Raw genomic sequence first — 45,062 nt, forward strand, 5'->3', positions numbered from 1 at the left:
ACCCTCACCCGCGCCCACCCGGCCCACCCGGGCGAGGACCTGGACGCGCGGGTGCGGCGCATCACCCTGACGCCGTAGCCGGCGGACCGCCCGCCGGAGCGCGGGCCGCGAGGGTCAGGACGTCTCCTGGCCGCGGCCGTACCAGTCGACGCACATCAGGACGGCGTCGTCCTGGAGGGGCGCCTCACCCCGGTAGGCGGCGAGTTCACGCAGCAGGGCGACGGGCACCTGGGCCGCGGGCAGGAGCTTGTGGGCGGCCAGGGCCCGGGCCAGGGCGCGATCGCCGTACTTCTCGCCGCCGCGGCCCGGGGTGTCGTAGACGCCGTCGCTGCCGAACAGCAGCCGGTCGCCGGGCAGCACCGTGAAGTGCTCCTCGGTGTAGACGGTGTCCTCGAACATGCCGAGCGGCAGCTGGCTGTCGAAGGAGACGGTGTCCACCGTGCGGCCACCGCGCAGCCGCCACGCGCGCGGTGAGCCCGCGTCCACCACCTCGACCGCTCCGGTGGCCAGCTCGAGGCGCAGCAGGAGCACCGAGACGTAGGCGGAGCCCTGGTACTGCGCGTAGACGGCCTGGTCAGCGAGCGTCGCCTGCCCCGCCAGGTCCAGCCCGGCGCGCCGCGCGTTGCGCAGCGCGTTGCTGGCCAGGTTGGTCAGCAGCGCGGCCTCCATGCCCTCACCCATGCCGTTGGTGATGCTGAGCGTCAGGTAGCGCTCCGAGGCCTCCCAGTCGAAGCCGTCCCCGAAGATCGCGTACGCCGGCTCCAGGTGGGCGCCGACCGCGAACTCCGGGCGTACGCAGGCGCGTCCGGGCAGCAGCTGCCACTGCATCTCCGCCGCGAGGGTGAGCCGGGTGGCGCGGCGGGCCAGCAGGAACAGGTCGGTGTCCCGCCCGGCGACGAGGACTTCGTGCCCGAGCACCTCGCACAGTTCGCGCAGCTCGGGCAGCAGGTTCCGCGGGTCCTTCGCGGCGGGGAGCCCCACGGACAGCGTGCCGAGCCGGTCGCCGCGCGCCGTCAGGGGGAGGTGGACGACGACTCCGTCACCTGTCTGACTGGTGATGTGCGGCTCTTGGGCGCCGAAGGCACGCCCCTGCGGACTGTCGTACACGGACACCGCGTCCTCGTCTGCCGGGTGCCCGTCCACTCTCCGGAGCGACGTCATGCCGTAGTCGATCATGCGCAGCTCGACGCGGTCGGCGCCGTAGCCGGCCCGCAGCTCCTCGGCGAGGACGGCGGCGAGGGCCTGCGGGGGCGCGGTGCGCAGCCTCTGCTGCACAGCGGCGAATCGGTCCACGACGATCCTGATCTGTGCGGGGCCGGCGAGGACCCCGTCGGGATCGCGACGCCTCAGCCGGGTTTCCGTGCCACGTGCGGTGAAGCCGTCACGGTATCGCAGTCAGGTGCCCGCCGGACCGGCCGTCCGCTCCGGCGCCGCGCCACGCCCGGCCGCCTTTCCACCCGTACGGACGGAAGCGCAGAAGAGTCCGCCGCCTTCCGCGATGAGTTTTCCGCCTCCCCGCGGTCCCTCTTCCCGGCACCGGTGCACTGGGCCCGGCGGCCGAAGACGTGCGGGAGGCGGCACGCGATGAGCGAGACGACAGAACCGGGCAGCCCCCAGGTGGGCGGGATCGTGCTGGGCAGCACCGATCCGAGGAGGCTGTGGGAGTGGTACCGGGACGTGTTCGCCCCCGGTCAGGGGCGGGACGGCGCCGAGGACGGGGGCCCTGTGCGACATCTGCGGCTGGGCGGCACCCACGTCGTTTTCGAGGCCCGTGACGACGTGGGCCGCAAGTCCGTCGAACCGGGTCGCGTGCTGGTCAACTTCGAGGTCACCGACATCCGGGCCATGGAGAAACGGCTCAACGCACAGCTCAACCCGCGCTGGATCCGCCCGGTCGAGGCGGTCGACGAGCACGTCCTGCTGGGCACCCTGGAGGACCCGGACGGCAACTACGTCCAGCTCTGCGACACCACCGACGACGGCACACCCGCCTAGCACCGCCGTGTTCCGGCAGGAGGAGGACGACGGACCCGCGAGAGGTGACACGCGCCGCGAGGACGCCGGGGAGCAGGCGGCGGAACTGCTGCGCCGCGCGGTCGGATACGCGCTGGGGAACGCCCAGTGCGTGACCCCCGCGCTGCTGGCGCGACCCACCCCCTGCGCCGCGTGGGGCCTGGGCGGCCTGATGGCCCACGTGGACGACTCCCTGGCCGCGCTGCACGAAGGCTTCGCCGAGGGCGTCGTCACACTCCACCCCCGCCCTCGGGTGCCGGGCCGCCCGGCACAAGAGGCGCCGCCCGGCCCGCGACCAGGCCCGGAACCAAGCCCGAAATCAGGCCCGGAAACGGGACCGGGGCCTGGCGACGGGGAGGGGGCGGCCCCCGACCCCGCCGCCGCCTTCCGACGGCGCGCGGCACGCATGCTCGGCGCGTGGGCCGTCGCCCGTCCCGGCGCCAGGATCGTCGCGGTGGCCGACGCGCCCCTGACGGCGACGGCCCTCGCCCTGACGGGAGCGGTCGAACTCGCCGTGCACGGCTGGGACATCGCCTGGTCCACCGGGCACCCCGAGCGCGCCGTCCCAGGGCCTCTGGCGGCCCGCCTGCTGCCCGTGGCCCGCCACCTGGTCCCGCACGACGCCGCACGGCACCCCCTGTTCGGCCCGCGCCTGCCGCTTCCCGCCGACGCACCGGCCGCCGACCGGCTGCTGGCCTTCCTGGGCCGGGCACCGCACGCGCGCGCACCCGCGCCGGCACCCGGCGGCGGGTAGCCGCCCGCTCAGGGCGCGTAGACGCACTCCGTCAGGATGCTGCGCACCTGCCAGCCCAGCGCCTCGTACAGCGCCCGCCCCTGCGGGGTGGCGCCCAGCGCCCCGTCGGTGGCCCCCGCGGCGGCGGCGCGGTCGGCCAGTACGCGCATCACCAGGCTGCCCAGGCCGCGCCTGCGGTGCGCCTCCTCGGTGACGACGCGGTCCATCGCGGCGGTGTCGCCCCACACGGCCGTCTGACCGCGCGCCACGCACCCGCCTGCCGCGTCGCGCACCTCGACGACGGTGACGCCGTCGCGGGTCCGGTCGCTGACGCGGTACCCGGCGGGCGGCGCCGGGTCGGTCCTGCCCAGCCCGACCGCCATCAGGTACCCGGTCTCCGCGTGGTCCACCTGCCAGCCGGGTGGCAGCCAGTCCGCCACCGCCCGGGGCTCGGCGAAGACCATGAGCCAGGTCCGCGGGACGGTCACCGCTGCCGCGGCCTCGCGCACCGACGCCTCGGAGGCGTCCAGCAGCACGTGGCGCTCCACGATGTGTTCGGAACCCACCTTCATGCGAAGCCCCCACGGGCCCTCCGTCGGCGGCGGGAGCCCCCGCGAGAGAGTCCAGGCGGCCACCCACTTCCTGACGAGCCGCCGGTCGGCGGCAGTCACCACACCTGAGTCGCCCACACGCCCCCCTCAGTTGCTGTCTCGCGCGACAGCCGGGCACGCTACGGGAGTACCCGCCCGCAGGACACCGGTTTTCGCTCCCTCGCCGCGCCCCGCGCCCCCTGTGCGGAGGCCGCCCTCACCGGCGCCCCGCGCTCACTCCGCGAAGAGGCCCCGCTCGCTCGCCCGCGCGTCGAACTCCTCCAGGCGGGCCTGCGCCTCGGGCAGGCCGTCGCACATCGCTTCGAGCAGGACGCGGCCCAACAGCATGGGGGCGCAGGCGGTGTCGAAGGCGAGGCCGGTGCCGACGGCCGCGGGCAGCAGCAGGTCGCCGGGGCGGGCGACGGGCGCGAAGGCGCTGTCCGCGACGGTGATCACGGCCATCCCCGCCTCCCGGGCCCGCTCCAGCGCCTCGACCGTCTCGCGTGGGTGGCGGGGCAGCGCGAAGCACATCAGCACGCTCGCGCCCGCGCGTACGCAGCCGTCGATCCGGTCGACGAGCATCGAGCCGCCCTCGGTGAGCAGCCGCACGTCGGGGTGGACCTTGGCCGCGAAGTAGGCGAAGCCGCTCGCCTGGGCCGCCGCGGCCCGCAGCCCGAGGACGGGCAGCGGACGGGAGGCGGCCAGCAGCCTGCCCGCGCGCTCGACGGGTGCCGGGTCCTCCAGCAGCGCGGCCAGGTGCCGCAGGTTCTCGATCTCCGCGTGGACCGCCTGCTGGTACTCGTTGAGCCCACCGGGGTCCTCGCCTCCCGCGGTGTGCTCGGTCCCCTCCTGCGGTTCGCTCTCGCGCAGGTGCCGGCGCAGTGCCGGGTAGCCGTCGAACCCGAGCGCCACGGCGAACCGGGTGACGGACGGCTGGCTGACCCCGGCGAGCTCGGCCAGCTCGACGCTGGAGAGGAAGGGGGCGTCCCCCGCCCTGCGGACCATGCAGTGGGCGATGCGGCGCTGGGTCGGGGTCAGCCGGTGCCCCTCGAACAGTTTCAGCAACCGCGCGCTCGCGCCGCCCATCCCACACCTCGCATTCAGCCCGCTCCTCCCTTGCATAACCCTATGCAGCGAGGGGCCGCCGCGGCAAGGCGGACGCCGGAGGGTCGGGTGCGGGCGGGAGAGCGAGAGCGGAGGGCGGGAAGGCGCCGGCCCCGTCAGCCCTGCCCGTTGGCGAACCACCGCGCCAGCTCGGGGGCGAGGCGGGAGACCGTCACCGGCGTGCCGCCGTCCCGCAGGGACTCGGTGGCCGCGACCCCGGCCGCCACGGCCTCGCGCGCCGCGACAGGGCTGGTGTCGGTGGCGCCGCCCTCGCTCACGAACCGCAGGAACTCCGCCACCAGCAGCGGATCGGACCCGCCGTGCCCGCCCTCCTCGTCGCTGCGGGAGGGCATGGGGACCACGAGGTCGGCCTCGGCGCGGTAGCCCTCCCGGCTGCGCCGGTTCCACACCCGCACCTCGGCGCTCTCCCCGTGGTCGCCGAAGTTCTCCAGCCGGCCCTCGGTGCCGATGACGGTGTAGTTGCGCCAGTAGTCGGGCGTGTAGTGGCACTGCTGGTAGCTGGCGTGGATACCGCCCTGAAGCCGCATCACCACCATCGACAGATCCTCCACGTCCACGACCGGGTTGAGCCCCGTGTTCGCCAGCGGCGGCCAGTTGTTCTCCGGGTCGTACCAGTCGGGCATCACCGCGCCCGGCGCCTGGCCGGAGCGGTCGGTGATGTCGCCGTAGACGGTCAGACCGCCCAGCGCCGTGACCCGCTCGGTGTAGGCGCCGGCCAGCCAGTGGATGACGTCCAGGTCGTGCGCGCCCTTCTGGAGGAGCAGGCCCGTGGTGTTGCGGCGGTCGGCGTGCCAGTCCTTGAAGTAGAAGTCGCCGCCGTGCCCGACGAAGTGGCGGCACCAGACGGCCTTGACCTCGCCGATCTCCCCCCGCTGGATCAGCTCGCGCATGGTGCGCACCACGGGCATGTGGCGCATGTTGTGGCCCACGTACAGCCTGGCGCCGCCTTCCCTGGCCGCCTCCAGCACCCGGTCGCAGCCCTCGGTGGTGATGGCCAGCGGCTTCTCCACGAAGACGGCGACACCCGCCCGCAGCAGCTCGGTCGCGAGCTGCTCGTGCGTGTGGTCGGGGGTGATGACGAAGACCGCGTCCAGCTCCTCGGCCTCCAGCAGCTCGCGGTGGTCGCCGTAGAGCCGTACGTCGTCGCCGAACCACTCGCGGGCCCGCCCGAACATCGCGGGAGCGGTGTCGACGGCGGCCACCACGCGGGAGCCCTCGCCGGGGCGGTGCGCCTCACGGGCGAGGGAGGCGCGCAGCCCGAGACCGATGACGGCCAGGCGCAGGTCCCGGGTGCGGGCGCCCTCGGCGCCTCCGGGCGCCGGGGTGAGGGTGGTGTCGGTCATGTGGTCTCCAGCCGTTGCGGTCGCCGTTGCGGTCACCTGGTCTCCAGCCATGTCGGTCACGTGATGGTCAGCCCTTCATGCCGGAGAAGGCGATGCCCTGAATGAAGTGCCGCTGCATCGCCACGAAGACGACGATCACCGGAAGTGTGGCCAGCACGGAGCCGGCCATCAGCACCGGGTACTCCGTCAGGTGGGCGCCCTGGAGGGTGGCGAGACCGGCCGACAGCGGCATCTGGGACGGGTCGGTGTTGACGACCAGCGGCCACATCAGATCGTTCCACGACCACAGGAAGGTGAGGATGCCCAGGGCCAGCAGCCCGGGGCGGGCCAGCGGCAGGGCGATCCGCCAGAAGACGGTGAACGGGTTGGCCCCGTCCAGCCGGGCCGCCTCCTCCAGTTCGGTGGGCAGCCCGAGGAAGAACTGGCGCAGCAGGAACGTGCCGAAGGCGCTGAACATGCCGGGGACGACCAGCGCCTGGAGGGAGTTGAGCCAGCCGAGGTCCTGCATGATCTGGTACTGCGGCAGCAGGAACAGCTGGCTGGGCACCATCAGCACCGCAAGGAACCCCAGGAAGAGCGCTCCGCGCCCGGGGAAGGCGATGCGCGCGAACGCGTACGCCGCCATCGAGCACAGCAGCAGCTGCGCGGCGGTGCGCAACAGCGTCATCAGCACGGTGTTCAGCAACTGGTCGGTGAACGGGATCGAGGAGAAGACCGTCGCGTAGTTGGACCAGTCCCAGTGTTCCGGCAGGAACGTCGGCGGCACCCTGGTCGACTCGCCGAAGGACTTGAAGGAGGTCAGGACCTGCCACAGCAGCGGGAAGACCGTCACGACCGCGCCCAGGGACAGCAGCACGTGGGCGGGCCACAGCCGCCCCTCGCGGCTCCTTTGGTGCGCACGGCGGGCCGCGGCGGGCGGACGGCCGCCTCCGGTGCGCGGACGGCGCGGGGCCGGAACGTGCGCCTGAGCCGCCTCGGTCATCTCAGCCGTCTCAGTCATAGTGGACCCACCTCTTCTGCAACCGGAACTGGAGGGCGGTCAGCGCCATGATCAGGACGAACAGCACACAGACGATGGCTGCCCCGTACGCGCGCTGGTTGTCGTAGAACGACTTCTGGAAGAACAGCATCACGATGGTCTGGCCCTCGCTGTAGGCCGGGTTCGTGACGCCGACGGAGGTGTTGGCGCCCAGGATCATGTAGATCAGGTCGAACACCTGGAGGGACTGGATCACCGACAGCACGGTGGTGAAGAACAGCGTCGGGCTCAGCAGCGGCATGGTGACGGAGAAGAACTGGCGCACGCGTCCCGCCCCGTCCAGGGAGGCGGCCTCGTAGTAGTCCTGCGGAATGCCCTGCAACCCCGCCAGCAGCAGGATCATGTTGTATCCGACGGTCATCCACACGCCGACGGCGGCCACCGCGAACCGCACCACGTCCGGGTCGGAGACCCAGTAGGTGCCGTCGATGCCGATCGCGTCGAGCGCCTGGTTGAGGATGCCGACGTCGCCGTTGTAGAGCCAGCGCCACACCACCGCGACAGCGGCCGGCATCGTGACGACCGGCAGGAAGTACAGCGTCCGGTAGAACCCGGTGCCGCGCATGCCCTTCAGGTTCAGCAGCACGGCCAGCACCATCGAGACGGGGATGCCCAGCAGCACCAGCACCGTGTAGATCAGGCTGTTGCCCAGCGCCTGCCACACCTCGGGATCGTGCAGCATCGTGCGGTAGTTCTCCAGCCCGATCCACGAGGTGCCGCCGAAGGGGCCCCACTCGGTGAAGCTGAAGTACAGGGTCTGCAGCACCGGCCACAGGTAGAACACCGCGAGGCCGAGGCCCGCGGGGGCGATCAGCGCGTAGCCCCACCACTTGTCGCGGTGCAGGAAGCGGCGCTCCCGCTTGCGCAGCGCGCGCTGGCCGGCCGCGGAGCCACCGGACCCGCCGGACGGAGGCGGTGGCGCCGCCTTCGCCGCCGCGGCGGCCTCGACATCGACGCTCATGCCTTCCCCTCCTGGGCGAGCAACTGGTTCATCGCCTTGGTGAGGGAACGCGACACACTGTCCAGGCTCTCGTTCCCGCTCCACGCCCGGGACAGCAGTTGCAGCTCCTTGTGCGACCAGGCGGCGGTGTTGGTGGAGATCGGATACGGCACCGCGTAGTCCACGGCGTCCAGGTGGACCTTCAGGTCGAACTTCGGCATGGAGTCGACCCACGGCTGCTGGGTGCCGTTCCGCGCCGGAATGGCCGTTCCCTCGGCCTGCAGGAGCGAGCCGCGCCTGGAGGAGAGGAAGCGCACGAAGTCCCGGGCGAGCTCGGGGTGCGGCGTGCGGGCGTAGACCACGTTGGCCAGGCCGTGGATGACGCTGGCCCGGTGCTTGCCGCGCGGCAGCGGAGCCACCTCCACCTTGTCGCGCAGCGCCGGATCGGCCCAGAAGACCGCCGCGTTGTACGAGCACTCGTACGTCATGGCGAGCTTGCCCGCCTGGAACATCTGCGTGGCGTCGGTGTCGGTGAGCTGCTGGAGGGTGGGCGAGGCACGGTAGCGGTGGATCATGTCGATCCACAGCTGGAGCCCGTCGAGGGTCTGCGGGTCCGCGTACCCGGACTCCGTGCGGTCCTTCGAGAGCACCCAGCCGCCGGCCTGCGGTATGGAGTTGTAGTAGTTCTCCTGGGCGCGCACCGGGGCGCCCACGCCGTAGACCCCGCGACGCCTGTCCGTCAGCCGCTGGGCGTTCGCGATCAGGTCCTGCCACGTCCACGAGCCGTCCGGGTGGTCCACGCCCGCCCGGTCGAACAGTTCCTTGTTGAACCAGAGCGCGACCGTGTCGAAGTCCTTCGGCGCCCCGTACTGGGTGCCCTTCCAGCGGTAGAGCTTCGCCAGGTCGGGCGGGAAGTCGGCCGGGTCGAGGATCGCCTCGGACCCTTCCGTCTCCAGCGGCAGCAGCTGCCCGTTGTCGGCGTACAGGCCGAAGTTGGGCCCGTTCATCCAGAACACGTCCGGTGCCGAGCCGCCCGAGCACGCGGTGCGCAGCTTCGTCCAGTACGTGGCGTTCGGGGTGAGCTGCACCTCCACGGTCACGCCCGGTCTGGTCCGCTCGAACTCCCTGGCGGCCTTCTCCATGGCCGGCATCTGGTACACGTCCCAGACGCCGTAGGTGATCCGGCCGCGTGCGGCGCCGCCCTTGGACGAGGCGGTGGTCGGTTTCGGTGGACTGCCGCAGCCTGCCGCGAACGCCGTCGTACCGAACGTCGTCGCGGCGGCTGTGAGGAGGGAACGTCTGCGCACGCCGGAGGGCCTTCCTGGGAGCCTGATGCCCGGAAAGCTATGTGCTCGAAGTTGACGCGTCAAGACTCGTTTCGATCAACTTCATGCAATGTGGTGCAGTCGGGTCCCGCCGCGCAGTAGTGCTAGCACCACTGCGCTCCACCCCGCGCGCCCGTACCGTGGCCGGCATGAGCGCACCCGATCCCGAACTGAAGAAGGAACTCGACGCGACCCTGCACACCCGCAGGGAGCTCGGTCCCGAGTACGAGGACGAGCTGATCGACTCCTTCCTGGAGAAGGTGGAGCAGCGCCTCGACAACGTCGTCGACAAGCGGATGCGCCGGCAGCTGGCCGAACAGCAAATGGTGGCCGCGCGCGGCGCCTCGCCGGGCCGGCCCCACCAGGGTTCGCCGGTCTTCTCCGACGGGCTCGGCGCACGGCTCGGCCTGGCGGTCGCCTCCCTGGTGCTGGCGATCCCCCTCTCCGCGATCGCCGTCGCCAACGCCGGCATGACGGGCCTGGTCACCTGCTGGCTCGGCATCGTCGCCGTCAACGCCCTGCAGGCCAGCCGCTCCTGGTTCTCCCACGGGCGGCGGGACGACGGGCGGCGGGGCGACGAGTAGCCCCGCCCGCAAGACCGCACAGCAGCGGCGGGGAAGCTGGGAACGAACGGCGGAAGGGCCGAGGAACGGGCGGGGGCCGGGGACAGCTCCGGAGGGGCCCTCCCCGGCCCGCTGCTCACCGCGCCAGGTACGCCAGCAGGTCCTGCCGGCTGACCACCCCGCTCGGCTTGCCGTCCGCCAGCACCACCGCCGCGTCGGCCCCCTCCAGCACGGCCATCAGGTCGGCCACGGCCTCCCCCGCACCGACGTGTGGCAGGGGCGCGCTCATGTGCTTGTCGAGCGCATCCCCCAGGGAGGCCCGCTGCGCGAACAGCGCGTCCAGCAACTCGCGTTCGACGACCGATCCGATCACCTCGGCGGCCATCACGTCGGGGTGCCCCGCACCGCGCTTGACGACGGGCATCTGCGAGACCCCGTACTCGCGCAGCACCTCGATGGCCTCGCCGACCGTCTCCTCGGGGTGCATGTGCACCAGGGAGGGCAGGGGGCCCTCTTTGTAGCGCAGGACGTCACCGACCCGCGCCCCCGCGGTGCCGCCCTCCTCCAGGAAGCCGTAGTCGTTCATCCACTCGTCGTTGAAGATCTTGCTGAGATAGCCGCGCCCGCTGTCGGGCAGCAGGACGACGACCACGTCCTCGGGGCCCAGCCGCCGCGCCACCTCCAGCGCGCCGACCACCGCCATCCCGCAGGAGCCGCCCACCAGCAGGCCCTCCTCCTTGGCGAGGCGGCGCGTCATCTGGAAGGAGTCCTTGTCGGAGACGGCGACGACCTCGTCGGTGATGCGCCGGTCGTAGGCGTCGGGCCAGAAGTCCTCGCCGACACCTTCGACCAGGTAGGGCCGTCCGCTGCCGCCGGAGTAGACCGAGCCCTCGGGGTCGGCGCCGACGATCCGCACCCGGTCGCCACTGACCTCTTTCAGGTACCGCCCGGTGCCGCTGATGGTGCCGCCGGTGCCGATGCCCGCGACGAAATGGGTGATCCGTCCGTCCGTCTGCTCCCACAGCTCGGGCCCGGTCGTCTCGTAGTGCGAGCGCGGGTTGTCGGGATTGCTGTACTGGTCGGGCTTCCAGGCCCCGGGGGTCTCGCGCACCAGCCGGTCGGAGACGTTGTAGTACGAGTCGGGGTGTTCGGGGTCGACAGCCGTGGGGCAGACCACGACCTCGGCGCCGTAGGCACGCAGCACGTTGATCTTGTCCGTGGAGACCTTGTCGGGGCACACGAACAGGCAGCGGTAACCCTTCTGCTGCGCCACGATGGCCAAGCCGACCCCGGTGTTGCCCGAGGTCGGCTCGACGATCACCCCGCCGGGACGCAGCGCACCGGACTGTTCGGCCGCCTCGATCATGCGCAGCGCGATCCGGTCCTTCACGGAGCCGCCCGGGTTGAAGTACTCCACCTTGGCCAGGACGGTGGCCTGGATGCCTTCCGTGACACTCGTGAGCCTGAGCAGCGGGGTGTTGCCGACAAGCTCGATCATCGACTCGTGATACTGCACCGTGGTCTCCGCGCGTAGTCGTGGTCGCGGGCCGCGGGTCGCGGGCCCGTGCCGACACCATATGGGGCAACACGCGCACACAGGGGGCGCGTTGCAGCACGGTCCGGGGCGGGCAACACAGTCTTGAGGGGTACGAGCCCCGGCGCGCGGCGGGACGGCCACCGCTCCTTGGGCGGCCACCCGCGCCAGGGCCCTACGGGAGCCTTCCCGGACGGGCCCTGGGGACATCGTCCCCGAGACGGCGCGCTTGTCGAGGAACGGCGCGCACCCCATTCGACGAACCCAACAGCCAGCACGAGAACGCGGGAGGCGGAAGAGCACAATGCCGATGTCGAAGGCGTCGAGCGCGAGAGTGGCCCGGCGAATCGCGACCGCAGCCGCCTACGGAGGCGGCGGAATCGGCCTGGTCGGCGGAGCGGCGGTCGGGCTGCTGTTCACCGAACTCCAACTGGCGAAACGTCATATCGGCGGCTCGGAGGACGAGCCACCCCAGGCCGACGGTCTGTACGGCGGCGCCTTCGGCAGGCTCTATACCGGGCGTCCGCTGCGCATGGCCTTCCTCGGCGACTCGACGGCGGCGGGCCAGGGCGTGCACAGGGCGCGGCAGACGCCCGGCGCCCTGCTGGCCTCCGCGCTCGCCGCCGTGGCGGAACGCCCCGTGGAGCTGCGCAACGTCGCACTGTCCGGAGCCATGTCCGACGACCTGGAGCGGCAGATCACGCTGCTGCTGAGCGCACGGGAGCTGTCCAAGGCACCGGACGTGTGCGTCATCATGATCGGCGCCAACGACGTCACCCACCGCATGCCCCCGGCCCGCTCGGTCCGCTACCTGTCGGACGCGGTGGCACGGCTGCGGACCGCCGGCTGCGAGGTGGTGGTCGGCACCTGCCCCGACCTGGGCAGCGTCGAGCCCGTCGGACAGCCGCTGCGCTGGATCGCGCGGCGGCTGTCGCGTCAGCTGGCGGCGGCACAGACCATCGCCGTCGTCGAGGAGGGCGGCCGGACGGTCTCGCTGGGCGACCTGCTGGGCCCGGAGTTCTCCGCCAATCCGCGCGAGCTGTTCGGCCCGGACAACTACCACCCGTCCGCCGAGGGGTACGCCACCGCCGCCATGGCGGTCCTGCCCACCCTGTGCGCGGCGCTGGGGCTGTGGCCCACGGAGGACGAGCGTCCTGACAGCCGCCGTCGCGAGGGCGTGCTGCCGGTCGCCCGGGCCGCGGCGGAGGCGGCGGCCGAGGGCGGCACCGAGGTCGCGGGGATGCGGGGCCCCTGGGCGCTGCTCAAGCACCGGCGCCGCCGCAGGCTGCCACCTGCGGAGGAGGCCACCTGGCAGCGCGAAGAGGAGCCCGAACACCACTGAGCGGGCGGCGCCCGGACGGGAGAACGCCGGACGCCGCGCGCCGACGCGCGCGGCATCCTCGCCGCACGCATGGGCCCGCCCGAGGCCACGGGCACGTGGCCGGGGACCGGAGAGCAGGGGTGCCCGCCAGGGACCGGAGAGCAGGGATGGTGCGACCGGGGGCCGGGGAGCAGGGGCGCCGCCGGTGGCCGGGGAGCAGGGGCGCCGCCGGTGGCCGGATAGTGCCGGGACGGCGGTCAGGGCCCATCGAGGGTACGGGCGCGGCCGGGCGGCGCGATGTCCGGCGGAGCGTCTTGACGTCTTCCCCGGACAAAGCAAACGCTTAGAAGAGGTCCGCATCACACCGTCCAGCCCGTGACCGGCACCCTACGGGCGGGTAGCTTCCGCTCCGTACAGCCGATCCGCCGACTCCCCCAGGAGCCCCTGATGCCCGAAGCAGTGATCGTCTCCGCCGCCCGCTCCCCCATCGGCCGCGCCTTCAAGGGCTCCCTCAAGGACGTACGCCCGGACGACCTCACGGCCGAGATCGTCACGGCGGCCCTGGCCAAGGTCCCCGAACTGGACCCGCGGGAGATCGACGACCTGATGCTCGGCTGCGGCCTCCCCGGCGGCGAACAGGGCCACAACCTCGGCCGTGTCGTGGCGGTCCAGATGGGGATGGACCACCTGCCGGGCTGCACCATCACCCGCTACTGCTCCTCGTCCCTGCAGACGACCCGTATGGCGCTGCACGCGATCAAGGCGGGCGAGGGCGACGTGTTCGTCTCGGCGGGTGTCGAGACGGTCTCCCGTTCGGTCAAGGGCACCTCCGACGGGATGCCCGACACCCACAACCCGCTCTTCGCCGATGCCGAGGCCCGCACCGCGGCCCGCGCCGAGCAGGGAGGAGAGGGCTGGACCGACCCGCGCGAGGAGGGGTCGGTGCCGGACGTCTACATCGCGATGGGCCAGACCGCCGAGAACCTCGCCCGGCACAAGGGCGTCACCCGCCGTGAGATGGACGAGTTCGGCGTCCGCTCCCAGAACCTGGCGGAGAAGGCCCTCGCCGACGGCTTCTGGGAGCGGGAGATCACGCCGGTCACCACCCCCGACGGCACGGTCGTCGGCAAGGACGACGGGCCGCGTCCCGGGGTGACCCTGGAGGGCGTCGAGGGCCTCAAGCCCGTCTTCCGTCCGGACGGCCTGGTCACCGCGGGTAACTGCTGCGCTCTCAACGACGGCGCCGCCGCTCTGGTGATCATGTCCGACACCAAGGCCCGCGAACTGGGGCTGACCCCGCTGGCCCGCATCGTGTCGACCGGTGTCTCCGCGCTCTCTCCCGAGATCATGGGTTACGGCCCGGTCGAGGCCAGCAACCAGGCGCTCGCTCGCGCGGGCATGTCGATCGGCGACATCGACCTGGTCGAGATCAACGAGGCCTTCGCCGCCCAGGTCATCCCCTCCTACCGGGACCTCGGCATCGACCTCGACAAGCTCAACGTCAACGGCGGCGCCATCGCCGTCGGCCACCCCTTCGGGATGACGGGCGCCCGCATCACCACCACGCTGCTCAACTCGCTCCAGTGGCACGACAAGCAGTTCGGCCTGGAGACGATGTGCGTGGGCGGCGGCCAGGGCATGGCCATGGTGCTGGAGCGCCTGAGCTGACTTGGGGCCGCGGCGGACCTCAGGCGCCCGCCCGCTGAGACGCCGCCGAGACAAAAGCGCCCCCAGGATGTGACATACACCCTGGGGGCGCGCCATTTCCGCAGCTCAGGACGGTGCGGAGGAAACGGGACCGGTCTCCCACCTGTCCAGTTCGCCGGGATTTGCACTACGGTCGAAGAGCCTTGGACGACCTCGCAGACAACGTGCACCGACAACGCTGTTGTAGGAATTCAGGGTGAACGACCGGGGGGACCGCGTCAGGGGGAACGAACCGGAACCGGGAGTCAAGTCAGTGAGCGCCATATCCCTCATCCTGCTGTGTGCGGCGGCTGCGGCCACCGCGTTGGGCGGTGCGGCACTGCACACGGCGCGCGGCCTGCGCCGCCAGTTGACGGCGCTGCGTGCCGAACTGGAGACCGGGCGGCACGAAGCCCCCGCCGCGACCGCCGCGGTTCCGCACGCCCGTGCGGCATCGCCGGAGGAGAGCGACACGGAGGGGACCGGTCCCTTCTCCCGCCAGATTCGCGCCGCGGTCGCCGCGGCGCTGGCGGACGAACGGGAGCGCGAACTGGCCGAGGCACGCGCCTTCTGGGCCGCCCAGGAGGCCCGCGACGCCGGACCGGAGTCCGGCGCCCTCCTCGCGGGCCACGGCACCGAGTACGAGATCGCACCCGGCGACCTCGCCGACAGCCTCACCGGCACCGCCCAGCCCGCGGACAGCGACCCGGACGTCATCGACCTCACTGACCTCACCGGTCTCGTGGACCGCGCCGATCACACCGGGCTCGCCGATCCCACCGGGTTCGCCGACTTCGCCGACTTCGCCGACCTCACCGACCTCACCGACCTCGCCGATTCCACCGGGGAGACGTCCGCGCCGCGCGGCCAGGAGACCGGTCAGATATTCATCCCCCGTCAGCCGGGCCCCGAGAACGGGGACGTCGATGTGGACGTGGACCTGTCCTCGTTCGACGCGTGGGACGCATGGGAGACGCGAGACGCGCCGGTGGCGTGGGATGCGTCGGCGGCGTGGGATGCGTCGGCGGCGTGGGACGGCCACGCGGACGAGGGCGAGGACGAGGACGAGGAGGGTCCGGACGGTGCTCCCGGCCGCCCCTCGCCCCACGCCGCGGACAGGAGCGCCGCAGACAGGAGCGTGGCGGACATGGGCGCCGCGGACAGGGGCGCGGAGACCGACGCGGAGTCCCCCGGCCCGGCGGAGTCCCCCGACCTGGCCGCCGCACGGCGCCGCCACCCGTCCCAGCCTGACTACACCCTCAGCGGCGAACCGGTCGCCCCCCAGGCGGCGGCGTCGTCCCCCGCCCCGACGGTCACCTACCACGAGCGCACCATCGAACGCCTCGCCGGCCTCGCCGAAGCCCGTACGCCACTGACCGACGTACGCCCAGGTCCTCTCGGCACGCTCGACGTCTACCTCTTCGAGGACGGAACGACCGTGTGCCTGTCGCCGGGCCACCGTGCCACGAGCGAAGCACTGGCCGACGCGGTACGCCGCGGGGAGGCGCCGGTGCTGATGGGCGGCTCCGGCATCTCCGGCTCCTACACGCTCACCTTCGGATACCCGGACGGCAGCACGGCCTACCTGCTGGCCGACCGCGTCATCACCCCGCTGTAGACGCGACGGGCGGCGACGGCGCCGCCGGCACGTCCGCCGCCTCGCGCGCGAGCACCGTCTCCACCGCTCACAGGGCGCCGCCCCCACTCACAACGGTGCCGCCTCCACCGCGCGCAGAGCCTCCTCCAGAGCAGGCGCGGCGTCCGCGGCGGGAGCCTCTTCCAGGGCTGCGGCCAGGTCGTGTCCGGCGACGGCGAGTTGGTCGCCGACGGCGAAGACGCCCGCGTCGGGCAGCGTACGGACAGCGGCCGTCTCAGGACCGAACTCCAGGCGCTGCGCCAGCGTGGCCAGTTCCCGCGCGAGGGCGAGGCCGTCGGCGGCGGCGCCCCGGGTCAGGGCGCTCTGCGGCGCGGCCCGCAGCCGGTCGGCGAGCCGCTCCACGGCGTCGGTCAGAGGACGGGTGTCAACACAGGGCACCGTCTCACCCTATCCAGCCCTCTCCCGGCGCGGACCGACCACACTGTTGCCAACGCCCCCGCACTCAGGCAACGTGAGGCCAAGGACTCATTGCAGAAGCGTCCGGAGGCGCCGATGTCCCAAGTCTTCTCCGAAGAGACCCACCGGAACATGCTCTCCCGCATCCCGCAGTGCACCGGCCGTGAAGTGTCCGACTGGCTGCGCATGGTGGACGAAGGCCCCGCTCTCGTCCGCTTCGAGGAGAAGGTGAGCTGGCTCCGTGGCGCGCACGACCTCGCCTACGGGCACGCCAAAGCGATCATCCACGAACACGACCTGCGGCGCGCCGCGCGTCACCTGTAGGCCCGGCCGTATGCCAGGGCCCCGGCGAACGATGCGAAGACCCTAGGACACCAAACCAGGACGGCACACCAGTGCGGCGTATCAGGACCGCACGCCGGAGCGGCATACCGGAACGGGACGCAGGGAAGCGGCCGAGGAAGAAGGGCGCGACCAACGCGACCGACGCGACCGGAAGAACGGCCGAGGGCCCGGGAGGTGGACACCTCCCGGGCCCTCGCGGCTCGCGGTATGCGCCGCCTGCGGTGCCGGGCGCTGCGCCCGGCACCGGCCGTCGCTAGTTGTCGCCTTGCAGGATGGCGATCAGGCGCAGGAACTCCATGTAGATCCAGACGAGAGTCAGCGTCAGACCGAAGGCGGACAGCCACGCCTCCTCCTTCGGCGCGCCGTAGGCGATGCCGTCCTCGACCTGCTTGAAGTCCAGGGCGAGGAACAGCGCACCGAGCACGATGCCGATGACGCCGAAGAGGATGCCGAGACCGCCGCTGCGGAAGCCGAGTCCGTCACCGCCGCCGAAGGCGGCGAAGAGCAGGTTGACGGCCATCAGGAGCACGAACCCGATCGCCGCGGCCATCACGAAGCGGTAGAACCGCTGGGTGACGCGGATGATGCGGGTCTTGTACATCACCAGTACGGCGGTGAAGACCGCCATCGTCCCGAGCACCGCCTGCATCGCGGCGCCGTTCACCCACTGGTTGACGTAGTTGCTCAGTGCGCCGAGGAAGAGGCCCTCGAAGGCGGCGTACGCCAGGATCAGCGCGGGCGAGGCCTTGCGCTTGAACGCCTGGACGAAGCCGAGGACCATCGCCACCAGGCCTGCGCCCAGCGCGAGACCGAGCGAGAGTCCGGTGAGCCAGGCCACCGCGGCGGCGACGACGACGAGGCCGAGCGTCATACCCGTGCGGGCGACCACGTCGTCCATCGTCATCCGCCCGGCGGACGGCGGAGCCGTCGGCGCCGCGTACGGCTGGCCGGGGGTCTGCGTCTGCTGGGCCGCGTACGGGTTGGGCTGCTGCGCGTACGGGTTCCCCGACTGGGGGTTGGCGGCGTAGGGGTTGTTCGCGTACGGGTTCCCGGCCTGCGGCTGCTGCTGCGCATCGAAGCCGGCGTAGCCGCCCGCGCGGCTGAACCCCCGTCGCGAGAAGACCGGGTTGCTGCTCCTCATCTCACTCCTCCATGGCCACACTGCGCGGCCTCGCAGTCCAGCGTAATGCGTTAGTAAAAACAGCACGCTAGTGCAGAGTCAACAACGAAGAGAAGACACTCGTTGTTCCCTGTGCCACACGGCCATCACGTCCTCACCCGTGCGGGTGACCGCTTTCCGGCGGAACAGTCCGCTCGGTCCCCCCGGCGCGCCGCCCTCAGGAGCGCACGAGGAGAACGGCGCCGGCGAGTACCGCTCCGAGGACGAGTGCGGCCGCACCGTGGCTCAGCCGGTGCGCCCACGACGCCGGGAGCGGCAGGGCGGAGTCCGCCGCCAGCCGGCCGGGGCCCGCGAGGGTGAGCGCGGCGGCGGCCAGGGCCAGCAGCAGTTCGTACTCGACGCCTTCGGGGGCGAAGAAGCCTCCGCCCCACTTGACCGCGAGCGCGTTGAGCATCGTGCCGAAGACCGCGGCGCCCGCCAGCGGGGTGAGCAGGCCGAGCGCGAGTCCCAGTCCGCCAAGGGTCTCGGCCAGTCCTGCGACGACGGCCATGGCCTTGGCCGCGGGGTAGCCGGCCGAGTGGAAGAACTGCTCGGTCCCCGCGAGTCCGCCTCCGTCGAACCAGCCGAAGAGTTTCTGGGAACCGTGGGCCGCCATGGTCAGGCCGAGCGCGAGGCGCAGCAGGAGGAGGCCCGCGTCGTGGGCGTTCCGCGCGGTGGGGGCGGCCTCGGCCTGCCCGGAGGCGCCGGGGAAGCGGGCGGCGGTGCCGGTGGCGGGCGGGCTGTCCGGGGTGGCCGGAGTGTCCTGTGCGGCGTGGGGGGACGGCATGAGCGGAGCCTCCTGCGTCGGTGTGGGAACCGGGTGACGGGACGGTGCCACCGGTTGTTCAAATTCGAAACGTATCGCCTGACGGTACAAGCCGGTTCGAATTTGAACAACACGTAGGATGGTGTCCATGGAAGGGACCAGGTGGCTCGATGAACGGGAGATGGCGGCCTGGCAGGGCTTCCTCGAAGCGACCAGCCGGGTCTCCCGCCATGTGGAGCAGCAGCTGAAGGAGGACGCGGGACTCTCCCATCCGCAGTACGAGGTACTCGTCCGCCTCGCCGGAGCACCCGGCGGCGAGGTCCGGATGACCGATCTGGCCGAGGGCCTGTTCACCTCCAAGAGCAACCTGACCTACCAGGTGGGCCAGCTGGAGAAGCGCGGTCTCGTGCGGCGCCGCTCCTGCCCCACGGACGTCCGCGGAGTCCTCGCCGTCCTCACCGAGGAGGGCCGCGACACTTTGCGCGCCGCGGCCCCCGGCCATGTGGCGGCCGTTCGCGCCGCCCTGATCGACGTCCTGGAACCCGACGAGATCGACACCGCCGCCCGTGCGCTCGGCCGGGTCGGCGCCCGGCTGCGGCCCCCGGGCCGGCACGCGGAGGAAACGGAGGGGACCGAGGCAACCGAGGAGCCTTCGCGCTCTCCCCTCCCTCCGGAGTCGGAGAACGCCTAGGGAGCACCTGGGCCCTGGGCCGGGGACCTGGGCCCCCGGCCCAGGGMCCRGGGCACGGGGGGGGAGGATCGGGGCCCAGGACCCGGGGACCGGACAGCAGGCTCAGGGTGCCGGGATCTCGGACAGCGGCGGGATGAGTACCTCCTCCTCGTAGTCCAGATGAGCCTCCAGCTCCCTGGTCATCCGGGCCAGCTCGGCGCGGAAGTGATCGGGTTCCGCGGTCGTCAGGTCGGCCAGCAGGCGCTCCAGCTCAGCGCGGATGCGGTCCACCGTGCGGTGCTCGGCGCGCAGGCGCGCCAGCGCGGGAGCCAGGTGGGGGTACTTCTCGGCCAGCACGGGGAACGCCCCTTGGTCCTCGGAGACGTGGTGCGTGTGCATCGACTCGCAGAAGGCCAGGCAGTGCTGACGCAGCTGGAGCCCGAGCGGAGCCGGCGGCGCCCCGGTGCCGCCGGGCCGCTCCGTCCTGGCGGCGAAGTAGGCGTCCGCCTCCGCCACGACGTGACGCAGCTGGTCCCGCAGCCAGGTGTGGACCTCCAGGAGCTTGTCGACGAGGCCGGTGAACGGCGCGTCGGGAAAGGAGCGTTCGAGCCGGACGACGGGCAGCACGCGTGAGACGCGCGCCTGGTAGTCGGCGTACCCGGGTGCCTGCCGTACGACGTGCGCGAACAGCCGGTCCCGCTCGGCGCCCTCGGTGGGCACCGCGACGGCCCCGAACGACTCCGTGCCCACCTCGACCCTGGCCATGGGGTGCGCGAGCAGGTTGTGGTACCAGGCAGGTGCGCGGGGAGCGCCGCCCGCCGAGGCGACGACGAGGAGGTGACCGTCCTCGTCACGGACGTACCCGAGGGGAGAGGTCTGCTCCAGGCCCGTACGGGCTCCGGTGGTGGTCAGCAGCAGCAGATCGCCGCCCTCGAACGGGCCGCCGACGCGGCCGGAGTTGGCGCGGAACTCCTCCACGACCGCACGGTTGAAGTCACTGACGCGGGGCGGAGCGGAGGAAAAGGGTGAAGGGGGCAAGAAAACAACTCCATGAGGAAGAGACGACCCGGCCCGCGTCTGCGCCCATGCGCTTGGTCCTTCGGGCGCCCGAACGACCAAGCAAGCAAGCAAGCAAGCAAGCAACCGTGCGAGCAAGCGACCGCGTGGGCAAGCGACCGTGCGGGCACACCCGTCGGCCCAGGGCGCGCTCACGAGTGCGCGCGTGAGCCACGCCCGTGAGCGCGGCGTGTGAGCGCCCGCTGAGACACAGGGGAGAGCCCCTGGCAGGCAGGGGCAGGGAACAGGAAGGGTCAGGAAAGCGGAAGAAGAGAAAAAGCCCGGCGCCCGGCCGCACGCACGGCGGCGACGGCGGCGCGGAACGGCGGCGCGGTGCGTCAGCCGTTCTCAGTCACGTGTCAGACGAGCCCGGCGGTGTGTGTACCCACGATGCACTCCTCACGTCCAGGTGCCTCCATGCCACTGCCGTACAAGCGGCAGCGTCACGCGACACGGCCCCTATTGAACGTGCTTGCTCCTCCCGCGGCAAGGGGCTTCGGACAGGTGCGGCTCCCGGGCAGCGCCTGCCGGAGATCAGACCCCCAGGGCGGCGTCGAGCGCCGCGCGGACCGTGTGCCGCGCGATCCGGGCCCGCGTCGTGCCCAGCAGCACGTGGTAGGCGAGGCCTTCCGCCTGGGCCACCAGGGCGACGGCCGCCGTTTCGTGGCCTCCCTCGGGCGCGCTCGCCCCCGCGCGGGCCAGGCATCCGGCCAGACTTCCGTACAGGCCGGCGTAGAGGCCGCGGACGCGCTCGGCGATGGGGTCGTCGGCCAGCGCGCCGGCGTTGAACGCGTGCCGCACCCGCATGTGCGCCCGCGACGCCGCGTCGTGGGGGATCAGCTCGTCCAGGACGACGGCGAGCACCTCGGCAGGCGGTGCGTCGGCCGGGGCGGCGCCCAGGCGGCTTCTGATGCGCTCCGCGCTGCGCTCGTTGCCGCGGTCGAAAGCGGCCTCCAGCAGCTTCTGCTTCGTCGGGAAGTAGTGCTGGACCCGGCCCGGTGACACACCGGCCTGCGCGGCGACCTCCGTCAGGGAGACCGCGGGCAGTCCCCGCTCGGCGACGACCGCGAGCACCGCGTCGGCGATCTCCGTGCGCCTGCGGTCGTGGTGCAGTCCCGGCCCGCGGCCTCGGGTGGATGCGCTGGACGGCATGTGCCCGGTCCCTCCTCGCCCGCTGTCGCCCGCTCCCACTGTCGTCATCCCGATGTTGCCACATTGAAAAGCACGCCTGGAAGGCTTTACGGTGTGGCCACATCGGAAAGCATCCAGTGCGGGCCCGGGCGCCGGTGCGGCCCGTGCACCGGCGCGGATCGGGCACCGGCGCGGACCGGGCGCAGCAGCACACGAGGGAGGAGCCGTGCCCTCCACCACACCTGCCACCACCCACACGACACCCACGCCACCGACTGCCACCCGTGCGGCAGCCGTCCTGGCGCTGGCCTGCGCGGCGCAGTTCATGGTGGTTTTGGACGTCTCCGTGGTGAACGTCGCGCTGCCCGCCGTCCGGGAAGCACTCGGCTTCACCACGGGCGGCGGCCTCTCCTGGGTCGCCACCGCCTACGCGCTGGCGTTCGCCGGGCTGCTGCTGCTGGGCGGGCGCCTGGCCGACCTGCGAAGCCACCGCCACGTGTTCGTCGCCGGACTGGCGCTGTTCACCGTCGCGAGCCTCGCCGGCGGACTCGCCACCTCCCCCGGCGCGCTCATCGCGGCCCGCGCCGCCCAGGGACTGGGGGCCGCCGTGCTGGCCCCCGCCACGCTCACCGTCCTGACGACCACCTTCCGGGAAGGGCCGCGCCGCACCCGCGCGCTCGCCGTCTGGACGGCCGTCTCCTCCGTCGGCGGCGCCGCGGGCAACCTGCTGGGAGGGGTGCTCACCGAGGCGTTCACCTGGCGGGCCGTCCTGCTCGTCAACGTCCCCCTCGGCTGCGCGGCCCTGCTGCTCGTACGGGTACTGCCCCGAAGCGACCTTTCGCAAGGCCCGGCGCGCGCCCGGCTGGACCTGCCCGGAGCCCTCGCCGCGACCGTCGGCATGACGGCCCTCGCCTACGGCGTCAGCCGCACCCAGGACGGCTCCTGGGCGGACCCCGCCACCCTGTGGTCACTGACGGGCGGAGTCGCGGCCCTGCTCCTCCTCGTCGCCGTGGAGACCCGCTGGGCGTCCCGGCCGCTGATCCCGCCGGCACTGCTGCGGCGGCGCACAGTGGCGGTCGGCAACACGATCGTGCTGCTGGCGGGAGCCTGTCTCCAGATCCCCGTCTGGTACTTCCTGACGTTCTTCATGCAGGACACCCTCGGGTACTCGGCGCTCCGCACGGGCCTGGGCTTCCTGCCGCACACACTGATCGGTGCGGCGGCCGGGGTGTGGGTGACGCCCCGTCTGATGCTCCGCTTCGCGTACCGGACGCTCATCCTGGCGGGTGCCGTGCTGTGCGGCGCCGGTTTCTGGTGGCAGAGCACGGCGTCCGCCCACAGCGGCTACCCACTCGGTGTGCTGGGGCCCGCGGTGGTGTTCTCCCTGGGCGCCGCCGTGTTCGTCACGCCCGCGACGGCGGTGGTCACCTCAGGCGTCCCCGCGGGTGACGCCGGGGCCGCTTCCGGCCTGATGAACACCGCCAAACAGTTCGGCGGCGCACTGGGGCTCGCCGCGCTCTCCGCCGTGGCGGGACCCGACGGCAGCGCCCACGGCCGGGTGTTCGCCACCATGACCGGTGTCCTGGCCGCCATCGCGCTCCTCGCCCTGGCCCTCCCCCACGAGCGGAAAGGTCGGCAGACCGCACCAGGGGGAGCACCGCTGCCGCGAGAGGCGGCGTCGCCGGAGAGCTGAGGGGACGGCCCGAGCCGCCCGGCGGGCTACCCCGCCACCGTCCGCACGGCCTGCCCGAGCCGGTCCAAGCCCTCGCTGATCTCCTTCGGGGTGTGCGTCGTGAACGACAGGCGCAGCGCGGCATGGTCGGGCGGGCCGGCGAAGAAGGGGGCACCGGGGACGTAGGCGACGTCGTGCGCGACGGCCGTGTGCAGCAGCGCGGTCGCGTCGTGCCCCTCGGGCAGCCGGGCCCAGACGAACATGCCGCCCTCGGGACGGTTCCACGTGCTGCCGTGCGGCAGCGCTGTGGCCAGTCCGTCCACCAGGGCGTCACGGCGCTGCCGGTAGGCCTCGCGGACCCGCGCCAGATGGGCGTCCAGGTCGCTGTCGGCCAGATACCTGGCGGCAGCGGCCTGGTCGACGGTGGAGCAGTGCAGGTCGAGGGACTGCTTGGCGACCACACAGGCGCGGCGCAGCGCCGCGGGCGCCCGCAGCCAGCCGAGCCGCACGCCGGGGGCCATCACCTTGGAGAAGCTGCCCAGCAGCACCGTCCGGTCGGCCGCCCTGGGCAGCGACGCGAGCCACGGCACGGGCTCGCCCGCGAACCGCAGCTCACCGTACGGATCGTCCTCGACGAGCCACAGACCGTTCCGTGCGGCGATCTCGGCGACCGCCTGCCGCCGCGCGAGCGGAAGGGTGCGTCCGGTCGGGTTCTGGAAGGTGGGCACCAGGTAGAGCAGCTTGGGCCGGTCGCGCTCCACCGCTTCCGCCAGTGCCTCGGGGTCCACACCGTCCTCGTCGGAGCGGACGGGCACCACGCGGGCCCCCGCGAAACCGAAGCACTGGAGCGCCGCCAGGTAGGTGGGGTCCTCCACCAGCACGGTGTCGCCGGGCTCCAGCAGCGCGGTGGCCAGCAGGGTGAGGGCCTGCTGGGAGCCGGTCGTCACCAGCAGCGCCCCGGGATCCGTCGGCAGTCCGCGGCCCGCCAGCCGCCCGGCCACCGCGGCCCGCAGCGCCGGGTCCCCCTCCGTGGTGGAGTACTGCAGCACCCGCTGGGGCTCCTCGGTGAGCACCCTGTCGTAGGCGGCGCGTATGCCGTCGGCGTCGAACAGTTCGGGGGCCGGCAGGCCGCCTGCGAAGGAGATGACCTCGGGGCGTTCGGTCAGCGCCAGGATCTCCCGTACGGGCGACGACCCCACCGAGGCGGCGCGGGCGGCGAGCGGGGGCACGGGGGCGGCGGCCGGCGCGGAGCCGGTGAGCGTACCGGGAGTCATTGCCGCAGCCTAGAAGCGCTTCGCGCAACGGGCCCAGCGCTATCCGGCATGTGGTCACCGGCCCGCCGGTCTCCCTGCCCCGGTCCGCCAGCTCCCGGCCCGAACGGGTTGTCGGGTTGCGCTCGTCGTCCGGCGGCGGGGGGCGCTTGTGCTCGTCGCCCGGCGGCGGGGGGCGCTTGCGCTCGTCGCCCGGCGGCGGGGGGCGCCTGCCGGGCGCGCGGAGACGGACTGCGCCTCGTGCCCGGACCCACCGGCGGGACGCGCAAGCCGCACCGGCCCGGCGAATCGCCGGTTGGGATCCCGCCCGACGGGTACCTGCGGGCCGATATTGGGGCCTGGAGCGAATTCGCGAGCCTTGGCCCGCGAGGGAAGCGCCTGCACAGAAGGCGAGCCAGTGAGTAGGCGAGAGAGGGAGGCCCGGGACATGACGGCGGAGATGTCCGAAGGCGAGTGGGAAGTTTCCGTGGAGCTCAGCGACTGCGCCTGTGAGGACGCCGAAGCGGTGTTCCGGGTGCTGGGCGGACTCTTCCGCTCCGACTGGAACGAGCTGCAGCCGGAGGGCCGCAAGGCCAACGTGTGGCTGTCGCGGTTCGACGTCTCCGGCGACGGAGGCCGGCCGGACGCGGTGACACTCCAGTCCCCCGTGACGGCCGAGTTGCAGGGCTCCCCGCACGCGGTGGAGCGGCTGCACGGCGTCCTGACGGAGGCGTTCGGCGTGGTGGAGGTGCTGGAGGTCGCCGGAGACCAGGAGAAGCAGCTGCGGCTCCGGCTGGAGACCCGCTGACGCCCGCCCCGGCCCTGCGGGGCCACGGCGTTCCGTGTGCCCCCGCCGGTGCGGGCGCGCGCGGCGGCCGTGGGGGCGGGGCCGGCCTACGGGCACCGGGCGGTGACGCACGCGGGCCGGGGCGAGACTCTCGGGCGGGCCTCGCCGCGTGAGCCGGTCCCGCCGCGTTCGGGCGGGGGGACACCGGGAAAGTTCCGCACCCCGTACCCGGTACGGGCCGTGCTATGCCGGAGTCCTCCTCGGGTGTGCCTCCGCCTCCGACATCTGGTGCGGGGGCGCCGCGGTCCGCGCGACCGGCTCCGGCAGCAGGTCAGGGCCTTCCGGCTCGCCCAGCCGCCGCAGGAAGGTCAGGATGCCCGCGTAGCCCTGAGCCCATGAGTAGGGGGCGTCCCCGGTGTGCGTGTTGGCTACGAGGGCCGGCGCGTCGTCCGGGCCGTGGCTGCGCCGCATCAGGTGGCGGGCGGCTTCGTGGGCGGCGTCGAGGTAGCGGTCGTCCCCGGTGTCCACCGCCAGGTCCAGCAGCGACGAACCCAGGCCCGCGGTGCCGCAGCACTGGCCGAGCGTGCTGAGCCTGGTGAGCCAGGACAGGCAGCCCCCGGCGGCTGCCTCGGCGGCGTCGCGGAGCGGCGGCTCGTCGAGGACCAGCCAGGCGTGCCGCAGCACCCGGACGAGTCCGCCGAGTCCGCGGCACCAGGAGACCGCCATCTGGGAAGCCGAGGGGGCGTTGGCCGCGGCCACCAGGTCCGGGACGAGCCCGGCCAGTTGACGGGCCCGGTGCCTGCCGGTCCGCAGGAGCTCCCGGTCTGCCGTGCGGGCGGCGAGGAGCAACAGGAAGTCGGTGATGCCGAGGTAGCCGTGCGCGTACCCGAACGTCGTCTCCCTGCCCAGTGCGCCGGCCACCGCGGCGGGCGGCGTGGAGAAGTCCTCCCGGGCCGTCAGCGGCTCGGCGAGGGCGGCAGCCGCCTCCAGTGCCCGTGGATCACCGAGGTCGGCCAGCAGGAGCCGGCCCAGTCCGACACCCGCCTGCCCGGACACGACATCGACGTCCACGGCCCGAAGCACCTCGGGTACGTCCGCAGAGACAGGCGCGGGCCTGCGGGTGATGGCGGGCAGCACCGGGCCGGGCGGCACTTCCACCCCGGCGCGGTGCGCTGCGGCGAGGAACACCTCGGTGCCCGTGCGGCCGGAGAAGAGGCCGTCGGCGGTGGGGACGGTGGCCAGACTGTGGTGGGCGTGGCGCGTCAGTCGCCGCAGCAGGTCCGTCACGCCCGGCCGGTGGCGGTGGTGCAGCAGTTCGAGTCCGACGCCCGCACTGCCGGTGTACAGGCCGGCGTCGACAGCGGGAAAGTCTGCGGCCTCACCACCGAGGTGGTACTCCCCTGCCTCCGCGAGCAGCAGGGCCAGCACCCGGTCCGTCAGGTCGCCCACCTGCGCCGCGGTGGCGGCCGGCGGTGGCGGGATGCGGGGAGCGGATGCGGTACGCGTCCGCCACTCCCCTGAGGCGAGTGCCGCAAGTGCCCTGGTGGAGCGTTCGCTCTCGTGCGCGAGGAGGTCGCCGATCACTTGGAGAAGCGCGGGCCTGCGCCCGGCGTGGACGGCGTCGAGGCACTGCATGGCCCGAGTGCGGGCGACATCGGTCGACGCGTCTCCGGTGACGGGAGGCAGCCCGGTGGCGGCGAAGGCGAGAACCATACCGAGCGCGAAATGGTCGTCGGCCACCGAGGGTTCCCGGGAGTGGTCGAGCTGCTCCCGCGGGGCGTACCCCGGCGTGCCGCCTGGCAGGTGGACGCCGTCGAGCGCGGAGATGCCGAAGTCGATGAGGCTGGCCCGCCCCGCGTCGTCAAGGACGATGTTGCGGGGCGTGACGTCCCGCATGACCACACCCTTGGCGTGCAGGGCCGCGAGTGTCGTGGCGAGTTCGCGTGCGAGACGGGCGAAGTCCTCGTCGTCCCCCGGGGTGGCCGCTGCGCCGGCCGGGAGCAGTGCGCCGTTGCGCCACACGTGTTCCATCAAGTTGCGGTCTCCGACGTCGCTCGTGACGAGGTATTCGTCGTCGGAGTGGGCGAAGTGGTCGAGGAAGACGGGTATGCGCGGTGTTCCGGCGGCCACCGTGAGGATGCGGCGTTCGTTGCGCAGCCTGACCCTGACGTCGTTGCCGTCGCGGTCCTCGTTGACATGGGCGCGGGCGGTCTTGACGATGACGGTGGCCGCCTTCGACGCGTCTTCGGCGGGCGCCCCCGTGTCCACGGCACGGTAGACGTTGCCGCGAGCCGATTCGTACACCCCCTCGACCGCGCGGTAACGGCCGCCCAGCAGCTCACCGGTGTCCGGCGGGTGCGGGGCGCCACCGGCGGGCGCGGTGGGGGCCGCGGTGAGCGTGTCGGTAGTCGTGGCAACGGCGGGTCGCTGCTCATCTTCGCGGAACGGGTCGCGCACCCAGGCGGGCTGGCGGTAGCCGAGCGTGGCCGCTGCCTCGAACTCCTCGCCGTCGGGCCCTTCGAAGGCCACCACCAGTGTGCCGTAGGGGCCGCTGCGCCACTGGGTGCGGAAGGGGCCGTAGCGGTAGTAGACCGGGGCGTGCTCAGCCACCCGCCGATCACTGGGCACCCTGGGCCCGGGATGCCCCCGCAGCACTTCCGCGAGCTCCAGACCCAGTGCGCGCACGCGCTCCGGACGCGGATAGACGGTGACGGCCTTGCCCACGGCACCCGAGCCGACTTCCGCGGCGTTGAGGCGGCGCAGCACACGGTCGGTCGCGACGGTCTTGAAACGGCAGGCCTCGGCGAGCAGGTACGGAAAGAGCACCTCCGCCAGTCGCGGCAGCCCGGCGACCCTGGAGGATATGTGGAGCTTCCAGCCGTGGTCGGGCAGTTCGGGGGCGGGACGGGGTGTCACCCGCGTCCAGGTAGCCCCTGTGACCAGGGAGTGCGACGCCCGGCGGCCCTCCATCAGCCGGCGGAGCACGTCCTCCGCGTTCCACTCAGCCACGCTTGTGACTCCTCGGTCGTCGCGCGCCGGGAGCTGCCCCGGGCCTGTCGTGACGGGACCGTCCACGCGCGACCGCACGCGAACAGGGAAACGGCCCGAGACGGCCCCGCCCACGAACGCCGTGGCGTCCGGGGCCGGTGGCATGCTCGGGCCGCTGTGAGGGGTGCTGACCGACGCGTGAAGGTCAGCACCGCCAGTGACGACGCGCTGGATCAGCCGGTGTTGCCGGTCCCCGCGCAGGTGTAGTCGCAGGCGGTGATCGGGCAACGGTCGGTGGCTCCGGCGGCTGGGTCGTTCACCTGGAACGAGACCGTTGGCTCTTGGGCCAACGTCCCAGCGTCCCGGGGAGCGAGCTCTGACAGGAATTCCATGGCACTCCCGTGTCGTAGCAACATGTGTGTGAAAACTCTGCTGCTTCACTTCACCTGAGATATCTGGTGCCCGTGACGCAAAAAAGCGTAGAACACCGATTCGAGACACCACAAGACGTCGGCGCGGGCCACCGTCCCTCGAGTTGATGTACGGGCTCGGTGTCACCAACCACCGGCCGCTGGGGGCGAGATGGGCCCGCAGGCGGGACCCGGAGGTGAGCGAGTCCGCCCCTGAGGGTCCGACGGAGTGGGCGCAGCGATTCGGGGACCCGCTCGGCTTCGGCCGCCTTCCAGGGCACGGACGGGTTGGGGGTCTTGGTGCCCGGAGCCGGACTTGAACCGGCACGGCCCTGAGGGCCAACGAGGTTTAAGCTCGTCGTGTCTGCATTCCACCATCCGGGCACCGGTCTCCGGGACCGCTCCGTGCACCGCCGGGCGCACACGGCCCACCCCAGGACGCGGGACGAGCCTATCCAGGGTCATCCCCCGAACAGCGGATCGACAGACCGATGTTGTCTTATTTTATTGGCAACTGACGGGGCATCAGTACCACATGGACCACTTCGCAGCGGTCTTCTTCGCGCGTCCGCCTCGCCAGAAATGACGGAAAGTCGCCGGTCGATCACGCGACATCGCGCCGCAGTCCTCCCGGTGGCATATGCCAGCGGTATCTGCCCAGCTCAGCCGACCACCGTGGGCCCCACGAGGCCGCCGTGCGGGGCCCACGAGCCGTCCGCCGGCGGTGCGCTCCTCGTCGCCGTCTCAGGGTCCGCCCTCATACCCAAGGAGGACCGAAGCGGTGCGGGCTACCTCCGAAGACTCCCCCGCAAACAAGAGCCGGGGCTGATCCGGGAGGGGAGGAAGGGCGGAACGATGGAGGTCATCGGGAAGTTCCCAACCGGCTTCCTCCCACCGACGTCCCGACAGGAGCCCCGCAGTGACGACCAGCACCCGTCCGCACCACTACACGGGTGGCCCGCACCCCGGAGCCCCCGCAGCCCACACCAGCACCGGCGTCGCCGCGGCGCAGGCCACAGAACTGTCCAAGGTCTACGGCCAGGGCGAGACCCAGGTGGTCGCCCTCGACCGGATAACGGTGGAGTTCCGGCGGGCCGAGTTCACCGCGATCATGGGCCCCTCGGGGTCCGGCAAGTCCACGCTGATGCACTGCATGGCGGGTCTCGACGCCATCTCCAGCGGCAGCGCCCGCATCGGTGAGACGGAACTGACCGGTCTGAAGGACAAGAAGCTGACCCAGCTGCGCCGCGACCGCGTGGGCTTCATCTTCCAGGCGTTCAACCTGCTGCCCACGCTCAGCGCGCTGGAGAACATCACGCTGCCGATGGACATCGCGGGCCGCAAACCCGACAAGGCGTGGCTGGACCGCGTCATCCAGACCGTCGGCCTCGCCGACCGGCTCAAGCACCGCCCCAACCAGCTCTCCGGCGGTCAGCAGCAGCGCGTCGCGGTCGCCCGCGCCCTCGCCTCCCAGCCGGAGATCATCTTCGGTGACGAGCCGACCGGCAACCTCGACTCGCGGGCGGGCGCCGAGGTGCTCGGCTTCCTCCGCAACTCCGTGCGGGAGCTGGGCCAGACCGTCGTCATGGTCACGCACGACCCGGTGGCCGCCGCCTACGCGGACCGCGTGGTCTTCCTCGCCGACGGCCGCATCGTCGACGACATGGCAGGACCGACGGCCGACAGCGTGCTGGAGCGGATGAAGTCCTTCGACGCCAAGGCGCGCAGGAGCTGAGCCTCCCCCCACACCCGAGCCGACCGGCCGACCGACGTCGGCCATATCCCAGAAGGACCCCCGAGGACTTCCTCATGCTCCGAACAGCCTTGCGCAACGTCTTCGCGCACAAGGCCCGGCTGCTGATGACCATGCTCGCCGTGCTGCTCGGCGTCGCCTTCGTCTCCGGCACCCTGGTCTTCACCTCCACGATCTCCGACGCGTTCCAGAAGAGCTCCCAGAAGGGCTACGCGGACGTCGACGTCTCCATACGCCAGGACGGCAGCGACGCCCCGCAGGGCCGCGAGACCGTCTCGCCCCTGAGCCAGCGCGCCCTCGACAAGGCCGCGGGTCTGCCAGGGGCCGCCTCGGCGACCGGTGTCGTCTCCGGTTTCGCGGCGCTGTCCGACAAGGACGGCAAGCTCGTCGGCGACGGCTTCTCCACCCAGGGCGCCAACTACTACGCGGGCCGCGACGGGAAGGGCACCGACGCGCGCTACCCGATGAAGGAAGGCCGGGCGCCGCGCGCCGAGGGCCAGATCGCGCTGGACGCCAAGACGGCCGAGCGCACCGGCTACCAGGTCGGCGACACCGTGCGCACGTCGGTGAACGGCCCGGTGCGCGAGGAGAAGGTCACCGGCATCTTCACCACCGACGACGGGAACGTCACCGCGGGCGGCACGCTGGTCCTCTACGACAACGCCACGGCCCAGAAGCTGTTCGCCAAGCCCGGCGAGTACACCGAGATCGCGCTCAAGGCCGACCCGGGCGTCTCGCAGACCGCGCTCAAGGAGCAGGCCGAGAAGGTCCTGCCCGCCGACACCGAGGCCGTCACCGGCAAGAAGCTCGCCGACGACGAGTCCAAGGCCATCGAGAGCAGCATGTCCGGCATGAAGACGAGCCTGCTGGCGTTCGCCGGGATCGCGCTGTTCGTGGGCATCTTCATCATCGCCAACACCTTCACGATGCTCGTCGCCCAGCGCACCAAGGAGCTGGCGCTGCTGCGCGCGGTCGGTGCCAGCCGCCGCCAGGTGACCCGTTCGGTGCTGGTCGAGGCGCTGGTCGTCGGCGCCGTCGCCGGACTGGCCGGCATGGCCGCCGGCGTCGGCATCGCCGCCGGGCTGCGCGCACTGGTCGGCACCATGGGCACCATGCCCGACGGGCCGCTGGTCATCGAGCCGAACACCATCGTCATCTCCCTGATCGTCGGCGTCCTGGTCACCCTCCTGGCGGCCTGGCTGCCCGCGCGGCGCGCCGCCAAGATCCCGCCGGTCGCGGCCATGGGCGCACTCCACGCCCCCGCCACCACGCGCTCGCTCATCCTCCGCAACACCATCGGCGCGCTGTTCTCCGCCGCCGGTGCCGCGCTGGTGCTGATGGCGACGAAGGCGGACGACGGCAAGGCCCAGATGGGCCTGGGTGCCACGCTCCTGGTGATCGGCGTCTTCATCCTCACCCCGCTGCTGTCCCGCCCGCTCATCGCGGCGGCTGCACCGGTGCTGCGGCTCTTCAACGTGAGCGGCAAGCTGGCCCGCCAGAACGCGGTCCGCAATCCGCGCCGCACGGCGGCCACCGCCTCCGCGCTGATGGTCGGCCTGACTCTGATCACCGGGCTGACGGTCATCGCCAGCGGCGTGCAGCAGGCCGTCAACAAGATGGCGTCGGACTCGTTGAAGGCCGACTACACCATCTCGATGGCCAACTTCACCCAGCTCTCACCCGAGGTGGAGAAGAAGCTCGCCCAGTCCGACCAGGTCACCGCGACCTCCCCGCTGCGCAACGCGTACGCCGACATCGGCGACGACTCCGAGTACCTCACCGGTGTCGACGGCTCCTCCATCGGCAAGCTGACCAACATCGACTTCACCGCGGGCGGCTGGTCCGGGCTCTCCAGCGGCAAGAAGGTCGTGGTCGACAACGCCACCGCGAAGGAGAAGGGCTGGAAGCTCGGCTCCGACTTCACCGCCACCTACGAGGACGGCAAAAAGGGCACGCTGACGGTCGGCGGGCTCTACGAGGGCAACGAGATGATCAAGGGCATCCTCGTCGACAACAAGGCCGTCACGCCGCACATGAGCGAGGTCGCCGACATGCAGGTCCTCGCCAAGACGAAGGACGGGGCGAGCGACGAGGTCAAGGAAACCCTCACCAAGCAGCTCGGCGACAACCCGGCGATCCTCGTCGAGGACAAGAAGGACATCTCCGAGGGCATCGCACAGATGATCAACATCATGTTGAACATGCTGTACGGGCTGCTCGCGATGGCCGTCATCGTCGCCGTCCTCGGCGTGATCAACACCCTCGCCATGTCGGTGTTCGAACGCGGCCAGGAGATCGGGATGCTGCGCGCCATCGGACTCGACCGGCGCGGCATCAAGCGGATGGTGCGCCTCGAATCGCTGGTCATCTCCCTCTTCGGCGGGGTGCTCGGCATCGGCCTCGGCATCTTCTTCGGCTGGGCCGCCGGCGAGCTGATCGCCGGGGCCGGGCTCGACACCTACACGCTGGTGCTGCCGTGGGGCCGGCTGGGCGTCTTCCTCGCCCTCGCCGCCGTCGTCGGTGTCCTGGCCGCGCTGTGGCCCGCGCGCAGGGCCGCCAAGCTCAACATGCTGGCCGCCATCAAGACGGACTGACCCGGGGCCCCTTCGGTCCCGTCTCCCCCGCCTGACACCGCCTCGCCCCCGCCCCTTCCCAGGGGCGGGGGCGAGGCGGTGTCCGCACGTCAGTCGCGCTCGGCGTCGGCGCTCTGGGCGTCCGCCGTCCAGGTGCGGGTCCGCAGCGGCAGCCCGGACCGGCCGGACTCCGGTGTCCTGACGGCCAGCACCTGGTTGACGCCGATCCGGTTGCGCTCGAAAGCCAGCGCCGAAGCCGCCATGTACAGCCGCCACACGCGGGCCCGCCCCGGAGTGGTGAGGCGGGCCGCCCGTGCGAAGTCGGACTCCAGATTGCGCACCCAGGCCCGCAGCGTCAGCGCGTAGTGCTCGCGCAGCGCCTCGACGTCCCGCACCTCGAACCCGGCGTCCTCCAACAGCCCGACGGTGCGGCCGACGGGCGCGAGCTCCCCGTCGGGGAAGACGTAGGCGTCGATGAACTCGTCGACGGAGTACGCCTCCTCGTCGGCCAGTGGCCGCCGCCCGATCTGGTGGTTGAGCAGCCGGCCTCCCGGGGCCAGCAGGGCGTACAGGTCGTCGGCGTACTCCCGGTAGCGCGCCGCACCCACGTGCTCGGCCATGCCGACCGACGAGATCGCGTCGTAGGGGCCGTCGTCCACTTCCCGGTAGTCCTGCACCCGGATCTCCACCCGGTCCGTCAGCCCCTCCTCGGCGATCCGCTTGCGGCCGTAGGCGGCCTGCTCGCGGGAGAGCGTGACGGCGACGGCGCGTACGCCGTACTCGCGCGCCGCGTGCAGCACCAGGGAGCCCCAGCCGCCGCCGACGTCCAGCAGCCGCTGCCCCTCCCGCAGGGCGAGCTTGCGGCAGATCAGGTCGAGCTTGTCGCGCTGGGCCTCCTCCAGGGTGCCGCCCGGCTGCCAGTAGGCGCAGGAGTAGACCATGCTCGGGCCCAGCACCAGCTCGTAGAAGTCGTTGCCGACGTCGTAGTGGTGGCTGATGGCCTTCCGGTCGCGGCTGAGGGTGTGCCGCAGGCCCGTACGGCGCCGGGCCTCCTCGGGGGGCGGCGGGGGCGGCAGCCCCGGACCCGCCAGCTTCAGCAGTTCGGCGACGGCCTCACGGGCTTCGGGTTCACGGGCGAGGGTGAGCGCACCCCGCAGCCAGCCGGGCCCGGACGCGGCGGCGCTGCCGAACGCGGGGGCGCCGCCGTCCGGGTCGCTCTCCCAGATCAGTCCGGCGAGCACGTCGAGGGCCTCGTACAGGTCGCCCTCCACGTCGAGGTCGCCCGCGACCCAGGCCCGTGCCAGGCCCAGCTCGCCCGGCCGCCACAGGACGCGGCGCAGTCCCCTCCGGTTGCGGATCACCAGCGTCGGGGCACCGGGCGGGCCGGCTTCGCTGTGGTCCCACGCGCGTACCCGGACCGGGAGCGGAGCCCCCAGAACCCTTTCTCCGAGCGCGACGATCCGGTTGGCGGCACCGGCCATTGAGCACACCTCCGTGACAGGCAGGGGTGGATTCCCCCTACACGTAACACTGTCGCGGGGTGATGTATGCCCACCGTGCGCGCAAATCCGGCCGTTGCCGTAAGGGTTCTACAGCCGTCCGGGTAGGCCGGTGGGTCACCTGGCCGCCGACGACAGGCGCGCGCAGACGACAGGCGCGTGGCGGCGAGGGGCGCGCGAAGGCGAAGGGGCGCGCGGAGGCGAAGGGGCGCGCGGAGGTGAAGGGCGCGCGGAGGTGAAGGGGCGCCGGGGGGGCGAAGGGCGCGGGTACGACGGAGGGGCGTGAGCCCCACGGATGGCTCACGCCCCTCTCAGGCGTGGTGCGACGGCAGCGGACCGCCGCCGAAAGGTCAGGAGGAGGCCGCCGCCTTCTCCCCCTTGCCGTCGACCGGGCTGTCGGCCCGGCTGTCGGCGGTCGCCTTCGTCTTGTCGGCCGACGCCTCGGACTTGGCGAGGGCCGCGGCCGTCACCGGCGCCGCCGCCTCGTAGAACTCGCCGCGCGGGTGCTCCATGGCGCCCAGCGAGACGACCTCGCGCTTGAGGAACATGCCGAGCGTCCAGTCGGCGAAGACCCGGATCTTGCGGTTCCAGGTGGGGACCGCCATGCCGTGGTAGGCGCGGTGGAAGTACCAGGCCAGCCGGCCCCGCAGCTTGATCTTCGTCTTGCCGAAGACGATCATCGCGACGCCCTTGTGCAGGCCGAGACCGGCCACGGCGCCCTTGTTGGCGTGCTTGTACTTGCCCTGCGGGAAGCCCCGCATACCGGAGATGACGTTGTCACCCAGCGCCTTGGCCTGCCGCAGCGCGTGCTGCGCGTTGGGCGGGCAGAACGCGTTCTCCTTGTCGGAGGCCAGGTCGGGCACCTGCGCGTTGTCACCCGCGGCCCAGGCGTAGTCCAGGCCCTTGACCTGCATGCTGGCGTCGACGTCGACGTGGCCCTTGGGGCCGAGCGGCAGGCCGAAGCGGGAGAGGACCGGGTTGGGCTTGACGCCGGCGGTCCACACGATGGTGTTGGAGTCGACCTCCAGGCCGTTCTTGAGCACCACGTGGCCGTCGACGCAGGACTCCATGGAGGTGCTGAGGTAGACCTCGACGCCCCGCTTCTTGAGGTGCTCCAGGCCCCACTCGCCGAGCTTCGGGCCGACCTCGGGGAGGATCCCGGGGGCCGCGTCGACGAGGACGAAGCGCATGTCCTCACGGCTGATGGAGGGGTAGTACTTGGCAGCGTCGCGCGCCAGGTCCTCGACCTCGCCGATGGTTTCGGCACCGGCGAAGCCACCGCCGATGAAGACGAAGGTGAGGGCCTTGCGGCGGGCCTCCTCGTCCTGCGTGGAGTCCGCCTTGTCGAACTGCTCGAGGACGTGGTTGCGCAGGCCGATGGCCTCCTCGACGCCCTTCATGCCGATGCCGTTCTCGGCCAGGCCCGGCACCGGGAAGGTGCGCGAGACGGCACCCATCGCGATGACCAGGTAGTCGAAGGGCAGTTCGTACGCGTCACCGGCCAAGGGGGTGACCGAGGCGACCTTGCGGTCCTGGTCGACCGAGGTGACGCGGCCGGTGAGGACCTCCGCCTTGGGGAGCACGCGTCGCAGGGGGACCACGACGTGGCGGGGGGAGATGCTGCCGGCAGCAGCTTCTGGGAGGAAGGGCTGGTACGTCATGTACGAGCGCGGGTCGACGACCGTGACGGTCGCCTCGCCGTACCGCATCTTCTTGAGGATGCGGCGCGCGGTGTACAGACCGACGTACCCGCCACCCACTACGAGGATTCGGGGACGCTCCGTGGTGCTCATGAAATCGAGTATCCACCCATGCCCGGGGGTCACTTCGTGAGGGCCTTCACAAGCATCGGCCGACCCTCTGCTACACTGCGCCGCCCCGTGATCGACCCCACAGGCGGTTGAGGGAACCACCGGACACTCCGGACCGTTGGTGCACCTTTTGAGCTGCGAAGATCGGCGACAGCCCGCGTGGACCACCCGCCCCGCCGCTCCCCTCGCGAGGGAACACCCGCGGAGACTCACCGTCGTTTCATGGCCTCGCCACCCCCGGAACCCTTCATTCCACGGCAAAAACCGGGCCTCACCCGGCACTTTTCCATGTGAAACAATTCACGAAAGTTCTCGCACGGGACCCCGGGAGACCCCCGCCGAGGGCCCTCCACGCCTATCAGGAGAGGGAGCGCGCGCTCAAGTGAGACCCGCACGCGCTCCCGTCCGCGCCCCTCCACCCGGCCTCGCACGCCTGGCGGTGCGTACACGGAAGCGCGTACACCCAGCCCATGACCGAGAACACCGCGGCCGGCGGGACGCCTGCCGTAACCTGTAGGGCCTCCTACCGCGCGTCGGGTGCCGCATGGAACGCGATCCCGTCCAGGATGTCGTGCTCGCTCACCACGACCTCCTCGGCGCCGGTCCGCTCCATGAGGGCGAGCAATACGAGGGCGCCGGCGTTGATGACGTCCACACGGCCCGGGTGCATCACCGGGATGGCGGCGCGTTCGTCGTGGGTGGCGGCCAGCAGGCGGGAGGTGAGCTCGCGGACCTGGTCGCGGGACAGCCGGCTGTGGTGGATACGGGACGAGTCGTAGGCGTCCAGGCCGAGCGCGATGCCGCCGAGCGTGGTGACCGTGCCGGCCAGCCCGACCAGCGTGCGGGCGCGCTCCAGCGGCACCGTACGGGCCACCTCGTCCAGGGCGGCCGTCACATCGGCACGGATCGCCGCGACCTGCTCCTCGGTGGGCGTCTCGCTCAGCGTGCCGTCGCCGTACGTGAGGTGACGTTCGGTCAGCCGGACGCAGCCCACGTCCACGCTGCGGGCAGCCTCGGCCGTCTCGTCGCCGAGCACGAACTCCGTGGAGCCGCCGCCGATGTCGACCACCAGGTAGGGCGGCGCGAAGGTGCCGCGGTCCAGCTCCCCGGTGGCGCCCGTGAAGGAGAACTCGGCCTCCTGGTCGCCGGTGATCACCTCGGGTTCGACGCCGAGGATGTCCACGACGCCGCGTACGAACTCCGCCCGGTTCTCCGCGTCCCGCGACGCCGACGTGGCCACGAAACGCGTGCGCTGTGGCGGTACGCCGAAGCCCGCGATGGCCTCCGCGTAGCGGCGGCACGCCGCGAACGTCCGCTCCAGCGCCTCCGGCGCCAGCCGCCCCGTACGGTCCACGCCCTGCCCCAGCCGGACGATCTCCATCCGCCGGTCCAGGTCGGTCAGCGCACCCGTCTCGGGATCGAGGTCGGCCACCAGCAGGCGGATCGAGTTGGTGCCGCAGTCGATCGCGGCCACGCGCTGCACGGTCATGCTTCCCCGCCCTCTTCGCCGTCCGTCCCGGGCACCGCCACGCACGGGCCCTTGCGCCACCACTCGGGCAGCATCGCCAGCGCCTCGTCCCCCAGCGGGTTGACGCCCGGCCCCGCGACGAGGGAGTGCGCCACCAGCACGTGCAGGCACTTGACCCGGTCGGGCATGCCACCCGCGCTGGGGAAGCCGACCAGCTCCTCGATGGCGTCCCTGCGTGCCAGGTAGTCCTCGTGGGCGGCGCGGTAGGCGTCGGCCAGTTCGGCGTCCTCACCGAGCCGTTGGGTCATCTCCCTCATCACGCCGTCCGCCTCCAGCGTGCCGATGGCGGAGGCCGCACGCGGGCACGTGAGGTAGTACGTGGTGGGGAACGGCGTCCCGTCCTCCAGCCGGGGCGCGGTCTCCACGACGTCCGGCAGCCCGCAGGGGCAGCGGTGGGCGATGGCGCGCAGTCCGCGCGGCGGGCGGCCCAACTGCTCGCGGAAGGCGGCCACGTCCGCGTCCGTGGGCGGTGTCGGCCGGGTCTGGGGCGGTGGGGTGTCCATGGGTTAAGGCGCTCGTCGCTTCGTATCGGGTGGTCCGGTGGGACCGGGCGGGGCGGCGCGCGGCGTCAGCCGGCGTCGTCCGCGCTGTCCAGTCCGTCCCACAGTTTCTCGTACCACGGCCGGTCGGCGGGCCCGCGGTCGCGGGGACGGCGCACGTCCGCTGTGCCGTCCCGCATGGTGTAGCCGGTCTCGTCGGGCCGCACGAAGTGCAGGTGCTCGCGTGCCTGCCGCTCCTCGTAGGCGGGGTCCCTCCAGCGGGCCCGCTCCTTGAGCAGGTCCTCGACCGCGTCCCGCGCCCGGTCGGCCTGCGCGCGCTGCTCGGCGATCTCGGAACGCTGGCTGACGTACTGCCGGGTGGGGTACGCGAGCGCGACGACGAGGGAGCACAGGACGAGGGCGAGCAGCGCGGCTCTGCCGGTCAGCCGCCCCTTGCGCGGAGTACGCGGTTTCGCCGGGCCCTGCGCCCGGTAGACCCGCTCCGCGGCCTGTGCGCCGAGGGCACGCAGGCGCGTCGCGGTGGAGAAACGGTCCCGGTCCGCTCCCATACCTCTCCCTGCCTCGCCTCTCCCTGCCTCGCCTCCCCTGCCGCCCGGCCCCGCCCGGCCCCGCGGGGAGCGGGGAGCCGGACGGGAGGGGGCGGACCTTCGCAGCGCTCGCGGCGCTCACGGCGCTCACGGCGCTCACGGCACTCGCCGCGCTCGCCGCGCTCGCGTCAGCGCTTGTAGCGCGGGAACGCCGAGCGGCCGGCGTAGACGGCCGCGTCGTCCAGGATCTCCTCGATGCGCAGCAGCTGGTTGTACTTGGCGACGCGCTCGGAGCGGGCGGGGGCGCCCGACTTGATCTGGCCGCAGTTGACCGCGACGGCCAGGTCGGCGATCGTCACGTCCTCCGTCTCACCGGAGCGGTGCGACATCATGCACTTGAAGCCGTTGCGCTGGGCCAGCTCGACGGCGTCCAGCGTCTCGGTGAGCGAACCGATCTGGTTGACCTTCACCAGCAGGGCGTTGGCGCAGCCCTCCTCGATCCCGCGGGCCAGGCGCTCGGGGTTGGTGACGAACAGGTCGTCGCCCACCAGCTGCACCTTCTCGCCGAGCTTGTCGGTGATGGTCTTCCAGCCCGCCCAGTCGTCCTCGAACAGCGGGTCCTCGATGGAGACCAGCGGGTAGTCCGCGACAAGCTGCTCGTAGTACTCGGTCATCTCGGCGGCCGAGCGCTTCTGTCCCTCGAACGCGTAGACGCCGTCCTCGTAGAACTCGGAGGCGGCCACGTCCAGCGCCAGTGCGATGTCCTGGCCCGCGTTGTAACCGGCCTTCTGGATGGCCTCGATGATCAGGTCGAGCGCCTCGCGGTTGGAGCCGAGGTTGGGCGCGAAACCGCCCTCGTCGCCCAGGCCCGTGGCCAGGCCGCGTTCCTTGAGGACGCTCTTGAGCGCGTGGTAGACCTCCGCGCCCCAGCGCAGCGCCTCGGAGAACGACTCGGCGCCGATCGGCGCGATCATGAACTCCTGGATGTCCACGTTCGAGTCGGCGTGCGAGCCGCCGTTGAGGATGTTCATCATCGGCACCGGCAGCTGGTGCGCGTTGGGGCCGCCCAGGTAGCGGAAGAGCGGCAGGTCCGACGCCTCGGAGGCGGCGTGCGCGACGGCCAGCGAGACGCCGAGGATGGCGTTGGCGCCCAGCGAGGACTTGTCGGCGGTCGCGTCCAGGTCGAACATCGCCTGGTCGATCAGGCGCTGCTCGGTGGCGTCGTAGCCGACCAGCTCGGGGCCGACCTGCTCGATGACGGCGAGGACGGCCTTCTCGACGCCCTTGCCGCTGTAGCGCGCGGCGTCACCGTCGCGCAGTTCGAGCGCCTCGAAGGCGCCGGTCGAGGCGCCGGACGGCACGGCAGCACGGCCGGTGCTGCCGTCGTCGAGGCCGACCTCGACCTCGACGGTGGGGTTGCCTCGCGAGTCGAGGATCTCGCGGGCTACGACGACGTCGATGGACGGCACGAGGTTTCTCCTTCGTGTGGGACGGACGGCTTTCTCCGCCCCGAGCCTAACCGTCCAGCGCGCCCCGCCCCCGCCCCGCCGCACGATGAGGGCCACGCGCGGGCTCGCGGGGGCCTCCGCGCGGCTCACCTGTGGACGGGACGGCTCACACGTGGCGGCTCACCTGTCGGCGGGGCGGCTCACACGCGCAGGTGCTGGCCCGGCCGGATGAGGTCGGGGTCGTCACCGATCACGTCGCGATTGTGCGCGTACAACTCCGTCCAGCCGCCCGGAACGTCCCGGTCCGCGGCGATCTGGGAGAGGGAGTCGCCGGGCCGGACGGTGACGCGGTGCTTGCCGCCGCCCTCGCCCTTGTCCTCCCTCTCGCCGCCCCGCGAGGCGCGGTCGCTCCCGTCGTCGGGCTTGCCCCGGTGCTTGCCCGTCCCCGGGGAGAGGACGCGGCCCTCCCCCTCGGACGCGTCCTTGAGCCGCTCCGGGCTGGACGGCCCCTGGTTCGACCAGCCGAAGCCCCCCTCGGACGGGTCAGCGTCGTTGACGTCGCCGGAGTCGCGCTCGTCGTCCGCCGTACCGGAGCCCGCGTCCTGCGAGTCCGAGGGGCTGGACGGCGACGGAGTGGCGGACGGCCGGTCGGAGGCGGACTCGTCGGAGCCACCCTCGCCGCCCTTGCCGCCGGAACCACCGTCCTCCTCGGCGGTCTCCCCGCCCGACGCCTTCTCCCCGGAGCCCTTCTCGTCGGAGGACTTCTCGTCGGAGGACGCCTCGCCGGAGGACGCCTCGTCGGACGCCTTGCCGTTCGGCGTCCCTGCCTCGGGCGACTCGTCACCGGAAGGGCCGCTGCCCCGGTCGGCGTCCGATCCCGCGTCGTCGGGCGCGGTGCCCAGGTCGACGTCCGGACTGACCTCACTCGCCAGGACGGAACCGCAGTGCGGGAAGGAGCGCGGGCCCTCCGCCTCCAGGATCTTCTCCCCGATGGCGATCTGCTGGCTGCGGCTGGCCAGGTCGGGCCGGTCGGCGTACACCGTGCCGCCGTAGTACTTCCAGGTGTCGAGGTCCAACTGGAGCCCGCCGTAGTACCCGTGTCCGTTGTTCGCGCTCCACACGCCGCCGCTCTCGCAGTCCGCGACCCGGTCCCAGGGCGAGGCGTCGGCAGCGTGCGCGCCGGTCGCGCCCAGCAGCGGCAGCGCGATGCCCGCGCCGGTGACCCCGGCCGCGACGAACAGGGCGGGTGCCTGGCGGGGGCGGCGGTGCCGACCGTTCCCGGAGCGCATGGAGGACCTCTCGTAAGGGACAAGCGGGACGACGACGGAGGACACCGAAAAGGGCAACCGAAGTCGGCGACCGAACGTAACCGCGAACGCCGGGCGTCACAAGCGAATGTCGCGGACATCACGCCGCGGTCACGTGGGTGACGGCCCCTCACATATCCGTCACGCGCGGGCGGTGAACTCCACGGGCAGCGTCCGCAGGCCGCGCATGATCAGCCCGCCGCGCCACCTCAACTCCTCGGGCTCTGCGGCAAGTCGCAGGTCGGGCAGCCTGTGCAGCAGCGTGGCCAGCGCGGTGCGGCCCTCCAGGCGGGCGAGCGGCGCACCCAGGCAGTAGTGGATGCCGTGCCCGTATCCGAGGTGCTGATTGTCGCTCCGCGCCAGATCCAGGGTGTCGGGTGCGTCGAACTTGTCCGGGTCGCGGTCGGCGGCGGCGAGCACGACCAGCACCGGCTCCCCCTCCCGCACCCGCTGCCCGCCCAGCGTCAGCTCGCGGGTGGCGAAGCGCCAGGTCGCCAGTTCCACCGGCCCGTCGTACCGCAGCAACTCCTCGACGGCGGTGGCCAGCAGCCCCTCGTCGTCCTCCGCGACCGCCCGCTGGAGGACGGCCCGCTGGCCGGGGTCGCGCAGCAGCGCGTACGTGCCGTTGCCGATCAGGTTGACGGTCGTCTCGAAGCCGGCGAACAGCAGGATGAACGCCATCGCGGCGGCCTCGCTCTCCGTCAGCTGTTCGCCGTGGTCCGAGGCGCGGATGAGACCGGAGATCAGATCGTCGGAGCCCTCGCCCCTGTGGTCAAGCTCCGCCCTCTTGCGGTGGATGAGCTCGGCAAGGTAACCGCGCATCTTCTTCACCGCGCGGCCCACACCGCCGCGCGGGCTGCCGGGCTGATGGAGCATCATTCCGGCCCAGGACCGGAAGTCCTCCTGGTCCTGCTGCGGGACGCCGAGCATCTCGCAAATGGCGTAGATCGGCAGCGGAAACGCGTACTCGTGGATGAGGTCGGCCTCACCGCGCGCCGCGAAACCGTCGATGAGCGTGTCGGCCAGCTCCCGTACGCGCGGCGCGAAGGCGGCGACGCGGCGCGGCGTGAAGGCCTTGGAGACCAGGCGGCGCAGCCGGGTGTGGTCGGGCGGGTCGATGTTGAGCAGGTGCGTCATCAGGTTGGCGCTGCGCTCTCCGGGGATGCCGACCTTGCCCTTGCCGTGCGCGCCCTGTTCGCCGTGGTGGTGCGGGCTCTTGCTCAGCCTCGGGTCGGCGAGCGCCTGCCGGGCGTCCGCGTACCGGGTGACCAGCCAGGCCTCCACCCCACTGGGCACCCGCGTCTTCCGTACGGGCGCGTGCTCGCGCAGCCACGCGTACGCGGGGTAGGGGTCCGCGGCGAACCGCCAGTCGAAGAGCGGCGGCATGGGCGGCGCGGACGCGGCGGCCGAGGGCGAGGCGGGGCAGGAGGGGTTCTGATCGTGCACCCACACGACCGTAGACGCACCCGCCGACCGCCGCACCGGCGGCCGGTGCCCACAGGGAGACGAGGTGCGGTGCCCACAGGGAGACGAGGCGCCGCACACGCGAAGGTGAGGCGCCGCGGTGTCCGCCGCCGCGAGCGCTACGTGGGCTGCCGCTCCAGCCAGCCCGTGGTGAGCAGGTACTGGCCCAGCAGATAGCCCGCCATGATCAGCGTCTCCTGGGAGGGGAAGGCGTGCCCCGCCTGCTGGAGCCCGATCAGCGCGTCGGAGGCGACGAATGCCACCGCCCCCGCGGCCACCTTGCCGCCCACCCCGAGTGCCGCGGCCCCCATCGCGGTGAGCGCGAGGCTGTAGCCGGCCACCGGCAGGCGCAGTCGGCGCTCCAGGGCGGGCGCGAGCGCCGCGTTGACGGCCGCCCACCCGGCGAACGCGGCCACCGCCCGCCGGGGTCTGGCCTGCAGACCGCGTGCGCCGCCGAGCCGGCCTGCCATACCCGCCGTGTAGCTGACCTGGGTGCCCAGGAAGGCGGCCATCCCGGTGAGCAGCGCACGGTCGTGCCGGTCCCACAGCAGCGCGGTGTCGCCCGCGGTGGCGCAGGCCAGCCCGGCGAGGAGAGCCCCGTCGGGGCGCCTTGCCTGCGGGCTGCCGTAGAGGGCGTGCGCGGCGAGGGCGGGCATGAGGAGGGGCTTTCCCGCGCGCGCCGGGCCCCTGGGGGCCTTGACGGTGGCGTACAGATCGACGGCGGACAGGGCGACGAACGCCGCGAGCGGCCCACCCGAGCGGCGCCCCTGACCGAACCGCCGTGCCGTACCGGCCTCGGTGATCTCCATCACGGGAGTGTTACCGCCCGGTACGGCACCGTCAACCCGTCGCGCTGTCAGCCGCGCCGCTCCGCGGCGCGGATCGTGTCGCGGTAGGTGCGGGCCGCGGCGCGCAGGGCGGCCTCCGGATCGATGCCCTGCTGCTCGGCCTCCACGGCCAGGGCGAGAAGCCCGTAGCCCACTTCCCCACGCGTCCCCTCGACGGGGACGTCGAGCCCGGCCGCACGGGCCCGGCCCGCCAGCTTCGCGGCCAGGGAGAGCGCCGGCTGGCCCAGTGGCACGCCCTCGGTCACCGAGACCCGCTCGTTCTTCTCCTGCGCCTTGCGGCGCTGCCAGTGCGCCTCGACCTCCTCCGCGGTCTCGGCTGCGTCGTCGCCGAAGACGTGCGGGTGCCGGTGGACCAGTTTCGTGACCAGCGTCCCCGCCACGTCGTCGATGCCGAAGGCCTCGTCCGGGTGGTCCTGGGCGATGCGGGCGTGGAAGACGACCTGGAGCAGCACGTCGCCGAGTTCCTCGCGCAGTTCGCCGCGGTCGCCGCGCTCGATGGCGTCGATGAGTTCGTAGATCTCCTCGACGCCGTACTTGAGCAGATCCTCGTGGGTGCGCAGCGCGCTCCAGGGACACTCGCGGCGGATGCGGTCCATGACCTGGACGGCGTCCAGCAGCCGGGCGCCGGGCAGGTCGTAGGATCCTGGCAGCAGTTCGAGGTCGGGCATGGCCTGGCGGCCGGAGCCCGCCAGGCGCGCGAGGCCGTCGGTGAGCGCCGGTTCGCCCTCGGCGCTCGCCAGCACGACGAGCGAGCGACCGCCGCCGTGCGCGCACTCGTCCACCAGCGTCCGCGCGTCCAGCCCCACCCCGGCCTCCACCTTCACGCCCGCGTCCCGCACGTACGGCAGCTGCGGATGCGCGGGGTCGGCGCACAGCACACGGTCGGCGCCGCGCAGCGCCTCCCAGGCGGGCCAGGACAGCAGCCCGGGCGCCACCCGGTGCGTGGTGGTGAGCAGGACGACGCGGCCGGTCTCGGGGATCTCGTTCACCCTACGAACCTAACCCGACCGGCCCCGGGCGCCGGTGGGCCGGGAGGCCGGGCGCCCAGGAGCCGACCAGGCGACGAGCGAACAGGGAGGGACGGGCGAACAGCGGAGGGACGGGCGACGGGCGGCCGGCCTCAGCGGCCGGCGCCCGCCGGCGTGCGGCAACGAGTCCCCGCCGAGCGAGGAGGTGCGCGTGTTCCACTCCCCGTAGCGCGGATTCACATTGATCTTCATGTCGTCCGCGACGCGCGACAGCTGAGCGTTGATCCGCYGCGGCCCTTCCGGGGACATCAGGTCGATGCCCTTCGCGGCGGCGATC

At 72.4% G+C, this 45,062-nt stretch carries 37 protein-coding genes, 1 tRNA gene and 2 pseudogenes; 13 read left to right on the top strand and 27 right to left on the bottom strand.

Annotated features, from left to right (window positions below):
* Window positions 1-114: 114 nt before the first annotated feature.
* Window positions 115-1,293 carry a PP2C family protein-serine/threonine phosphatase gene (locus tag AB8Z75_RS03255; RefSeq protein ID WP_369199815.1) on the bottom strand — a complete coding sequence of 393 codons (1,179 nt, stop codon included), beginning with the start codon at window positions 1,291-1,293 and terminating at the stop codon, window positions 115-117.
* Between the two features lie 291 nt (window positions 1,294-1,584).
* Here AB8Z75_RS03255 and AB8Z75_RS03260 point away from each other — a divergent pair, with 291 nt between their 5' ends.
* On the top strand, window positions 1,585-1,995 hold the full coding sequence (locus tag AB8Z75_RS03260; protein ID WP_369199816.1) for a VOC family protein: 411 nt from the start codon (window positions 1,585-1,587) through the stop codon (window positions 1,993-1,995).
* Between the two features lie 7 nt (window positions 1,996-2,002).
* Window positions 2,003-2,767: a maleylpyruvate isomerase N-terminal domain-containing protein gene (locus AB8Z75_RS03265; RefSeq protein WP_369199817.1), complete on the top strand. Its 765-nt coding sequence runs from the start codon at window positions 2,003-2,005 to the stop codon at window positions 2,765-2,767.
* 8 nt (window positions 2,768-2,775) lie between these two features.
* Here the strand turns inward: AB8Z75_RS03265 and AB8Z75_RS03270 are convergent, their stop codons facing one another.
* The 6 genes from AB8Z75_RS03270 to AB8Z75_RS03295 all read right to left on the bottom strand — a co-directional run bounded on the left by AB8Z75_RS03270 (window position 2,776) and on the right by AB8Z75_RS03295 (window position 9,090).
* On the bottom strand, window positions 2,776-3,318 hold the full coding sequence (locus tag AB8Z75_RS03270; protein WP_369199818.1) for a GNAT family N-acetyltransferase: 543 nt from the start codon (window positions 3,316-3,318) through the stop codon (window positions 2,776-2,778).
* Window positions 3,319-3,570: 252 nt separating this feature from the next.
* The gene (locus tag AB8Z75_RS03275; RefSeq protein ID WP_369199819.1) at window positions 3,571-4,422 is read right to left on the bottom strand and encodes a MurR/RpiR family transcriptional regulator; all 852 of its coding nucleotides are present in this window, start codon (window positions 4,420-4,422) and stop codon (window positions 3,571-3,573) included.
* A gap of 134 nt (window positions 4,423-4,556) precedes the next feature.
* Window positions 4,557-5,804, bottom strand: coding sequence for a Gfo/Idh/MocA family protein (locus tag AB8Z75_RS03280; protein WP_369199820.1), 1,248 nt, complete (start codon window positions 5,802-5,804; stop codon window positions 4,557-4,559).
* 67 nt (window positions 5,805-5,871) lie between these two features.
* On the bottom strand, window positions 5,872-6,804 hold the full coding sequence (locus AB8Z75_RS03285) for a carbohydrate ABC transporter permease (RefSeq protein WP_369199821.1): 933 nt from the start codon (window positions 6,802-6,804) through the stop codon (window positions 5,872-5,874).
* Window positions 6,797-7,804, bottom strand: a complete 1,008-nt coding sequence (locus AB8Z75_RS03290) for a carbohydrate ABC transporter permease (protein WP_369199822.1) — start codon at window positions 7,802-7,804, stop codon at window positions 6,797-6,799. The genes AB8Z75_RS03285 and AB8Z75_RS03290 overlap by 8 nt, the downstream gene beginning before the upstream one ends.
* The gene (locus AB8Z75_RS03295; protein ID WP_369199823.1) at window positions 7,801-9,090 is read right to left on the bottom strand and encodes a sugar ABC transporter substrate-binding protein; all 1,290 of its coding nucleotides are present in this window, start codon (window positions 9,088-9,090) and stop codon (window positions 7,801-7,803) included. The genes AB8Z75_RS03290 and AB8Z75_RS03295 overlap by 4 nt, the downstream gene beginning before the upstream one ends.
* Window positions 9,091-9,257: 167 nt before the next feature.
* Between AB8Z75_RS03295 and AB8Z75_RS03300 the strand changes: the two genes are divergently transcribed.
* Window positions 9,258-9,692 (top strand): hypothetical protein, encoded by a 435-nt coding sequence (locus AB8Z75_RS03300; RefSeq protein WP_369199824.1) that lies wholly within the window; start codon window positions 9,258-9,260, stop codon window positions 9,690-9,692.
* A 115-nt stretch (window positions 9,693-9,807) separates the two neighbouring features.
* Here the strand turns inward: AB8Z75_RS03300 and AB8Z75_RS03305 are convergent, their stop codons facing one another.
* Window positions 9,808-11,187, bottom strand: coding sequence for a cystathionine beta-synthase (locus AB8Z75_RS03305; protein WP_369199825.1), 1,380 nt, complete (start codon window positions 11,185-11,187; stop codon window positions 9,808-9,810).
* Between the two features lie 322 nt (window positions 11,188-11,509).
* Between AB8Z75_RS03305 and AB8Z75_RS03310 the strand changes: the two genes are divergently transcribed.
* The 4 genes and pseudogenes from AB8Z75_RS03310 to AB8Z75_RS03325 all read left to right on the top strand — a co-directional run bounded on the left by AB8Z75_RS03310 (window position 11,510) and on the right by AB8Z75_RS03325 (window position 15,830).
* Window positions 11,510-12,547: an SGNH/GDSL hydrolase family protein gene (locus AB8Z75_RS03310; RefSeq protein ID WP_369199826.1), complete on the top strand. Its 1,038-nt coding sequence runs from the start codon at window positions 11,510-11,512 to the stop codon at window positions 12,545-12,547.
* A gap of 426 nt (window positions 12,548-12,973) precedes the next feature.
* Window positions 12,974-14,194, top strand: a complete 1,221-nt coding sequence (locus tag AB8Z75_RS03315; RefSeq protein ID WP_369199827.1) for an acetyl-CoA C-acetyltransferase — start codon at window positions 12,974-12,976, stop codon at window positions 14,192-14,194.
* Between the two features lie 292 nt (window positions 14,195-14,486).
* A pseudogene (locus AB8Z75_RS03320) lies at window positions 14,487-14,810 on the top strand (hypothetical protein); the annotation flags it as partial.
* A gap of 48 nt (window positions 14,811-14,858) precedes the next feature.
* The gene (locus AB8Z75_RS03325) at window positions 14,859-15,830 is read left to right on the top strand and encodes a hypothetical protein (RefSeq protein WP_369199846.1); all 972 of its coding nucleotides are present in this window, start codon (window positions 14,859-14,861) and stop codon (window positions 15,828-15,830) included.
* 87 nt (window positions 15,831-15,917) lie between these two features.
* Here AB8Z75_RS03325 and AB8Z75_RS03330 read toward each other — a convergent pair whose 3' ends face one another.
* Window positions 15,918-16,247 (bottom strand): hypothetical protein, encoded by a 330-nt coding sequence (locus tag AB8Z75_RS03330; RefSeq protein WP_369199828.1) that lies wholly within the window; start codon window positions 16,245-16,247, stop codon window positions 15,918-15,920.
* A 114-nt stretch (window positions 16,248-16,361) separates the two neighbouring features.
* Here AB8Z75_RS03330 and AB8Z75_RS03335 point away from each other — a divergent pair, with 114 nt between their 5' ends.
* Window positions 16,362-16,589, top strand: a complete 228-nt coding sequence (locus AB8Z75_RS03335; protein ID WP_242751549.1) for a DUF4287 domain-containing protein — start codon at window positions 16,362-16,364, stop codon at window positions 16,587-16,589.
* Window positions 16,590-16,863: 274 nt separating this feature from the next.
* Here AB8Z75_RS03335 and AB8Z75_RS03340 read toward each other — a convergent pair whose 3' ends face one another.
* On the bottom strand, window positions 16,864-17,751 hold the full coding sequence (locus AB8Z75_RS03340) for a Bax inhibitor-1/YccA family protein (protein ID WP_369199829.1): 888 nt from the start codon (window positions 17,749-17,751) through the stop codon (window positions 16,864-16,866).
* A gap of 196 nt (window positions 17,752-17,947) precedes the next feature.
* Window positions 17,948-18,556, bottom strand: coding sequence for a DoxX family protein (locus tag AB8Z75_RS03345; RefSeq protein WP_369199830.1), 609 nt, complete (start codon window positions 18,554-18,556; stop codon window positions 17,948-17,950).
* 127 nt (window positions 18,557-18,683) lie between these two features.
* Here AB8Z75_RS03345 and AB8Z75_RS03350 point away from each other — a divergent pair, with 127 nt between their 5' ends.
* The gene (locus AB8Z75_RS03350; RefSeq protein ID WP_369199831.1) at window positions 18,684-19,226 is read left to right on the top strand and encodes a MarR family winged helix-turn-helix transcriptional regulator; all 543 of its coding nucleotides are present in this window, start codon (window positions 18,684-18,686) and stop codon (window positions 19,224-19,226) included.
* A 102-nt stretch (window positions 19,227-19,328) separates the two neighbouring features.
* Here the strand turns inward: AB8Z75_RS03350 and AB8Z75_RS03355 are convergent, their stop codons facing one another.
* The gene (locus tag AB8Z75_RS03355) at window positions 19,329-20,183 is read right to left on the bottom strand and encodes a nitroreductase/quinone reductase family protein (protein ID WP_369199832.1); all 855 of its coding nucleotides are present in this window, start codon (window positions 20,181-20,183) and stop codon (window positions 19,329-19,331) included.
* 612 nt (window positions 20,184-20,795) lie between these two features.
* Window positions 20,796-21,413: a TetR/AcrR family transcriptional regulator gene (locus AB8Z75_RS03360; protein ID WP_369199833.1), complete on the bottom strand. Its 618-nt coding sequence runs from the start codon at window positions 21,411-21,413 to the stop codon at window positions 20,796-20,798.
* A 205-nt stretch (window positions 21,414-21,618) separates the two neighbouring features.
* Here AB8Z75_RS03360 and AB8Z75_RS03365 point away from each other — a divergent pair, with 205 nt between their 5' ends.
* Complete coding sequence (locus AB8Z75_RS03365) at window positions 21,619-23,085, top strand: MFS transporter (protein WP_369199834.1); 1,467 nt, start codon at window positions 21,619-21,621, stop codon at window positions 23,083-23,085.
* A 26-nt stretch (window positions 23,086-23,111) separates the two neighbouring features.
* Here the strand turns inward: AB8Z75_RS03365 and AB8Z75_RS03370 are convergent, their stop codons facing one another.
* Window positions 23,112-24,338: a PLP-dependent aminotransferase family protein gene (locus tag AB8Z75_RS03370; RefSeq protein WP_369199835.1), complete on the bottom strand. Its 1,227-nt coding sequence runs from the start codon at window positions 24,336-24,338 to the stop codon at window positions 23,112-23,114.
* A gap of 424 nt (window positions 24,339-24,762) precedes the next feature.
* Between AB8Z75_RS03370 and AB8Z75_RS03375 the strand changes: the two genes are divergently transcribed.
* Window positions 24,763-25,122, top strand: a complete 360-nt coding sequence (locus AB8Z75_RS03375) for a hypothetical protein (RefSeq protein WP_369199836.1) — start codon at window positions 24,763-24,765, stop codon at window positions 25,120-25,122.
* A gap of 222 nt (window positions 25,123-25,344) precedes the next feature.
* Here AB8Z75_RS03375 and AB8Z75_RS03380 read toward each other — a convergent pair whose 3' ends face one another.
* Window positions 25,345-28,110 carry a lanthionine synthetase LanC family protein gene (locus AB8Z75_RS03380; RefSeq protein ID WP_369199837.1) on the bottom strand — a complete coding sequence of 922 codons (2,766 nt, stop codon included), beginning with the start codon at window positions 28,108-28,110 and terminating at the stop codon, window positions 25,345-25,347.
* 687 nt (window positions 28,111-28,797) lie between these two features.
* Window positions 28,798-28,883: transfer RNA gene (locus AB8Z75_RS03385), tRNA-Leu, on the bottom strand.
* Between the two features lie 637 nt (window positions 28,884-29,520).
* On the opposite strand from AB8Z75_RS03385, the gene AB8Z75_RS03390 reads away from it, so the two are divergent.
* Both AB8Z75_RS03390 and AB8Z75_RS03395 read left to right on the top strand, forming a co-directional pair.
* On the top strand, window positions 29,521-30,234 hold the full coding sequence (locus tag AB8Z75_RS03390; protein WP_242757546.1) for an ABC transporter ATP-binding protein: 714 nt from the start codon (window positions 29,521-29,523) through the stop codon (window positions 30,232-30,234).
* Window positions 30,235-30,308: 74 nt separating this feature from the next.
* Window positions 30,309-32,846 (top strand): ABC transporter permease, encoded by a 2,538-nt coding sequence (locus AB8Z75_RS03395; RefSeq protein ID WP_369199838.1) that lies wholly within the window; start codon window positions 30,309-30,311, stop codon window positions 32,844-32,846.
* A gap of 89 nt (window positions 32,847-32,935) precedes the next feature.
* On the opposite strand, the gene AB8Z75_RS03400 is transcribed toward AB8Z75_RS03395, so the two are convergent.
* The 11 genes and pseudogenes from AB8Z75_RS03400 to AB8Z75_RS03450 form a co-directional block, all read right to left on the bottom strand.
* Window positions 32,936-34,306 carry a class I SAM-dependent methyltransferase gene (locus tag AB8Z75_RS03400; RefSeq protein WP_369199839.1) on the bottom strand — a complete coding sequence of 457 codons (1,371 nt, stop codon included), beginning with the start codon at window positions 34,304-34,306 and terminating at the stop codon, window positions 32,936-32,938.
* A gap of 368 nt (window positions 34,307-34,674) precedes the next feature.
* Window positions 34,675-36,117 carry an NAD(P)/FAD-dependent oxidoreductase gene (locus AB8Z75_RS03405; protein ID WP_369199840.1) on the bottom strand — a complete coding sequence of 481 codons (1,443 nt, stop codon included), beginning with the start codon at window positions 36,115-36,117 and terminating at the stop codon, window positions 34,675-34,677.
* A 541-nt stretch (window positions 36,118-36,658) separates the two neighbouring features.
* Entirely contained in the window at window positions 36,659-37,618 is a 960-nt protein-coding gene (locus AB8Z75_RS03410) for an exopolyphosphatase (protein ID WP_369199847.1), read from the bottom strand.
* A gap of 2 nt (window positions 37,619-37,620) precedes the next feature.
* The gene (locus AB8Z75_RS03415) at window positions 37,621-38,166 is read right to left on the bottom strand and encodes a DUF501 domain-containing protein (protein ID WP_369199841.1); all 546 of its coding nucleotides are present in this window, start codon (window positions 38,164-38,166) and stop codon (window positions 37,621-37,623) included.
* Window positions 38,167-38,231: 65 nt separating this feature from the next.
* The gene (locus AB8Z75_RS03420; protein WP_369199842.1) at window positions 38,232-38,711 is read right to left on the bottom strand and encodes a septum formation initiator family protein; all 480 of its coding nucleotides are present in this window, start codon (window positions 38,709-38,711) and stop codon (window positions 38,232-38,234) included.
* Between the two features lie 167 nt (window positions 38,712-38,878).
* Window positions 38,879-40,159 carry a phosphopyruvate hydratase gene (gene eno / locus AB8Z75_RS03425; protein ID WP_242751564.1) on the bottom strand — a complete coding sequence of 427 codons (1,281 nt, stop codon included), beginning with the start codon at window positions 40,157-40,159 and terminating at the stop codon, window positions 38,879-38,881.
* Window positions 40,160-40,338: 179 nt separating this feature from the next.
* Window positions 40,339-41,427 carry a transglycosylase family protein gene (locus AB8Z75_RS03430; protein ID WP_369199843.1) on the bottom strand — a complete coding sequence of 363 codons (1,089 nt, stop codon included), beginning with the start codon at window positions 41,425-41,427 and terminating at the stop codon, window positions 40,339-40,341.
* A 159-nt stretch (window positions 41,428-41,586) separates the two neighbouring features.
* On the bottom strand, window positions 41,587-42,831 hold the full coding sequence (locus AB8Z75_RS03435; protein WP_369199848.1) for a cytochrome P450: 1,245 nt from the start codon (window positions 42,829-42,831) through the stop codon (window positions 41,587-41,589).
* Between the two features lie 197 nt (window positions 42,832-43,028).
* A complete protein-coding gene (locus AB8Z75_RS03440; protein WP_369199844.1) occupies window positions 43,029-43,718 on the bottom strand; it encodes a lysoplasmalogenase family protein in 690 nt (229 codons plus the stop codon).
* 47 nt (window positions 43,719-43,765) lie between these two features.
* Window positions 43,766-44,746 carry a nucleoside triphosphate pyrophosphohydrolase gene (locus tag AB8Z75_RS03445; protein WP_369199845.1) on the bottom strand — a complete coding sequence of 327 codons (981 nt, stop codon included), beginning with the start codon at window positions 44,744-44,746 and terminating at the stop codon, window positions 43,766-43,768.
* Window positions 44,747-44,755: 9 nt separating this feature from the next.
* Window positions 44,756-45,062: pseudogene (locus AB8Z75_RS03450) on the bottom strand (hypothetical protein); the annotation flags it as partial.

It is taken from the genome of Streptomyces sp. PU-14G, from assembly GCF_041028275.1.
Lineage (GTDB): Bacteria > Actinomycetota > Actinomycetes > Streptomycetales > Streptomycetaceae > Streptomyces.

Bases quoted from the DNA above. Each gene is read 5' to 3' on its own strand.
- AB8Z75_RS03275 (WP_369199819.1), bottom strand. From the start codon at position 4,422: ATGGGCGGCGCGAGCGCGCGGTTGCTGAAACTGTTCGAGGGGCACCGG.
- AB8Z75_RS03340 (WP_369199829.1), bottom strand. From the start codon at position 17,751: ATGAGGAGCAGCAACCCGGTCTTCTCGCGACGGGGGTTCAGCCGCGCG.
- AB8Z75_RS03260 (WP_369199816.1), top strand. From the start codon at position 1,585: ATGAGCGAGACGACAGAACCGGGCAGCCCCCAGGTGGGCGGGATCGTG.
- AB8Z75_RS03270 (WP_369199818.1), bottom strand. From the start codon at position 3,318: ATGAAGGTGGGTTCCGAACACATCGTGGAGCGCCACGTGCTGCTGGAC.
- AB8Z75_RS03370 (WP_369199835.1), bottom strand. From the start codon at position 24,338: ATGACTCCCGGTACGCTCACCGGCTCCGCGCCGGCCGCCGCCCCCGTG.
- AB8Z75_RS03440 (WP_369199844.1), bottom strand. From the start codon at position 43,718: ATGGAGATCACCGAGGCCGGTACGGCACGGCGGTTCGGTCAGGGGCGC.
- AB8Z75_RS03375 (WP_369199836.1), top strand. From the start codon at position 24,763: ATGACGGCGGAGATGTCCGAAGGCGAGTGGGAAGTTTCCGTGGAGCTC.
- AB8Z75_RS03360 (WP_369199833.1), bottom strand. From the start codon at position 21,413: ATGCCGTCCAGCGCATCCACCCGAGGCCGCGGGCCGGGACTGCACCAC.
- AB8Z75_RS03430 (WP_369199843.1), bottom strand. From the start codon at position 41,427: ATGCGCTCCGGGAACGGTCGGCACCGCCGCCCCCGCCAGGCACCCGCC.
- AB8Z75_RS03395 (WP_369199838.1), top strand. From the start codon at position 30,309: ATGCTCCGAACAGCCTTGCGCAACGTCTTCGCGCACAAGGCCCGGCTG.
- AB8Z75_RS03315 (WP_369199827.1), top strand. From the start codon at position 12,974: ATGCCCGAAGCAGTGATCGTCTCCGCCGCCCGCTCCCCCATCGGCCGC.
- AB8Z75_RS03285 (WP_369199821.1), bottom strand. From the start codon at position 6,804: ATGACTGAGACGGCTGAGATGACCGAGGCGGCTCAGGCGCACGTTCCG.
- AB8Z75_RS03420 (WP_369199842.1), bottom strand. From the start codon at position 38,711: ATGGGAGCGGACCGGGACCGTTTCTCCACCGCGACGCGCCTGCGTGCC.
- AB8Z75_RS03290 (WP_369199822.1), bottom strand. From the start codon at position 7,804: ATGAGCGTCGATGTCGAGGCCGCCGCGGCGGCGAAGGCGGCGCCACCG.
- AB8Z75_RS03345 (WP_369199830.1), bottom strand. From the start codon at position 18,556: ATGCCGTCCCCCCACGCCGCACAGGACACTCCGGCCACCCCGGACAGC.
- AB8Z75_RS03280 (WP_369199820.1), bottom strand. From the start codon at position 5,804: ATGACCGACACCACCCTCACCCCGGCGCCCGGAGGCGCCGAGGGCGCC.
- AB8Z75_RS03400 (WP_369199839.1), bottom strand. From the start codon at position 34,306: ATGGCCGGTGCCGCCAACCGGATCGTCGCGCTCGGAGAAAGGGTTCTG.
- AB8Z75_RS03415 (WP_369199841.1), bottom strand. From the start codon at position 38,166: ATGGACACCCCACCGCCCCAGACCCGGCCGACACCGCCCACGGACGCG.
- AB8Z75_RS03350 (WP_369199831.1), top strand. From the start codon at position 18,684: ATGGAAGGGACCAGGTGGCTCGATGAACGGGAGATGGCGGCCTGGCAG.
- AB8Z75_RS03405 (WP_369199840.1), bottom strand. From the start codon at position 36,117: ATGAGCACCACGGAGCGTCCCCGAATCCTCGTAGTGGGTGGCGGGTAC.
- AB8Z75_RS03300 (WP_369199824.1), top strand. From the start codon at position 9,258: ATGAGCGCACCCGATCCCGAACTGAAGAAGGAACTCGACGCGACCCTG.
- AB8Z75_RS03435 (WP_369199848.1), bottom strand. From the start codon at position 42,831: ATGCCGCCGCTCTTCGACTGGCGGTTCGCCGCGGACCCCTACCCCGCG.
- AB8Z75_RS03310 (WP_369199826.1), top strand. From the start codon at position 11,510: ATGCCGATGTCGAAGGCGTCGAGCGCGAGAGTGGCCCGGCGAATCGCG.
- AB8Z75_RS03335 (WP_242751549.1), top strand. From the start codon at position 16,362: ATGTCCCAAGTCTTCTCCGAAGAGACCCACCGGAACATGCTCTCCCGC.